The organism is Herminiimonas sp. GW821-FHT09C12 (genome assembly GCF_059416385.1).
In genome coordinates this window covers 173,015-230,685 of record NZ_JBWKPC010000001.1, presented here as the reverse complement: position 1 = coordinate 230,685, position 57,671 = coordinate 173,015, and the positions used below count along the sequence as shown (strand labels likewise).

Sequence of the window (57,671 nt, the reverse complement as noted above, 5' to 3'; positions counted from 1 at the left end):
CATAAGCACCATTGATCGCCCGGCTTCAGGCCAGGGAAACCCCATTCCGGACGCGGCGTCGAGAGATCGTTGCCACACGCCTTGCTGAAAACCAGAAAGGACGCCGTCATCACAGTGCAAATCACATGCGTACCGACGTCATCTTCATTTGTCTTGCAGCAGCCATCACGGAAGTAGCCGGTTAATGGCTTGAAAGAGCAGGGAACCAATGGTTCGCCAAAGACGTTTTTGGCAAGTGGGAGAGACGGTGGCATGTGAGTAATCGAGAGAAATGGACGGCAAATTGTGCAGCGCCGACTTTAACACGGTCGTTGCACGGTAGTGTGATCAGTCGAGTTCTTTCAGACTTTGTTCCATATCTTCCATCTCGATTTCGATGGCTTTGGTGCTGATGATGATTTCGTACAAGGACACCAGCAGCGACAGCACCAGCATGAAGATGCTGAAACCGAAGATCACCTGCGCGATAAAGATCAGTTTGATGAAGACCAGGAACATCGACAGTGCGCACAGGATAAAAGCGCCGACGCCCATTTCCTGCATGCGGCGGATCAGCATCACGCGTACGCGTAAATTGGCAATTTGCCGACTTACCACGTCGTGCGCACGTTCCTGATACTTGACGTGCAGTTGTCGTATTAATTGCGCGATAACCAGAAAACGGTTGGTATATGCCAGCAGCAAGAGCGAAATAGCGGGGAAGAGCAGAGCAGGTGTAGTCAAGTCCATGAGGGTGTCCAATGGTAATGGATATAAAAAGGCCGATATCGTTGTGGTTCAACGATGCCAACTGTAACGCAAGAAATACACCAGATCTGATAAGCCCAGATGCAAAGTTGACGTTGTCGTTGCTTGTACTGAATTTTTAATGCGGCCATTTGCATGGCGATATCAAGTCGATATTGTAATGAAGAAGCCTGACACAGTGATTACGTTGTAGGTCCTAGTTTGATAAAAAACAGTCCGGCACCGACTGCCATCAACAAGCTATCGAAGAAGCGATTCTGTTTTTTTCACTGCATCGGCTTACCTTAACTCAATCGGTAGTAGGCATCCAGCAGCGACGTTTTATAGATAGCGCCCAGCAGCACTGGTTTTCCCACGCTTTGCACTATCGGCAAGCGCTCGCCCTGATGTTGCAGAAAGCGTTGCAATGCCTCGCTGAGCGACATTTCTGGCGTGATTACGGGCAGGAAGTCGTGACGCAAAAAGTCGGCTGCTGTTTTGTCTGGATGCGCCTGCTTGTCCATTAGTATCAGCGTCAAATCCTGCAAGGCAACTACTCCTTGATAGAGATTGGCTGCATCAACGATATAGAGATATTTGGCGGAATGCTCGATGAAGATGCGTGTCATATCTTCCAGCGATGCAGTCAGTGGCAACACGGTTTCTGCAGGCTTGATCAGGTCGCGCATCTGGGTTTGGCGCAGGCGCAATTTCTCTTTTTCTTCTTGATTGCGCTTGATCACGATCTCGTACATCGATGTGCCATCGATGCTGCGTGCAATGAAGTAAGCCACCACGCACGACAGCATCAGCGGCAACATGATCTGATAACTCAAGGTCATCTCGAAGATCATCAGGATCGCCATCATCGGTGCGCTGGTTGCCGCCGCGAGGAATGCGCCCATGCCCACCATTGCATAAGCAAACGGTTGCGATACCGCACCCGGCCACAACAACTGCATGCCAAGTCCGAACAGATAACCCATCGCCGCACCCATGAACAGCGTAGGTGTGAACACGCCGCCGACCGCACCGGAGCCAGTTGTCAGTGCGGTCGCCACCAGTTTGAATGCCAGCACCATCAATACTGCCGACCACACCCATTGCTCGTGCAAAAGTGAGTTCACCACGCTGTAACCGTTACCCCACACCTGCGGTACCCATACCGACATAATGCCGACGAGCAGGCCGCCGAGGCCGAGTCGTACAGGCAGCGGCAATCCACTTTTCTGGAATTGGCGTTTAGAGAAATCAAGTATCCGGAGGAATTGCGGTGCGCAGATGCCGGCTAGTATGCCCAGCCCGATGAACAGAATGACTTCAACATCTGCAATCGCCTGAAAGGTGGGCATTTCATATGCAGGTTGATAACCGGGGAACTCGCGCATTGTGATGTTCGCCACCACCGCCGCGACCAGAACCGGGCCGAAGCTCGACATCGCAATCGAACCCAGCACGATTTCAGTAATAAAAAATGCACCGGCAATCGGTGCATTGTAGGCAGAGGCCAGACCAGCAGCCGCGCCACAGGCCACCAGCAGGCGCAGGCGCGATGGTTCAAAGCGGCCGATACGTCCAACTACAGAAGCGCAGGTTGCAGCCAGTTGCACCATCGCACCTTCGCGCCCGATGGAACCGCCCGACACTATCGTGCATAAGGATGAGATGCTGCGCAGCAGATTTTGCCGGACAGAGAGATGACCATCGCCGACGACGACAGCTTCCATGTAATCGGATTTTGCTTCCTTGGCATAACGTTTTGCCAGCACCAGAAACACGCCGGCAACGATGCCGCCTGCAGTGGGCAGAAGCACACGCATTTCCCATGGCAAGACCTTGGCCATTTCTACCAGTGAGCCGCTATGTCCGACCAGTAACCGTTGCAGTCCGGCGAGACTATCGCGAAAAGCAATCGTCGATAAAGCACCGATGACGCCAACCACAGCGGCGCACAACAGCATTAGATGCGCCTCGGATAGACGGAACAAACGCTTCAGATAAATGGCGATGTCGCGTAACAAGATCGGCATGAACGGGCAATCGATAGAGTTAAATGCCAGGGAATTCTGTGATTAGCTTAACAGGATGTGAGGTCGGATACGAGCAGGGCTTTATGTCCGCCTTGCTAGTTGTAGCTCGTCATTTCCTAGATTGAAAGCGGAAATAACTAGTTCTAAAATAAAGTCGAGCAGGATCGTCAGCAGGACGTATGTGCTTCCCAAATCTGACGATCAAGCCGAGTCGGGGTGTAGCTCAGCCTGGTAGAGTACTGCGTTCGGGACGCAGGGGCCGGAGGTTCGAATCCTCTCACCCCGACCATCGTTGATGGTAAGTCTTTAGGATGATGTGCTCAATAAAAAAGAGCGACGTAATTGTCGCTCTTTCTAGGCCGTTGAGTGGGAATTATCTCTTCAACTCCGGTGCATCGAGCATAGCTTTTTGCATTTTCAGCAAAGCATCTTCTGTGGCACGTTTCCCACTCAAAGCAAAATCTTTCTTGAACTCATCAAATTCTGCAGCACCTTCCCCTGTTACTTTTAGTGATGTGATTTTATTTCCCGTTGCATCAGAAATGTCGCAAGTTAATTCAACGCTGAATTTAGTGGGCGGCCAAGTGAATGCGCTGGGCGATGATGAATTTGTCACTAGTGTTGGAATTACGATATAGCTGATCTTATTTTTGCTAATAGCATCTACATCTTTTGCATCCTTTAGTTTGCTTACATTACCAAAGACGTTATCTAACATTTTGTAGAAGGCTATTTCTATGTCTCGATATGGTAGATAGCTGACTTTATCGCCACCACCTCCAGGCGTTGTGACTTCCTTGATTAATACATCGTTGGCAATGTAGTAACCGGCGTTCTTGTCAGTTGCTTGTCCTGATGTCGTAGCTGTAATTTTGTCCATGTTTGGAGAGATAACAAGTGGACGTGCGCAACCAGTAAGGACTGTCGCTACAAGCAATGCGGAGAATATAGTTTTGATAGACATATGATGGGTATAAGTGATTGGCAGTTAGTATTTTTATTTAAGCGCGGAAGTGAATGCCGGATCTGCATAAAGTGCCCCCAGCAATTTTTGCACGGCGAATGAATATTCCTGAACAGCGCGAGGAATCGCTACGGCACCGGCAAATGAGGAGGGAAATTCATGTCGCGCAGATTTCACTTGCTCATAGACTACGCTGCCACGTTTCTTGACGATGAAGCGTGCTTCTACGATGGCAAAGCCAGTCGTAAAATTAGATGTATCCAGATCGTTCTTCAAAAGGACGCCGGATATTTCCACAGTTGCATCTGCTGATAGTTTTTGCGCTAGCGTTAGCTCTTGCTTGATAGCTTCTGCCAGATAATTGGCATAAGAGCCTTGGTATGGAGAAGCTAAGGTAGAGCCACGGATGCTAATCGGATTTGCATTGCCTGGGCCATTGGTGGAAGTGAAGTTGCCGATCTTGGTGGTATAACTGCCAGCATCCTTGAGAGCCTGGACATTATCGAGTGAAGGCGTGTACTGAGGAGCCATCATTGAGCAACCGGTACTCAATACGGCAACTGCCAACGCCATTAAAGCGGTGCTTAATCTAAACATAATCCATCCCTGATTATTGAAATTTATTTATTGTTCTGACTTTGATAAGTACAAATTAATGGTGTTGTACAGTCTCCTTTGAGTTGGATGAATAAAAGAACGACCTAAAATTGTTTAAGACACATAAAAAATACGCAGCGGAGAAACTATCACTGCGGCTGTGTTTTGGCATCCCATAAATTAGGGAGTTTTTCGAATTCGTTTACGATTTAAGTGGATTAAAGATAAGTTTTTATCTTATTTACTCGTTCTGACAAACAAGGTCGTCAACGGAGTATCACCAACGACGCGGCTGTTGTGGCCGTGTACCGTGCTGTCGAACGTTGCACCTTCAGGCAACACATCATTGGAGAAAAAATGATCGCCAGCCTTGAAGATGCGCTTGCTGCCATCGCGCAAGCCGATTTCCATTTCACCACTCAAGACAACCAGCCATTGCGCAGTCGTCGTGCAATGAAAATCGCTGCTCACGCCCGGTGGGCTGTGACGTACTTGAAATCCATCGGAGGGAAATAGTTCTGACAGCATGGCTTTAGGCGAGCCGCCGGGCAGGGCGATGTCTGCTTCACGAAATTTCGCAAAGCCGTCGGTGTCGGTGTAGAGGATGACGTTTTTAAATGTACTCATGCTTGTTCTCAATAATTGAATGGTGCTGCACAAAACAAAATGTCCGCTATCAGACAATAGCGGACATCTCATCAAGAGCGATATCGACCGGGTATGTTCAGTCGATATCCTAACGCATCTTATTGCGCAACAATCACGGCAACAACTTATGTTTTGCTTCCACGCAGCAAGCGCACCGCCAATGCACCTAATGAAGAAATCGTCGCCAGTGCCACAACGCCAGTCCAGCCCCATTGCGCCAGCATCAGGCTACCTAACGCTGCGCCGCTGGCCATGCCGATGAACATGCCGGTAAACAACAGTGCATTCAAACGGCTGCGCGCACCAGGATCAATCCCATAAACCATCGTTTGATGCGCAACCAAAGTGGCTTGCACGCCAAAATCAAAACCTATCGTACTCACGACTATCAACGCCAATTGAATATGCGGCGGCACCAATGGTGCGAGCAACATCACGGCAAACGATACGGCAGCCAAACCAGCGCCGATGCGTGTAACCAGCTCAGGGCCGCGTCTATCCGCAAGACGACCAGCCAACGGAGCAGCCAATGCGCCCGCAGCGCCAGCCAAACCAAAAGCACCTGCCGCAGCGCTACCTAAATGGAAAGGTTCGCCATGCAGCATCACCGCCAGCGTCGACCAGAACGCACTGAAGCCAACCGCCAGCAAACCTTGAGCAAGCGCGGCCTGACGCAATGCGCCATGCTGACGCCACAACTGGATCATCGAGCCGAGTAATGCGCCGTATGCCAACTGCGTTGTGGGTTTGAAGCGTGGCAGTCCGCGCCAGATAGCGACTGCAATCATCGCGACACCGACTGCAGCCGCAACATACACAGAGCGCCAGCCGAATCGTTCTGCGCCAAAGCCACTGATCACGCGCGATAGCAAAATGCCGAGCAACAAGCCTGTCATCACCGTGCCGACGATTTTGCCGCGATGCGATTCCGGTGCCAGTGTTGCCGCAGCAGGCACGATGTCTTGCGCCATCGTCGCCGTCAGGCCGATGACCAGACTGGTTGCGAGCAGCCACACAATGCTGGGAGCAAGGCCACTGAACAACAGTGCCAATGCAAGCAAGCCCGCCTTCCACAAAATAATGGTGCGGCGGTCGTAGCGATCCCCCAAAGGTGCCAGCAGCAGAATCCCCATTGCATAGCCCAACTGCGTCAAGGTCGGCACCAAGCCGATCATGCGATCGCTGGCATGGATGTCCGCACCGAGCACGCCCAACATAGGCTGACTGTAATAAAGAGAAGCCACGCTCAAACCAGCGCCGGTAGCCAGCAGCAGAATCAGGGAAGGCGACAATGCAGCCTTTTCTGCATTCTGGCTTGTATGTGTGGATTGAATAACCAACATGATGAATCCTTGTATATAGCGATGTGTTGCATTCTCCTCGCAGTGATTCTTCCATGGTAGTAGCTCTAAACGTACATTTGTTATACGCTTAACGCATGAAAGAATCGGGAAATCCAGGCGTAGACCGCATCGAGCTGATGCAAACCTTTGTCCGCATCGTCGAGGCAGGCAGCTTGTCGGCTGCGGCCGAACAACTCAAAACCAGTCAGCCCACGGTCAGCCGTCGCTTGCAGGCGCTAGAACGCAGTCTGGGTTTGCGCCTGCTGCAACGCTCCACACACGTCATGAAGCTCACCGCCGATGGTGAGCGTTGCTTTGCGCATGCCAAGGATTTGCTCGATAACTGGAAAGAGATGGAAGCTGATCTGCGCGGTACGCAGGATGAGCCGGAAGGCACTTTGCGCGTGCTGGTGCCGCACGCCTTTGGGCAGGAGCATCTGATCAAGCCACTGGCGGATTACCTCGGACGTTATCCACGTGTTGCTGTTGAATGGATGCTGCATGACCGTCGCCCCGACTTTATCGCCGAAGGCATCGATTGCGCGATTCAGGTTGGCGTGGTCGACAATCCTTCCGTGGTCGCGATCAAGCTTTTCGAAGTGCCGCGCATCGTGGTGGCATCGCCGCAATATCTGAAGGGCAATTCACAACCTTTGCAGGTAGAGGATTTGCACACGCTGCCGTGGCTGGCTTTCCGTACTTTTTATCGGGAAGAAGTGATGCTGACGCGGCAGTCGGATGGTGCAGAACATCACTTCACCATACAGCCGCGCATGAGCACAGATAGTTTGTACGCATTGCGCACTGCAGTGCTGGCGGGATTGGGCGCGGGAATCATTTCAGCATGGCTGGTCGCTGACGATATTGCACAGGGACGCTTGGTACGCCTCGCAACTGAATGGAATGCGCCGCCGTTGCCAGTGTATCTGGTGTATCCACATGCGCGCTACTATCCGGCGCGCTTGCGTCTGTTTCTGGAAACCATACGGGCGATGCAGCCCTTGGGCCAAGTCCCGGAAGTCGTCGTCAAGAAGAAACGCTAACGACAGTGACGTGAGCGAGTTTGATTGTGTTATTTATTCTGATAAAAAGGGCTTGGATGCCTTTTTATAATTGACAGGTTCAATGTCACGGCAACGTTGCTCGACCTGATGAACGATGCTTTTGACTCTTGCAGGATCTAATGGTGTTTTGGTTGTGGCATTTTTAAAAATACTACTGACATTCTTTCCACTGATGACAAGCACATCGCTACGATTTGATGTTGTGACAAACCAGCCAGGAAAAGCCAGTACAGGTCGTGCATCCACGACTTCACCAGTCGCCTTTGATAGCCAATCTTTCAGCCACTTGGCATTTCTTCGTACTTGATCAATTGGTTCGGTTTCTTTATGGGATGGGAAGTTGAGCGTTTTTCCGTCGAACTCCATACGCGCATTTTGTTTCTTATTTGCTTCCGCATACTTGACGCGGCTTTTTGTTTCTATGCAAAACACGCCTGCGGACGAAACTACTACATGATCAATATTGAAATTCTCTGCTTGCAGATCATGGAAAACATGTGCGCCGTCAAGCATCAATAAATTCAATTCAGAGCCAACTGCACTTTCTGCCTCATAACCTTCGCGGATTTTTCGGCGTTGGTTTGTAATTTTAATGAGTTTGAAAACCACATAAATTTCTAATCCAATAGTTGCTAAAACATGAATTGCGGTCGTAATAGATGCATGTTCTTTTCCTAAAAAATAAGGAACTGAAACATGCATAGCAAAAATAAATACCGGGATAAACCAGATCAGGAAGAAGTTGGCCGCAACATCAAAATTAATATCTTCCAGTTTCTTGACCAGTGCATGTCCGGGGCCGCGTAACAACTTTGACGTCAAAGGGGAGTAACGATGTTTGTTCTTTCTCTGTTGATAAAACACGATGCCCGATGCCAATACATAAAGTATTGCAACGCTTACCACCATCGGTAACAGAGAAACTATTGTGGGCGTCAATGAGGTGAGCATTTACGAGCCGAAATATCCGATGCCCTTGGCAGCCATCGCTGCGCACAGGATCATCAATCCAAGCAGAGTCAGTTCCAGATGGATGATGCCGCGCAGCTTGCGGTTCTGTGCATCGCTCAATTCAGGTACGACGCCTTGCTTCAGCGATTTATTCCATTTCAGGAAAGTCATGGTTGGATGGATGGAGATCAAGCCAACGATGATGAAGAGCGCGATCTTGATGATGAAGGGCGCGCTATGCATGTAGTAGTCAGCGCCTTTTTCAAAATACATCACGCGCAAACCGCCGATGATAATGATCAGGCCAGCGGCGACGCCGTAGATGGCGTCGTAGCGCTGGATCTTTTTCGCAGAGGTCAGCGTTAGTGGCTGCTTCAGCAACAGCATTTCGAAGGCAAGCATCAAGATGATTGCCAGAAAGGCGATGTGATGACAAAAGGCGACTAAAGCATTTGACATTAGATACCTATGTTTATGAATTGATGAATTTACATCTGGTGGGATGATTCATTCATTCTGATTTCTTTAAATTGACGGATTATTTCAGCGGGCACTATATCGCGAAGAAAAGTCAGCATCATTAATAGACTGATCCCATAAAAACCAATTCCCATCAAAATTATAGAAAGAATTATGTTCTTATAATTTGTATCTAGAAGCTGAAAATATGCGATCGGAATTATAACTACCCATATCTCACATAGAGTTTTAAGTAAGCGAAATCGCTTAATTGCTTCCTTTTCTTTTTTTAATTTTTCTTTTACTAAATCGTTAGGTAAATCCAGGTTCGTTGACGCAATCACTTCAGCAAAATCCATGAGGGATTTTTGAAGTGGTTTTGATAATCCAAATTGAATTTTTTGAAGAAGAATCCAGTTCACCTTACTGCTTAGCCATGGAACAAAATAGAATGCAACTAAAGCAGAAAAAAGAAAATCTCTAATTTTTAACTCGCTCGATATTTCAAGTAATAAATTCGGGATGTCATGCAAGGTCTTGGTTTCTAAAGCTGCGATAAATAGACAAAAAAAGTTAAAAGAAAATAAAAAATTCAATATAACGAAAATAATAAAACGATGCCATTCTAGAAGTGGCCTTATTTTCGACCATAACTCTTCCTGAAATTTTTCGCTTAATTTTTCCATTTATATGAATTTTAGAAAGACAATATCACCACGATGCGAATCGAAGGCGCCGTACACTGCTAAGGGAGCTCCGATAAAGCGGAATGGCGTTTTTGTAAGATTGAATTCATTGAGTTGATGAGCATCATTTTCTATAAAGACGGATAGCTTATGTTCAGATTTTGATGCAAGACTAAAAAATTTTCCAGAGTAGGGAAATGGGCCAATAGCACTTTCTTCTAAACCTTGTAGCACGCCTTCATATATGGTTTCCGGCCCTAATCGTTTCTCTCTAGTTATTTTTGAAAAGCGTTTGCTGATGTCCTTGTTGAACATATATTCACGGCTTCTCTGATTGTCTCTGAGGCTAAGTGTTATTGACTCATTATCGGTAATTGCTGCAGAACGTAGAGGGGCGATTAGATTGTTGAGGTCGGAAAGTAAGGCGGCTTCAAAGTAATCTCTTTCGAGTTGAAAGTGATCGTCTAATAAATTTTGGTGAGTCGGTCGTGGTAGATCCATGTTCGCTCGATTTATAGCCGGTTCTATTTGATTTGTCAGTCGTTCACTTTCGAGGTTAAGCTCTGCTGCTGCCAATCTATACGGCTGATCCAATACACCTCTTATTTTTGAAGCGACATCATTTAATAACGGGCCAACGAGTGGCACGCGAATGCTTCCTTCTGTAAAAGGCAGAACTATAAGGTCGGCCAATGCATATTCATTGGCGCCCAGTTGAGAATATTTCTTTAACGTGCCGCGTCGTTCAAAAATGACCGCCTTATCGACAGCACGTTGCAAATGGCTTAAAGAATGTGCAAGTGTGCGAGCAGTAATTTGATGGTCAGGTGCTAAACGACCGGTAAAGTGCAGTTCTATATTCTCAGCCATCTATGTCCCCGTTTGTAGCGCCACTGTTTTGTTGTTCGTGATCTGATGTTATTCCCGCGAGCGAGTTACAGGTTATTTGTTGTCGTAATGCAATGTGGAATTATGGAAATTTAACATGCGTGCTTTAGGATTGATACCCCATAAAATCCCCAAAAAAAAGCGGAGGCTAGTTCAGCCCCCGCTTTTTTAGTTAAAACTTGTTTTATTTCCCCCAGCTATCTTTCAAAGTCACCACCCGATTAAACACAGGCTTCCCAGCCTTGCTGTCTACGCGATCCGCAACAAAATAACCGTGACGTTCAAACTGCAATTTCTCATCCGGTTGTACTGCTGATACGCCAGGTTCTACAAACGCTTTCACGATTTCTTTCGAGTCAGGATTCAAGGCCAGTTTGAAATCCTTGCCACCTGCATCTGGATGCGGGTCGGTGAAGAGGCGGTCGTACAGGCGCACTTCGGCTTCCAGTGCGTGTGCGGCGCTGACCCAGTGCAGATTGCCTTTGACTTTGTAGTTGGCCGAACCTTCGGTGCCGGATTTGCTGTCGGGGAAGTAGGTGCAGTGGACGGCGGTGATGTTGCCGTCTGCATCTTTGTCCGCACCCACGCATTCAACCACGTAGCCATAACGCAGGCGTGCCTTGTTGCCGGGGAAGAGGCGGAAGTAGCCTTTGCTTGGCACTTCCATGAAGTCTTCCTGTTCTATCCACAGTTCTTTGCTGATAGGGAAGGTACGATTGCCACGTTCAGGATGATGCGGATGCACTGGTGCCGAGCACTCAACAGTTTCACCTTCCGGGAAGTTGTCGATGATGAGTTTGAGCGGACGCAGTACGGCGATGGCGCGTGGTGCTTTTTCATCGAGGTCTTCGCGCAGTGCACCTTCGAGCACGCTGTAGTCTATCCAGCCGTCGGATTTGGTGACGCCGGTGCGTTCGCACATCAACTGGATCGCTTCCGGCGTGTAGCCGCGACGGCGCATGCCGACCAGGGTAGGCATGCGCGGATCGTCCCAACCTTCGACGATGTTTTCTTCAACCAGTTGGCGCAGCTTGCGTTTGCTGGTGACGATGTAGGTCAGGTTGAGGCGCGAGAATTCGTATTGATGCGGCAGCGGCTTGGCGAAGAAGCCGCCTTCGGCCAGGCGTTCCAGCACCCAGTCGTAGAACGGGCGGTGATCCTGGAATTCGAGCGTGCAGACCGAGTGCGTGATGTTTTCAATCGCATCTTCAATCGGATGCGCGTAGTCGTACATCGGGTAGACACACCATTTGTCGCCGGTGCGGTGGTGATGCGCGTGACGGATGCGGTAGATGGCCGGGTCGCGCAAGTTCATGTTTGGCGATGCCATATCGATCTTGGCGCGCAGGATGTGTTCGCCATCCTTGAATTCGCCGGCCTTCATGCGGCGGAACAGGTCCAGCGATTCGGCGGCAGGGCGGTCGCGGAAAGGCGAGTTCTTGCCCGGCTCACCGAAGTTGCCACGGTTCTTCGCCATGTCTTCGGCGGATTGGCTGTCGACATAGGCGTGGCCTGTGTTGATCAGGTATTCGGCCATTGCATACAACTGGTCGAAGTAGTCGCTGGCGAAGTAGAGATGTTCCTTTTCGCCTTCTTTCCAGTCAAAGCCCAGCCATTTGACGCTGTCGATGATGGTGTCTACGTATTCCTGTTCTTCCTTGGTCGGATTGGTGTCGTCGAAGCGCAGGTTGCAGCGGCCGGCGTAGTCGCGCGCGAGGCCGAAGTTGAGGCAGATCGATTTGGCATGGCCGATGTGCAGGTAACCGTTAGGTTCCGGCGGGAAGCGAGTGATGACTGTTGGCAGCGGCTGGCCGTCCTTGCCCACACGTTTTTCGTGTTTACCGGCGGCGAGATCGGCTTCGATGATGGCGCGCAGGAAGTTGGAAGGGGCTGGTGTCGGATTGGTGCTGCCGTTTTTTGAATCGTTGCTCATGGATACGTGTTCTGGGCTTGGTAGCGCAATGTTAAGAAGTAAAGGGCATTTTACCGTAGCAGGTGGAGTATTTGAGCCATAAATGGCTATGTGTCGTTTGCTGTCGCTATTCCCGTGGCGCTGGATGCTGTTTGTGCAAGGGAATGGGTGCTATGAAAATCCCCGCGACAGCGTGTGCGGGGATGGATATTGCGAGGACGGTTTTGAAAGCCGGATACGGAATCGTCAGGCGACCTGCTTGGACTTGTGTATTTTTTTGATCATGCCGCGCTCGATATACATCAGGTAGAGCAGGATGGCGATGGGCAGCAACAGCGCCAGAAAACCGGCATAGGAATAAGCGAAAGCCGCGCCGACCGCGCCTACACCGAATGCGAGGACTGGCCACAGGAATTTGATGCAGCGTTGCTTGATCGTCTCGTCAGCGGCACCGCGCAGCACGTCCACTGAATCGATGACGAGTTGAGTGACGTTACCGGTCATCATGGCGGTTGGTGCGAGATGTGAGAGCAGCAAGCGGCCACAGGCGCTGTGCGTGCCCATCGCCATCGCACCGATGACACCGGCAGCGACCGCCATATCGGATGGTTCTGTGCCGATAGGACTGGCGAGATAGCCGAGCACCATGAAGGCAATCAATAAAACCAGTTGCAGGATGTAGGCGTACCACAAGGCATGCTGGCCGCGCTTGAGCAAGACGGCAATCAGCAGGCGGGCAATCACGACGCCAAAGATGAAGGCAGGGAAGGCGAGAATTTTGAGTAACAGCGGTCCGCCTTGCGGATGCGCCATTTCTGCACCGATCAAGACAAAGTTGCCTGTGACGTGTGCAGTAAATAAACCGAACAGTGCAACGAAACCTAATGTATCCACATAGCCGGCGAGAAAGCCGAGGCTGGTGTTTTGAACTTTGTGACGCATCTCACTACGCTTCATCGATCCTCCAGTACTTGATCCATGCGACATCCTGCATGCTAAACATTGCTCCTTGGACGGTACAAACAGTCCAGAGTTGCGCACGATTGCTAAAGCATGAATCGTGCGCAACTCCGGGGTCTGTCAACAGCCTGAAACAATGTTCTCATAAAGCAGTGACACTGGCGTTACGGGAACGTGAATTGATATGAATCTGATGCGTGTGAGTTGTCGATTGTGATTAGTAACCGACAGCCTGACCATCGCGACGTGGATCGCTGGCAGCGATGTAGCCGTTTTCGGTTTTCCAGATGAATTGACCAGCGCCGAAATCCATATAGCTGTCGGCGATGTTTTCGATCTTGTGACCGCGTGCCAGCAAGGCTGCACGTACATCTGGTGGCATCGTTTCTTCCACATCGACGGACATGCCGACGTTGACTTTCCAGCGTGGTGCATCGCATGCAGCTTGCGGTTGCTGGTTGTACGACAGCATGCGGATCAGGGTTTGTACATGGCCTTGTGGTTGCATATTGCCGCCCATGACGCCGAAGCTCATTTCCGGTTGACCGTCCTTGCTGAGGAAGCCAGGGATGATGGTGTGGAAGGGACGCTTGTTCGGTGCGACGCAGTTCGGGTGGTTAGGGCTGAGGTTGAAGCTGAAGCCACGGTTCTGCAAGCTGATGCCGGTGCCCGGTACGACTACGCCGGAGCCGAAGCCCATGTAGTTCGATTGGATGAAGCTGACCATCATGCCGCTTTCGTCCGCCGCGGTCAGGTAGATGGTGCCGCCTTTTGGTGGCGTGCCGTGGTTGAAGCGGGTGGCTTGATCCATCTTGATTAGCTTGGCGCGTTCGCTCAGGTAACCGTCGTCGAGCAAATCTTTGACGGTGACTTGCGTCATGTACTTTTCATCGGCGACCCATTTGTAGGTATCGGCGAAGGCGAGCTTCATCGCTTCGATTTGCAGATGTTGTGCTTCGACGGAATCGACTGCGAAACGTGTGATGTCTAGCTTGTCGAGGATGCCGAGTGCGATCAGCGCGGCGATGCCCTGGCCGTTCGGTGGAATTTCGTGCACGGTGTGACCGGCGTAATCTTTCTGAATCGGTTTGACCCATTCCGGCTGGAAGCCTGCCAGATCGGCGAGTGTCATCGCTGCGCCGTGTTCCTTGGCGAAGTTGACGATGGATTCTGCCAACTCGCCGTGATAGTAGGCTTCGCCATTGGTTTCTGCGATTTTGGTCAGGGTTTTAGCTGCGTCGCTGAAGACGAATTGTTCGCCGACGTGCGGTGCGCGGCCGTGCGGCATGAAGTTTTCTGCAAAGCCGGGTTGATTTTTCAGAATCGGGACGGCGTTGCTCCATTTCTTTTGCACAACAGGCGAGACCATGTGGCCGCGGGCTGCCAGTTCAATCGCAGGTTCCATCAAATCGGCGAAAGGCAATTTACCAAAACGCTTGGACAAGGCAACCCAGCTGGCGACAGCGCCAGGAACGGTGACGGTATCCCAGCCGCGTTCTGGCATGACGTTGTTGTGTTTTTGCTTGAAATATTCTGGTGTCCATCCTGCTGGCGACGTGCCGGAGCCGTTCAAGCCATGCAGTTCCTTGCCGTCCCAGACCAGTGCGAATGCATCGCTACCGAGGCCGCAGGAGACTGGTTCAACGATGGTGATGGCCGCTGCCGCCGCGATCGCTGCATCGACTGCGTTGCCGCCTTTAAGCAACATGCGCAGGCCGGCTTGTGCCGCCAGCGGTTGCGAAGTCGAGACGACGTTACGCGCAAAAAGTGGAGCGCGGATCGATGGGTATGGGTTGTTCCAGTCAAATGACGACATGATGTAATCCTGATATCTAGTTGCTTAGGCAGAGTGAAAATGATCTGCGCGAATGATGTTAATGCTGCTTCCGGATGAATGCGTATGCACCTCAGTGCGCCCGGTTGCGAAAGCGAGGACATTCTATCTGTTGTTCCTAGGGCCTGTTAATAGTTAATTTACGAGATGCGTTCCAGACAGAAAGCGTGGTGGCAAGACGCGTGGCGTAGCAGGTGGTGTTCCACCTGCAAGCCATGCAACGCAGCTAGCGCGCTTTCTGTCTGGAACCCTTCGGGAACGGCTACAGGCGTCGCCTGCCGTTGTTGCAGCTCCTTGCCGTAGTGCCGCTACGTCGCGTCGCTGCGCCTAGGCAGTCAACGCCTGTCGCGCGTTCGCACTCGCAAATTAACTATTAACAGGCCCTTGGTCTCGTATTGAAAATACAAGGTCTAATGGTTGATAAATGCGCATTGTTATATACACTGTCTCGCAACGAGTCGATTGGAAGACAACCATGTGGCCCTATCCCAAGATTGTTGCGCATCGCGGTGGCGGTGTGCTGGCACCAGAAAACACGATTGCGGCGATGCGCTGTGGTTTGACGCACGGTTTCCACGCGGTTGAGTTCGATGTGATGCTGTCTAAAGACGGCGTGCCCATCGTGATGCACGATCCTGATTTTGGTCGCACCGTGGCGGGCGAGGGCTGCGTGGCCGACTTCACCGCGCAGGAATTGACGGCACGCGATGCGGGGGCGTGGTTTGGCGAGGAATATATAGGCGAGCCGATTCCGACTTTCGAGCAAGTGGCCACTTTCTGCATGCACAACAATATCTGGATGAATATCGAGATCAAGCCGGTGCCGGGTTTTGAAGATCAAACTGGTTGGGTCGTGGCGCAGGCGACCAAGCGTATGTTTGAAAACAAGTTGGCTTACACGCCGGCAGCCTTGCCTTTGCTGTCTTCTTTCTCGTTCGCAGCCTTGCAGGCGGCGCAATTGGCGGCGCCGGATGTTCCGCGCGGCTTTCTGGTCGATGAAATTCCGCCGGATTGGAATGAGCGACTGCATACGTTGGGCGCGATCTCCCTGAACACCAATCACAAGAACCTGACGCCCCCTCTGGCGCGTGCGATCAAAGAGGCCGGGTTTGGCCTGTTTTGCTATACCGTCAACGAACCGGCCAGAGCGACAGAAATCCTGTCCTGGGGCGTCGATGGCTTCTGTACTGATCGAATCGACTTGATCGGTCCGCACTTCGGCAGCGCCGAAGGGCATATTTCCCCATCCGCGCGTTGACTGCTTGCGTGTGGTTTCGACCATGAAGTGGGCAGGGTTATCCTGTCCATATCACGTATAATCTCCCGTTTGCACCACCCATTTCCTTACTTTTAGCCAGAACATGAACTCGTCCGAAATCCGCGAAAAATTCCTGAAATTCTTTGAGTCGAAAGGCCACACTATCGTGGCGTCCAGCCCGCTGGTGCCGGGCAACGATCCAACGTTGATGTTTACCAACTCAGGGATGGTGCAGTTCAAGGACGTGTTTCTGGGTGAAGACAAGCGTCCGTATGTGCGCGCAACCTCGGTACAAGCCTGTCTGCGCGCTGGCGGCAAACACAATGATCTGGAAAACGTCGGTTACACCGCGCGTCACCATACTTTCTTCGAAATGCTGGGTAACTGGAGCTTCGGCGACTACTTCAAGCAAGATGCATTGAAATGGTCGTGGGAATTGCTGACCAAGGTCTATGGCCTGCCTGCCGAGAAATTGCTGGCTACGGTTTACATCGAAGATCAAGAAGCCTACGACATCTGGACCAAGGAAATCGGTCTGCCGCCTGAACGCGTCATTCGCATCGGCGACAACAAAGGCGGTCGCTACAAATCAGACAATTTCTGGATGATGGCTGACACCGGCCCATGCGGCCCTTGCTCGGAAATCTTCTACGATCACGGCCCACACATCGCGGGCGGCCCTCCAGGCAGCCCGGATGAAGATGGCGATCGCTTCATTGAAATCTGGAACAACGTTTTCATGCAGTTCGACATGGCTGAAGACGGCTCGGTTAAACCGTTGCCAGCGCCTTGCGTCGATACCGGGATGGGCTTGGAACGTCTGGCTGCGATTCTGCAACACGTACACAGCAACTACGAGATCGATACTTTCGAGGCATTGATCAAGGCAGCAGGCCGTGAAACGAATACCAAAGACCTCACCAACAACTCGTTGAAAGTGATCGCCGATCACATCCGCGCGACTGCTTTCCTGGTTGCTGACGGCGTGATCCCATCGAACGAAGGTCGCGGTTACGTACAGCGCCGCATCATCCGTCGTGCGATTCGCCACGGTTACAAGCTGGGTCAGAAAAAACCGTTCTTCCACAAGATGGTGAAAGATCTGGTTGAGCAGATGGGCGAAGCCTATCCAAAATTGAAAGCTGATGAACAACGCATCACCGAAGTGCTGAAGGCAGAAGAAGAACGCTTCTTTGAAACCCTGGCCAACGGTATGGAAATTCTCGATACGGCATTGGCTGGTACCAAAGTCTTGCCGGGCGAAGTGGCATTCAAATTGCACGATACTTTCGGCTTCCCGCTCGATTTGTCGGCTGACGTGTGCCGCGAACGTGGCATGAGCGTTGACGAAGCAGGTTTTGCTGCCGCGATGGAAAAACAAAAAGCTGCAGGTCGTGCGGCTGGCAAGTTCAAGATGGAACGCGCGGTTGAATACACCGGCGCGGGCAACGTCTTCACCGGTTACGAGCATTTGGAAGCACAGTCGACCGTGGTCGGTTTGTATTTCGAGGGCACGGCTGTGCAGACCTTGAAAGAAGGTCAGGCCGGTATCGTCGTCCTCGACACCACACCGTTCTATGCGGAGAGTGGCGGTCAGGTTGGTGATCAAGGTTTCATTAGTGCTGAAGGCGTGCAATTCGGTGTTGAAGATACGCAAAAAATCAAAGCCGATGTCTACGGCCACCACGGCATGCAAACGCAAGGCGCGTTGAACATAGGTGACAAAGTCAAGGCTGCAGTCGATGGCGCACGCCGCGCTGCAACCATGCGCAATCACTCGGTGACACACATCATGCACAAGGCTTTGCGTGAAGTGCTGGGCGACCATGTGCAGCAAAAAGGTTCGCTGGTTGATGCAGACAAAACACGTTTCGACTTTGCGCACAATGCCGCAGTGACGCACGATCAGATTCTGGAAATCGAAAAACGCGTCAATGCAGAAATTCTCGCCAATTCCGATACACAAGCACGTGTGATGGATATCGAATCGGCGCAGAAGACTGGCGCGATGATGTTATTCGGCGAAAAATACGGCGAAACCGTACGCGTACTCGACATCGGCACCAGCCGTGAATTGTGCGGTGGTACGCACGTTACCCGCACTGGCGATATTGGCCTGTTCAAAGTCGTTGGCGAGAGCGGTGTTGCTGCCGGTGTGCGTCGTATCGAAGCGATTACTGGTGCCAACGCATTGGCTTATCTGCAAGATCTGGAAGCGACTGTACATAGCGCTGCCGCAACCTTGAAGTCCTCGACGACAGAATTGCAACCGCGTCTGGTGCAAGTGCTGGATCAAGTAAAACAACTTGAGCGTGAAGTCGCTGCCTTGAAAGGCAAGCTGGCATCTTCGCAAGGTGATGAGTTGCTATTGCAGGCGGTTGATGTCAAAGGTATCAAAGTCTTGGCCGCCGTGTTGGAAGGCGCTGATGTGGCGACCTTGCGCAGCACCATGGATAAATTGAAAGACAAGTTGAAAACCGCCGCGATTGTGTTGGCTGCGGTCAATGATGGCAAGGTCAGTCTGATTGCAGGTGTGACGGCAGATTCCACCAGCAAGGTCAAAGCCGGCGATCTGATTAACTTTGTCGCGCAGCAAGTTGGCGGCAAGGGCGGTGGCAAGCCGGATATGGCGCAAGCTGGCGGTACGGATGCCAGCGGTTTGCCGGCAGCATTGCAAGGTGTTGTAGCCTGGGTCGGCGAACGCGTCTGATCCATTTCAGCCGGGAGTCAGCTTGTCTGGCTTCCGCCACTTGCTCATTTCCAATGAAAAATCGGGCGTGCCGCTGTGCACGCTGATTCTATTTTTCCATTGAGCATTAAAAGCGACGAATTAATGCAAGTAATTGTTAAATAAGCTGTATCTCGGGCGCTTCGGCATCCCGCTATTGCGTTTGAGAGTAGAATCAAACGCCCGAATTAGTACTGATGTGAGAGCATGACCATGGAATTTACCAAGGACCTCGATGCACGGGGTTTGAATTGCCCATTACCGATATTGAAGACGAAGAAAGCACTGGCAGAAATGGCAAGCGGCCAGGTGCTGCGTGTGCAGGCAACTGACCCGGGCTCGGTGCGCGATTTTCAGGCGTTTGCGAAACAGACGGGTAATCACCTGTTGGAGCAAAGCCAGGACAACGAAGTGTTCACGTTCTTCATGCAACGCAAATAAAACGATGGGTGCCGATGCGCACCCATGTTTTTTGTAATTAAAGTAGCAATTTTCTGGTGCGAGATGTACGGCCCTTGCGGCTGGCAAGCTGATTGCGCCCCTTGCTCACTCCCTGTTTTTCTTATCCCGTTAGACTAGTCAAATCTGTGTGTGCTGAAGGTCTGCGCCACTTCCGTTTATAATCTTGCCTAGTTTACATTTACGTCCTTGTGACTTTTTCAAAGGCAGAGCTATGAAAGTGTTGGTTCCAGTCAAACGTGTGGTTGATTACAACGTCAAGGTCCGCGTCAAATCGGATCAAACCGGTGTCGATATCGCCAACGTCAAAATGTCGATGAACCCCTTCGATGAAATCGCAGTGGAAGAAGCGACCCGTCTGAAAGAAGCTGGTAAAGCGACCGAAATCATCGCCGTCTCTTGCGGTATTTTGCAATCGCAGGAAACCCTGCGCACCGCGATGGCAATCGGTGCAGACCGTGCCATTCTGGTGGAAACCGATGTCGAGTTGCAGCCATTGGCTGTCGCCAAGTTGCTGAAGGCAATTGCCGACAAGGAACAACCGCAACTGATCATTTTGGGTAAACAGGCGATCGATGATGATGCCAACCAGACCGGTCAGATGCTGGCAGCCTTGCTGGACTGGCCGCAAGCAACTTATGCATCCAAGATTGAAGTTGACGGTGACAAAGTCAAAGTGACGCGTGAAGTCGATGGCGGTCTGGAAGTTGTTGCGCTGACCTTGCCAGCTATCGTCACGACCGATCTGCGCTTGAACGAACCGCGTTATGTGACTTTGCCTAACATCATGAAGGCGAAGAAGAAGACGCTGGAAAACTTCAAGCCAGCCGATCTGGGCGTTGATGTCACACCGCGTTTGAAAACCTTGAAAGTTGTCGAGCCAGCGAAACGCTCTGCAGGCATCATCGTGCCGGACGTGAAAACGTTGGTCGAGAAACTCAAGAACGACGCCAAAGTCATTTAATTATCTGTAGCAGTCGTGCGCATAGTGCGCCGCTGCTTCATAGACAAACATCACAGGAATTCATCATGACAGCACTCGTCATTGCCGAACACGATAATGCTTCCTTGAAAGGCAGCACCCTGCATACCGTTACCGCTGCCTTGCAATGCGGCGGCGAAGTCCACGTTCTGGTCGCTGGTCACCAAGCTGATGCCGCCGTGCAAGCCGCGGCAAAAATTACCGGTGTGACCAAGGTTCTGGTTGCTGACGGCGCACAGTTCGCCGACGGCCTGGCAGAAAACGTTGCGGCGCAAGCGCTCGCACTGGCTGCAAACTATTCGCATATCCTCGCACCAGCAACTGCTTACGGTAAAAACATTTTGCCGCGCGTGGCTGCCAAGCTCGACGTTGCGCAAATTTCTGAAATTACCAAGGTCGTTTCTTCAGATACTTTCGAGCGTCCTTTTTATGCCGGTAACGCCATCGCAACCGTGCAATCGTCGGATGCGATCAAAGTCATCACAGTACGTGCGACTGCATTTGATTCCGCAGCAGAAAGCGGTTCGGCGACAGTAGAAAACGTGACTGCAGTTGCCGACTCTGGCAAATCGTCATTCGTGTCGCGCGAGCTGGCAACATCTGCGCGTCCTGAATTGACTGCAGCGAAGATCGTCGTTTCCGGCGGCCGTGGTATGGGTTCGGCAGACAACTTCAAAATCCTCGAACCATTGGCCGACAAGCTCGGTGCTGCGATGGGCGCATCGCGTGCCGCAGTCGATGCCGGTTATGTGCCTAACGATTGGCAAGTCGGTCAGACTGGCAAGATCGTGGCGCCGGAACTTTATATCGCAGTTGGTATCTCCGGCGCGATTCAGCATTTGGCCGGTATGAAGGATTCCAAAGTGATCGTTGCGATCAACAAGGATGCGGAAGCGCCGATTTTCTCGGTGGCGGATTACGGCATAGTTGGCGATCTGTTTGAAGTTGTTCCGCAACTGGTGACAGAGCTAGGTTAAGTTAAATAGAGGTGGTGCAGCGGCAATGTCGTTGCATCAAAATGGGCAGGACGGGTAGCTTAGTAGTGCGTTCAGGATTTTTTCTGGCACACTGCAAATAGCTGAACGTCCTGCCCATTTTCTTTTAGGAGCCTTGCATGACTTACCTTGCCCCTTTGAAAGACATGCTGTTCGTGATGAACGAGCTGGCCGATCTGTCGGCCATCAATGCCTTGCCCGGCTGTGAAGATGCAACGCCGGAAACGGTGGAAGCGGTGCTGGAAGAAAATGCGCGCTTTTGCAGCGAAGTGATTGCGCCGCTGAACCAGACTGGCGATCAACATCCGAGCGAGTGGAAAGACGGCAAGGTCACCACCACGCCGGGCTTCAAGGAAGCATTCAAGGCTTACGGCGCAGCAGGTTGGCAGGGTGTGCAACATCCGGCAGATTTCGGCGGACAGGGTTTGCCCAAGCTGGTGGCAACGCCGTGCATGGAAATGTTGAATTCGGCGAATCTTTCGTTTGCCTTGTGCCCTCTACTGACCGACGGCGCGATCGAAGCGCTGATGACTGCCGGCTCCGACCAGCAAAAAGAAAAATTCCTTCCCAACTTCATTGCTGGTAAATGGACAGGCACGATGAACCTGACCGAGCCGCAAGCTGGCTCCGATCTTGCGATGGTGCGTTCACGTGCGATTCCGCAAGGCGACGGCACTTACAAAATTTCCGGTACCAAGATATTCATCACGTACGGCGAGCACGATATGGCGGAGAACATCATCCACCTCGTGTTGGCGCGCACGCCGGATGCACCGGAAGGCGTGAAGGGGATTTCCTTATTCCTGGTGCCGAAATTTTTGGTCAACGCCGATGGTTCACTGGGCGAACGTAATGATGCGTTTTGCGTATCGATAGAACACAAGCTGGGCATCAAGGCGAGTCCGACTGCTGTACTGCAATTCGGTGATCACGGCGGCGCCATCGGTACGCTGGTCGGACAAGAGAACCGCGGGCTGGAAACCATGTTCATCATGATGAATGCAGCACGCTTTGCGGTTGGCATACAAGGTATTAGCGTGGCTGAGCGGGCGTATCAAAAAGCCGTCGCGTATGCGAAGGATCGTGTGCAATCCAAGGATCTGGAAGGTTCGCCAACTGCGGTTTCGATTATTCATCAACCGGATGTGCGTCGCATGTTGATGTCCATGCGTGCGCAGATAGAGGCGGCACGTGCGTTGGCTTATGTCGGTGCTGCTGCTTCCGATGTGGCGCATCATCACACGGATGAAAAGGTGCGCAGCGCCAATCAGGCTTTCTATGAATTCCTGGTGCCTATCATCAAGGGTTGGTCAACAGAGATGTCGATAGATGTCGCATCTACTGGTTTGCAGATACATGGCGGCATGGGCTTCATTGAAGAAACCGGCGCGGCGCAATACTATCGTGATGCACGCATCCTGACGATATACGAAGGAACGACGGCGATACAGGCCAACGATTTGGTCGGTCGCAAGACTGTGCGCGATGGTGGTGCCGTTGCACGCAACATTATTGCGCGCGTGCGCGAAACGGAAGCTGAGCTAGCAGCCGCGTCATCAAAAGATTTGGCTGCGATACACACGCACCTCGCTGCAGCGTCCACTGCGCTGGAAGATGTGGTTGCTTATGTGGTCGCGAATATTCAATCCGATATCAAAGGGGTGTTTGCCGGTAGCGTGCCGTATCTGAAACTGGCTGGCATCGTGCTCGGTGGTTGGCAGATGGCGCGTGCTGCATTGATTGCACAAGCCAAGCTGGATGCGGGCGAAGGTAATGCGAAGTTTTATGAAGCGAAGCTGGCGACGGCACGCTTCTTTGCTGATTACTTTTTATCGCAGGCTGCCGGTTATCGTAGTGCGATTATTGCCGGCAGCAGTGGTGTGTTGGCACTGGACGAGACGCAGTTTTGATTGTGATGCGTTAGCGCAAACGCCCGATGTAGCCGCGATCAACTGGATCGCTGGTTTCAGGAGTTGCGGCGGGTGCAGTTGCTGCGGCAGCCGGAGTTGATGTGGGCGGTGCTGGTTCTGCCAAGCGCGTCAGCAAGGGTTGTCTTGGCTCCGTGCGTACAAACAAGCCTTCTTCGCCGAAGAACACTTCTTGCAATTTTTGTCCTATGTCTTGCACATCTGCGTTGGTGGAAAGAGACGCCATTTTCAATAAGTAGCGACAGTAAGCCGGATCGATGCGCATGTATTCGATATCGATAACCCGGCCGCTTTGTCGTCGCAGATTCACATGCAATCTGCCCATCAGGGCAAATGCATGTGTTTCCAGTTCTGCACGTGAGTGATGTTCATCCGTCATAGCACGTGCTCACCATGTTGTTCCAAATCCAAACCTTCTATTTCAGCTTCAGGCGTGACACGCAAGCCCACCAGTGCGCTGACGATGCCGAGTATCAGAGCGGTCATGACGGCGGAGAAAACGACGGTCACGACAACGCCGAAGGCTTGATTGCCGAAACTGCTTTGTGCGCCGCCTATGCTTTGCACTGCGAATACACCGGTCAACAGTGCGCCGACTATGCCGCCTATGGCATGTACGCCGAATACATCGAGTGAATCGTCGTAACCGAGTTTCGATTTGAGCGTAGTCGCACCCCAGTAGCAGGCGAGACCGGCGGCGACACCAATGACCAGCGCGCCGGTAACGTCGACAAAACCTGATGCCGGTGTGATGGCGACCAGACCCGATACTGCGCCCGACACCAGGCCAAGTACTGATGGCTTGCCGCGTCGTATCCATTCGATAAACATCCACGACAGTGCGCCGATGGCGGTAGCTATTTGCGTCACCAGCATAGCCATGCCGGCACGTCCGTCTGCGGCGACTGCGGAGCCCGCGTTAAAACCGAACCAACCTACCCACAGCATGGAAGCGCCAATCACGGTGAGGACAAGATTGTGCGGCGGCATCGGTTCCTTACCAAAGCCCAGGCGAGGGCCGATGATGACGGCGGCAACCAGACCGGAAACGCCGGCATTGATATGCACCACTGTGCCACCGGCAAAATCCAGTATGCCACGTGCTGCCAGCCAGCCGCCCGGTTCCCATACCCAGTGTGCCACCGGTGCATAGACAAAAATCGACCACAGCGTGATGAACATCAACAAAGCAGAGAACTTCATGCGTTCGGCGAAGGCACCGGTAATCAGCGCCGGCGTAATAATCGCGAACGTCATTTGAAACATGATGAAGACGCTTTCCGGGATGGTCGGTGCGATTTCACTGACTGTGACCTTGCCGGCTTCTTTCATGAATTCCATGCCGTGCAACAGCACGCGGTCCAGTCCGCCGATATAAGGCGAGCCGGGCGTGAATGCCAGGCTGTAACCGATGACGACCCAGATCACGGTAATCAGGCAAGTGATGACAAAGCTGTGCGCCATCGTCGCCAATACATTTTTCTTGCGCACCATGCCGGCGTAAAACAAGGCCAGGCCAGGTATCGTCATGAGCAAGACCAGCGCGGTCGCAGCCAAGACCCATGCGGTGTCGCCAGCGCTGATTTTGGATGCATCAACCAGAGTGGGTTTGCTGAGTGGTTCTGCTGCGGCCGGTTCTGGCGCAGTGGCCGCAGCAGGTTCGACTATCATCGGCATCGTGAGCGGTGCTGCTTGTTGTGCTTCTTGAGGAGGGCTTACGCTGGTAGCGGTGGGAGAGCTTGCTTCCGGCGGTGAAGATTGTGCCGAAGCAGTATTGAAGAGCAAGCCGGAAACCAGAACGGCTAATGCCAGCGAAGCAGATGCGGAACGCATAGTCATGAAACTCCCCTGATGACTTGAATTATTAAGCTGCGTGGCGATGCCACGCGTAGGTTTCATAAAAGCACTATGTGTGCCATGAAGAAATTCAAGTGTGGGAGTCCAGAACGGGCAGGTGACTCAGTTAACTAGATGCGTGCAGAGGTGAGTGCGCACTAGCGCTGCACATCGTGGTGAGACTCTTGCACTGTCGTGGGGCGGTGGTGCGAGGGACGGGGGTGCAGCGGTTTTTAACCGAGTGCGCCGCCAGTCAAATATAGATCGAATCCACGGGCGATGGTGGCGATCAATGCGGTTGAGCCCAGGGCGAAAGTGACGACGACTAATAGAATGTTGGCCCAGCCTGAATTGGATGTACGACCGGAATGTGCGTTGTGTTGCGCATCCCATTTCTCATCCGGTGTCAGACCTATGACCAAAGCGCCGATAAAACCGGCAAAGATGGAGAATGGCAGTGTCAATAGATGTACCCAGGCCCAAATATCCTTCTTGCCATAAAGATAAAACCGATGAAGGCCTAGCCCGCCAAATATTGCCGCAAGGAAAGTGCTGAGGGTTTTATTCTTGTGTTGAGTGGGCATATTGCGTCTATTAATAGGTAAAAAGAGGCTTTTATTGACTGCGGACGGGCTTTTTGCCATGCGCTGGGTATTGTAAGGGCAGACTCTGTACTCGTTGCAATTACCTGTATTCGCCCTGAAAACGACAATCTTGCGTGATTTGTCGCATTGCTGTTGCTAAAGCTGGTGAATGAGGTTGCAGGTGCAGCGCTACTTGGGCTATAATTTGCGGCTTTTTCCGTGTTCAGACACTTTTTGGAAATATTATGGTCGTTATTCGTTTAGCTCGTGGTGGTGCAAAAAAGCGCCCTTTCTTTAACATTGTTGCTACAGATTCGCGCAATCGCCGCGATGGTCGCTTCATTGAACGCATCGGTTTTTACAACCCGGTAGCATCGGGCGCTGAAGAAAGCGTTCGCATTGTGCAAGACCGTCTGGCCTACTGGCAAGGCGTTGGCGCACAATTGTCGCCGACAGTTGCTCGTTTGGTAGCGCAAGCTGGCAAAGCAGCTTAAGTTTTGTCGAATCAAACGGCATCGGGAATGAAAGTTCCTGAGGATTTGGTGCTGGTTGGTTACATCTCTGGTGCGTATGGATTGAATGGCTGGGTGCGGGTCAGACCCTATTCAGCCGATGCGGATGCATTGTTGAATGCCAAGACATGGTGGCTGGATAAGCCTGAATTCCATGACGTGGCGATGATGCAATCCAAGATTCATTCTGGCGATGTAGTCGCGCAGTTGATGGGTGTGGCCGGGCGAGATGCCGCGGAGGCGCTGAAAGGTGCAGCCGTGCAGATCCCGCGCAGTCATTTCCCGGCTCTGTCCGACAATGAATTTTACTGGGTCGATTTGATCGGCCTGGAAGTCGAAAATCTGCAGGGCGTACATCTGGGGCAGGTCAGCGACATGATGGACAACGGCGCGCATCCTATTTTGCGTGTGGCCGTACCTCAGTCGACTGAAGTTACTGATGCCAAAGCTGCGCCGCAAGAGTTGCTGATCCCGTTCGTTGAGCAGTTTGTCATCACGGTTGATCGAACAGCAAAAAAAATTACGGTGGACTGGGGACTAGATTATTAGTCGCTTCGTTTTGAGGAGTGTGCGAGATGCAATTTGATGTCGTCACGCTGTTCCCTGAAATGTTCACAGCGCTTACGCAGTCGGGTATTACACGACGCGCGTTTGAGCAAAAGAAATGTGCATTGTCTTTGTGGAATCCGCGCGATTTCACCAGTGATAAGCATCGTACCGTCGATGATCGTCCCTATGGTGGCGGTCCCGGCATGGTGATGATGGTTAAGCCGCTGGAGGCTGCCGTACAGGCAGCCAAGGCAAGGCAGGCAGAACAAGGTTTGGTTGCACCCCGCGTTGTGTATTTGTCGCCGCAAGGCAAGGCATTGACCCACGAGCGCGTGATGCAACTGACGGCAGAGCCGGGTTTGGTTTTGTTGTGCGGACGTTATGAAGCAGTCGATCAGCGTTTTCTGGATAGCTGCGTTGATGAAGAAATCAGCCTCGGCGATTTCGTCCTGTCAGGCGGTGAAATCCCGGCGATGGCATTGATGGATGCAGTGATTCGGCAATTGCCGGGTGTTTTGCATGATGATGCATCGGCAGTTGAAGACAGCTTCGTGAATGGCTTGCTCGATTGTCCGCATTACACGCGACCTGAAGTGTACGAAGGCACAGCGGTACCGGCAGTGTTGATGGGTGGCCATCATGTCGAGATCGAAAAATGGCGTCGTGAACGTGCACTGGAAGCAACCGCGAAGAAGCGTCCGGATATGATTATCAAGGCACGCGCCGCAGGATTGCTGACGCGGACCGATGAAAAGTTTTTAAGCAGTTTGTAATAGGCAGTTTGTTGTGTAGAGCAGGGAAGCAGTGCAATCCCTGCAATGTGTTAACCCCATCCTCTACCGGGCAATCAGTATCCTGGCGCCGGCAAGATGGTTATTGGAGTAATAAAAATGGATTTGATCCAAACATTAGAGCAAGAAGAAATTGCTCGCCTGGCAAAAAACATCCCTGACTTCGCTCCTGGCGATACAGTGATCGTCAACGTTAACGTAGTTGAAGGTACGCGCAAACGTGCTCAGGCTTACGAAGGCGTTGTAATTTCCCGTCGTAACCGTGGCTTGAACTCGAACTTCATCGTTCGTAAAATCTCGTCCGGTGAAGGCGTCGAACGTACGTTCCAGCTGTATTCCCCGCTGATCGCATCGATCGAAGTCAAACGTCGCGGTGACGTACGTCGTGCAAAACTGTACTACTTGCGTGAACGTTCGGGCAAATCGGCACGTATCAAAGAAAAATTGCCACAACGCCGCGTTGCAACAAAACAAGCTGCAGAATAATTGTATTAATCGAATTCATTCGAGCAATTCATTCGGTAGTAACAAAAAAGACACCTTCGGGTGTCTTTTTTGTTTTTGTGGCACATTTTTTGATTGTTAAATCTGGTGCTTAAGCTGTGACAGGTTTAACATCGATTAAAGTAATTGTATGAATGTGTCATGTAAATTTTGCGTGCTACTTTCATCATTGACGATTTATGTATCAGCTCTGGCATGCATGTTCTGCTGAGCGATTGTTGGATTCATTATTCTTGTGCGTAGGAAGCTGATTTGGCCAGACTGCATTTCGATCCGGAATTACTCCCTGTGGATTCACTTGGTGGAGAAGAGGCCATTGCATCAGAGCGCTTGATGGCGGATGCATTGCGTGCACGTTTTGCCCATCCCCCAGCATGGTCGCCGGAAATCACGGTTGAGCGTCTGGTGCGGCCTATGGATACGACATTGACGGAAGCTGCAGTCTTGCTGCCGATAGTATTGCGCGAGACTGGGCCGACCCTATTGTTCACGCAACGGACTGCGCATTTGAACGATCATGCGGGGCAGATCAGTTTTCCCGGCGGCCGTATGGAAACTTACGATGGTTCGCCCATTGAAACGGCTTTGCGTGAAACTGAAGAAGAGGTGGGCATCAACAGGCGGCATATTGATGTCATTGGTACTTTGCCTGAATACCACACCGGCACAGGTTTTCGTGTGACGCCCGTAGTCGGGATCGTGCAGCCGCCGTTTGAAATACATGCTGATCCATTTGAGGTGGCCGAGGTGTTTGAAGTGCCACTATCCTTTTTGATGGATGGCATGCATCATCAACGCCGGACTGCCGAGTTTCTTACCGGTAGTCGTACTTTTTACGTCATGCCTTACGAGCGCTTTTTTATCTGGGGCGCAACTGCGGGCATGTTGCGTAATCTGTTTCATTTTCTGCGGGCGTAAGCCTGTTGTACATAGACAGTACAGAGTTTGGCTGTCGGTAAAATATTATCGTTCTGATTATTTGATTCTCGCGAAGTGCTGCGTTATCGTATGGGTTGGCTGACTAATAAGGCGCTTTAATGACATTTTTTTCCATCTTCTTTGCGCTATTGATCGAGCAATTAAAGCCATTGCGCGCGGATAACCCGGTATACGCCGGAGCCAGAGCACTTGCTGCCAAGCTGGAAGGGTCGTTCAACGCAGGTCAGGCACATCACGGACGGCTGGCCTGGGTCTTGATGATTGCTGCATTCACGATACCGGTTGCCATCTTGTACTGGATCAGCGTCAAGCTCGGTCCTTTGGCTGCATTGATCGTGAATGTCGGCGTGGTGTATGTGACTTTGGGCTTCCGTCACTACAGTCACTTCTTTACTTCTATTCAGCTGGCTTTGAATAACGGCGATGAAGCGACCGCACGTTCCCTGCTGGCTGAGTGGACCAAGCGGGATACCGCAGGTATGGATGTCAGTGAAGTGGCACGCATTGCGGTAGAAACAGCATTGGTCACGACACATCGCAATGTGTTTGGCGTGTTCTTCTGGATATTGACGCCGCTGGGTCCGGTTGGTGCCGTCATGTATCGCGTCGCAGAATATCTGGCGCGTATCTGGAACGAGCCAAAAATGGCAGAGCGTGAAGAGTTCGGTCGTTTTGCCGCACAAGCGTTTTACTGGATCGACTGGATTCCTGCGCGATTGACTGCGGCTGCATTTGCGGTAGTTGGTAACTTCGAAGATGCAATTTATGCGTGGCGTAATTTTGCCGGTCGTTGGCAGGATGAGGCCATTGGCATCATTCTTTCTGCTGGTGGTGGCGCGATGGGTATACGCCTTGGTGCGCCGGTTGAGAATGCGACAGATGTTATTCCCGCAGATGCAGGGACGGTGGATTCCATCAATATCGAAACAGAAGCACCAGTCGGCGAAGAGGCTTCCAGCCGCGCATTGCAAAGCACAGTAGGTCTGGTGTGGCGAGCGTTGTTGCTATGGATGCTGTTGGTGTTGTTGTTATCTATTGCCAAGTGGCTGGGTTAATTGGCCACTGTCACAAAAAGCGCGCTGTGCAAGCGCGCTTTTTTGTAATTGAAAATGCCTCATAGATATGCTTTTGTTGCTGATCATGAATTCCGGCTTTGAAAAATACCGCATAGGGAATACTCATTGATGCGTAGTCGCGCACCTTTTTCTGTGTCATTGGCCGCGTTGTCGACGCTTCTGATCGGATTGTTGATCAGTGCACTGCTTTTTACAGCTGTGCGTCGTCTTGAGCATGACAAGGTAGATATCGATTTTCAGCAACAGGCCAAAGTACGTGTGGCTGCTGTGCAGAATGGGTTGGATAGTTCACTGCGCGTGCTGACCGATATCAATCAATTATTCACTACCTTCGGTGCGATCAGTCGCGAGCAATTCGCATCATTTTCCCTTCCTTTGCTGGAGCGTAATCCTTACATCCAGGCCTTCAATTTCCATCGTTTTGTGTCGAACCAAGAGCGTCCGAAATACGAGGCAGCAATGCGTGCGCACTACCCAGGATTTTCGATTACGGAAATGGTTGATGGCAAGCGGGTGCCAGCCGCTGAAAGGGCGCGCTACCGCGTAGTGAATTATATCGAGCCCATGCAAGGCAATGACGTTGCATTAGGTTTTGATGCGGACTCTTATCCGTTTCAACGCGCCGCAATGCAACGCGCGATTGATACTGGCAAGCCTTCTGCGACTGGATTGCTGCGCTTGCTGCAAGAACGTACGGTGCAGCGCGGCTTCATCGTTTTGATGCCGGTCTATCAGCCCGGTATGCCGCTGACCGATATTGCATCGCGTCGTTTGGCTGTGATAGGTGATACGGCTGCAGTTTTTCGTAGCGGTGATTTAATTGCCAAATCACTGGACGCAGATAATTTCTTGCTGGCTTCGAACATTGATCTGGACGTAGATGTCAGTGTGTATGCAAGTGCCGAACAAAATGAAGATAGTTTAGTCTTTGGTCAAGGGACCATCCCGACGGTACATGAAGCTATGCTCGGCCTGCCAAAGTGGTTGTTCTATGATCAGCCTGCACCTTACCAACATGTATTTGATATCGCTGGCAAAACATGGAATATGGTGGTGTCTACACCTCCTACCTTGTTCATCAAAAAAAGCAGCAATGCCTTGTGGGCGTTCCTCGCGGGACTTTTCTTGAGTGTCGTTTCAGCGATTTATCTGCAAACAGTAGTGGATCGTTCACGCCGTATTCAATTGCTGGTCGATGATAGAACTGCGCAGCTACGTGCAGTCAATGAGGACTTGATTGCTGATATCGCTGCACGCAAGCATGCCGAGCACGAGTTGCAGTTACGTGAGCGAGCAATCGAAGCAAGTGCCAATGCGATCATCATTACCAGTGCGCTGGCACCACATTATCCGATTGAATATGTGAATCCTGCATTCGAACGGATTACCGGCTATACCCTGGAAGAAACGATAGGACGCAACATCGGATTTTTGTGGGGCAAGGATAGCGATCAACCAGGTATTGAAGAAATTCGTGCGATTGCATTCGAGAAAAGAGAAGGCCATGCTGTTCTGCGCAACTATCGCAAGGATGGCACTTTGTTCTGGAGCGATTTATATGTTGCACCAGTCAAGGACGATACAGGCGAGGTGAGTCATTTCGTCGTTGCGCAATACGACATTACAGCGACCAAGCGGTATGAGTCAGAGCTGGAATTTCAGACTAATCGAGATGCACTGACAGGTTTGGCCAATCGCAGCTTGTTGCGCGATCGTTTAAGCCAGGCGATTTCGTATGCGCATCGTTATAACCATCCGATCTGGATAGCCTTTGTCGATCTGGATCGCTTCAAATTCGTGAACGATACACTGGGGCATCAAGCTGGCGACATTTTGTTGAAAGCCATCGCAGAGCGTTTGCAATTGGCGGTACGTGATACGGATACAGTATCGCGCATGGGTGGTGATGAGTTTGTATTGATACTTCCTGAGCGTATCGACTCTGGATTATCGACCGGGATCATACAACGCATCATGGATGGCATCGCGCAGCCGTTGACGATTGAAGGTCATGAATTCTTCATCAGCAGTAGTGTGGGTGTCGCGGTTTATCCGACCGATGGCGCAACACCGGAAGAGCTGATCAAGCATGCTGATATCGCGATGTATAGAGCGAAGGAAACCGGACGTAATAACTTCCAGTTCTATACTTCGGCGATGAATGAACGTGCCTTGGAGCGCTTGCGGATCGAGGGTGATTTGCGCAATGCCTTGGAGCGCGAGGAATTCATCTTGCACTACCAGCCGCAAGTGGATTTGCGCACGGGAAAAATCGTCGGTGTAGAAGCATTGATACGCTGGGAGCATCCAGAGCTGGGCATGATTCCACCGATGCGCTTTATCGGTTTGGCAGAAGAAACTGGTTTGATCGTGCCTATCGGTGCATGGGTAATACGTACCGCATGCTTGCAAAACAAGGCGTGGCAGGCGAGTGGCTTGGGCTACTTGCGGATGTCGGTCAATCTGTCATCACGTCAGTTCGCACAGCAGGATTTGCTGGAGTCGATCGCCTTGGCCTTGCAAGAAGCGGAGCTGGCGCCTGAGTATCTGGAAATCGAATTGACGGAAAGTCTGGTGATGGCGGATGTTGATCATGCGATCGGCGTCTTGCGCGAGTTGAAGGCGTTGGGCGTGAAATTGTCGATCGATGATTTTGGTACAGGTTATTCCAGTCTGTCTTATCTGAAACGCTTCCCTATCGATGTGTTGAAAATCGATCGCTCATTCGTCAATGACATTACTACCGATCCAGATGATGCTGCCATCGTTGCATCCATCATTTCATTGGCGCATAGCTTGCGTCTGACTGTGATCGCGGAAGGGGTGGAAACTGAAGCGCAACTGGCTTATCTGCAACAGCACGATTGCGATCAGATCCAAGGATATTTCTTCAGTCGTCCGGTGACTGCGCAAGCCTTGGAAAGCATGCTGCAAGACAGCAAGCGCTTGCAGATTGAAACAACCGGCTCTCTGATCTGATCAAGCTGCCCGGTTCGTTTCCAGATATTCAATTGCATCATGACTGCTTGGCCGACCTGTCATCCAGCGCAGCATGCCTAGTGCACGCCAAGTTGATGTGAGTTGGCGATAGCCTAGATTGCTGATGACAGCCGCGATGGCCAACTTGGCGATATCGCTGGTGGTCGGATAGAGATGGAAGGACATTTCTTCCAGCAGCAAGGTAGATGCCGACAGCAGAATACCCAAGCCGATTGCTACGGAAAGAAACGCAATACATGCTTGCCATGACACCAGGCCACAGGCAAAGGCGATGAGCATGAATGCGTAGCCGAGAAATTCAAGGATAGGGCCCGACCATTCAAATAGCAGGAAGAATGGGAAAACGATGCGGCCAGGTACACCACCATTGCGTGAGAACATCAATTCCATATTCTGGTTGAGGCTATCTGCCAGCCCTTGTTGCCATCGTATGCAATGGCTTTTCAAGGTGGTGAAATTCTGTGGCACTTGATGCCAGCACACAGGATCAGCGACAAAGCGTATGCGATACGTTTGTTGCTTCTTGCGCATTAGACGGTGCATGCGCACGATCAATTCTGTCCCCGCGCTGCGAGTATCTCGACGATAGCCGCCAACTGCGATGACGCTTGCTTTGCGGAACAAGGTCATGCCAGCTGGAGCCATCAACATGCCATTGAGCATGGACCAGCCTAACGGCGCGAACAATGTGCTGCGTAGATATTCAATGATTTGAAAAAGTGTTAACCAGTGCTTGGGTAACGCGACCTTTTTCAACAAACCATTTTCTATTTCGCAACCGTTGGCAACACGTACGGCACTTACTGCTGCGATCACTGTATTGTCGTTCAGGAACGGCGTGACGATACGTTTTAAGCTATCTCTATGCAGGATAGTCGCTGCATCTACGCTGCAAAATAATGGATAACGTGATGCGTTGATGCCGGCGTTCAGTGCATCTGCAGTGCCGCCATATTCTTTGTCGATGACGCGTAGATTGGGATAGCGTGTTGAGCGATAAATGCGGCTGACAGCTTGTGTCGCCAATTGCACGCGATAGGCCTCTGGAAATGGATGCAGATCAAATGCAGCAGTCAGGATTTGTATGGTTTCGTCTTGCGAGCCATCGTTGATGACGATGATTTCCTGCTGCGGATAATCGAGTTGCAGCAAAGCCTTTACTGCGGCTGCGATGGTGTTGGCCTCATTGCGTGTTGTGAGCAGTATGCTGATCGGCGGCTCTAATCCTGTATGGATATGTGGCAGATCGGCCAGGATTTTTCCCTGTTCTATGCCATGCATGCGGAAGATCGCAAGAATATTCAGGAAGAGATAGCCGAGGTTGTAGGCGATGAAATAGCTGAATACGCCCCATGTCACGTAATTGAGTACGACAGGCAATGTCATGATGGATGTCTTTCCGCCAGGGCTTGGCCAAGCATGTCGCGGGCAAAACGATCTGATAAGTTGTGTCGCAATAATTCGATTTCGACTATGCCGAGAAATGGTATTCCTACTAGTGCCTGTGCCGCACGATAACGTACCCACCATTCCGCGTCCGCCAGCAGCGGGATCAGGCGATTGACGTCTGCGTGTTCGCCTATGCGCCCCAATACTTTTGCTACTTGCCCGCGTACACGCCAATCAGGGTGATTTAAATGTAGACGAATATGGCTCAATAAACCGGCATCTTTTGAAATGCGTAACGCGGCGATGATGGTTTCTGTCTCGTTTGTTATATCCAGCAATTTGAGCGCAGTAGTGTGCGGTATCGGTAGGCGTAAAGCTTCGATCAAACGCAAAGCCCTGATCAAATGAGCGGCCTTGATTTCTTCCGCAGCTTCAAGCAATGGAAGAGTGAACGCGCTATGTGCTGGTTGCAGAATGCTGGCGATATGCGCAATCGCCCAATCTTCGCGCGCCAGCATGAGTGGTGTTAATTGCTGGGCGGCGGCCTTTGCATCGATTTGTACTAGCGCATGAAATGCATTGATGGACGTGACGTTATCTGCAGCGAGTGTTTGCATCACGAGTACATCCCATGAAGCATGGTCACGCAAGTGCCCCAGTGTCAGTATTGCCAGCAGACGTTCGACGCGATTGCCATGGCGTAGCAGGCGCTGCGAAAAACGATCACAGCCGACGGAGTAGGCAATGCTGATCAGATTTTCCGTTGCCTCGCGACTGTTGGCGCTACGTATTAATTGATTCCAAAGTTTTAAAAAGTAGACGCGATCGCGTGCGGCCAGGGAAGGCAGTACAGCAGAAACAGAAGAATGGAGTGAGCTGAGCAGCAAGGGATGCCAGATCGAGAAAAATGCGCGTTCTGCTCGCGTGCGGCGGTTGAGTGATGCGCGTAAATAGAGCAGCACCAATATCAATAGCAGCGTTAAACCAATAGCGACCATACCTATCCAGGCAGTGCCGACGAAATGAGGATCTGAAGAAAAATTCGACACTTAAGAGAATGCTTTGCAGCTGGAAAGAAATGTTATGGCGCGAGCAGTCATAGCATCATGCATGACATGCTGATTTTTTGCGGTAACACTAGCTGGAGGGGATGCATGAATAATCATGATGGGCATTCGTATTGCACTTGGGCATCTTATTGTAATGCCGATTACAGGCTGAATATGGATGCGAGCGTATTTCGCATCCTCCTCTGGTGCAGGAGTTCAAGGATTCGACTCTTTTGAGCAACAGCCGATGTTGATAATGCAATGTCCGTGCCAAATTTTGGCAGCAAGGATGGGTGAGTTGCTTCGTCTGGCATGTAATAATCATCCAATCACATCAGACCCAATATCATGCGAATCACGACACGACTTACTTGCACTTTTTCCTTACTTTTTTCGATTGTTGTTGCTCCTGTTTACGCTCATGCAGCAGAAGGATTGCCGTCAGTCGTGACTGATGCATTGAAACGTAGTGCTATACCGCTTAATGCAGTGGGTACTTACGTACAAGAGGTATCGGGACCAGCGCCCTGGATTGCATCGAATGATGTCGCTGGATTTAATCCCGCATCCACGATGAAGCTGGTGACCACCGATGCTGCGCTTGATTTGCTTGGGCCGACCTACACCTGGAAAACCCAGGCGTATATGACAGGTACGCTGAATGGCGATGTGCTGGATGGCGATTTGATCATCAAAGGCAGTGGTGATCCGAAGCTGGTGACGGAGAATTTTTGGCAATTCCTGCGCAAGATACGTGCGACGGGCATACGCGAGATACGCGGCAATCTGATACTTGATCGTAGCGTGTTTGAAGACATGCCCTACGATGCCTCCGTGTTCGACGGCGATCCATTGAAGCCGTATAACGCCGGGCCGGATGCCTTGCTGTTGAATTACAAGGTATTCGCTTTCCATTTTCAGCCTAATCCAGGCCGTAATCAGGTCGATGTCACCATCGATCCGCCGGCGGCACCTTATCCGGTGATGGCGCCAAGTTTGTCGAATGGTGCATGTGGCGATTGGCAAGGCAAGCTGCAACCGTCCATGGGACGTGTCAGCGCGAATTTCACCGGGACTTTTTCCGCTTCATGCGGTGAAAAAACCTGGTATTTGCATCCGTATCAGATGAACCATAGCGAATATTTTGGCGTGGTGTTTCGTCAGCTATGGACGGATGTGGGCGGGGCTTTTTCCGGTAACGTTACTAATGGCGTAGTGCCACCTGCTGCGCGATTTGTGACGGAGTGGCAGTCAACCACATTGCCGGAAGTGATACGCGACATTAATAAATACAGCAACAATGTGATGGCACGCCAACTGCTGTTGACGCTGGCAGCGGACGTACTCAAAGTGCCTGCAACGCCAGAGCGCGGTGGGCGAGTTGTCAAGACATGGCTGGCCAATAAGGGAATCGATACATCGCAGCTGGTGATTGAAAACGGTTCGGGTTTGTCACGTACCGAGCGCATTTCTGTCGGTGCGATGGGACGCATGCTGGTCGCTGCTTTCAAATCACCAACCATGCCAGAATTCATATCCTCGCTGCCGCTGGTCGGCTATGACGGTACGATGCGCAAGCGTTTGACGAAACAATCGGTGGCAGGAAGTGCGCACATCAAGACAGGTTCATTGAACGATGTTCGCGCAATAGCTGGTTATGTGCTGGCTGCATCGGGCAAGCGTTATGCGGTGGTGTGTATTATCAACCACACGAATGCAGTAGCCGGTCCGGCAGCGCACGATGCATTGTTGCAATGGATTTATGAGAATGGTTGAGTAGGTCGTAGCGCGTCGTGGAGACGCGCTTAAAGCAGTATCGGTTTATTCGATAACTGATTTGCTTGTGGTGTCTCATTTTCCGGGAAATATTCGTGCAGCATGGTGTTGAGTTGCTGCAAGCCGGCAATCGCGCTGTCGTGATATTCACCCTTGGCAAAACCTTGCGTCATGGTTTTACAAACCGCGTGCCAGTGATGGCTTGGAATCAGTTTTGAAATACCGCGGTCAGCGACGATTTCAACTTGATGATCGGCCAGCTCAATGTAAATCAGTATGCCGCTGTTTTCTTCCGTATCCCAGATGCGATATTGCGAAAACAATTCATGTGCACGCTGGCGGGAGCTGACTCCGGCTAACACCGCGGATAGTTCAAGCGAGTGTTCAACGATCAGGCGTATCTCTGCGCGATGTGTTTTCTCTCCAGCCGCGATGGTTTTTTGAATTGCTGCCAGCGTTGCGCAAGGGAATGCTTTTTTGCCAGTGAATCTGGTCGTCGTTAGATGCCGTATTGCACGCGAAAATTTATTCATTACCAATTCCCCGAAGCGCCGCCGCCGTCAAAACCACCACCGCCGCCGTCAAAACCACCGCCGCCGCCGTCAAAACCACCACCGCCACCGGAAAATCCTCCACCGCCGCCAAAACCGCCGCCACCTCCACCAAAGCCGCCGAATCCTCCACCGGAGCGACGACCAAGTTCATTACCGATGGCAGCGCCCAGAATCACGCCTGCCGAATTGCCCCAATCACCATTGCTGCTATGACCGCGCGGGCCGCTGCCGCCACGACTGCGTGCAATCGTGATCAGAATAAGAATGGCAAAAAAGATGAAAGGTGCCCAGCCGAAAGCATCATTTTGCTGCGCTTTGTTGCCTTGTTTCGCGGGTTCAGGGAAAGCTTCCTTGTCCAGCAAACTGGTAATGACAGAAACACCTGACGCTAGGCCGCCGTAGAAATCACCTTGTCGGAAGTGTGGTGCAATCACGTCCTGCAGCACACGTTTGGATTGCGCATCGGTCAGCACGCCTTGTACGCCACGCCCGGTTTCTATGCGCAGGCGGCCGGATGCAGCTGTATTGTCTTTGGCAACCAGCAACAGCACGCCGTCATCGACACCTTTGCGTCCCAGCTTCCACGCATCAGCGACGCGTATGCTGTATTGCTCTATGCCTTCCGGCTCGGTGCTCTTTACTAGCAGGATGGCGATCTGGTTGCCGGTGCGCGTTTCGTACTCAGCCAGAACATTTTCCAGCGTGGTGCGCTGTTCCGCGTTCAGCATGCCGGCCAGATCGGTCACGCGCTCTTTAAGCGGCGGGACCGGCACAAGATTCTGTGCGCTGGCGAGCATGCAGAAAAATGCGAGCGTACAAGCCAGCAGATATCGCGGAATGTTCATGGGCTGATGATCTTATTTCTTATCAAAATTGACGGCTGGCGGTGCTGAAATTGCTTTCTCGTTTTCTACCGTGAAAGATGGTTTCACCGGATAACCGAAGACCTTGGCCGTGATATTGGTCGGAAAGCTGCGTGCCAGTACGTTGTAATCTTGTACTGCAACGATGTAGCGTTGGCGTGCGACGGTAATGCGATTTTCCGTACCTTCCAGTTGTGATTGCAAATCGCGGAAGCCGGTATCTGCTTTCAGTTGCGGATAGTTTTCAGAGACGGCCATCAAGCGCGACAAGGCTGAGGACAATTCGCCCTGTACTTGTTGAAATTTGCTGAAGGCTTCCGGATTGTTCAATACTTCTGGCGTGATCTGGAAGCTGGTTGCCGCAGCACGTGCCTTGGTCACCGCTTCTAGCGTTTCGCGTTCATGCGTTGCGTAGCCTTTGACGGTATTGACCAGATTCGGAATCAAATCGGCGCGTCGTTGGTATTGATTGACGACTTCGCTCCATGCCGCTTTGGTCGCTTCGTCTTTTGTTTGAAAGTCGTTGTAGCCGCATGCGCTTAATGTTGACGCCAGCAAAGCAATCGACAGCCATTTGAATAGTTTGGTCATTTCATTCCTCCTTGAATATTGTGCAAAACATCCGGTTTGTGATCGGCTATTTGATGACGGTGGTGCGGGGTTTCAATAGTACCGTGCTCATTGCTGCAAGAATCAGCAACATTGCTACAAAATCCTGCCAGTGCGGCATTTCGTTTAACAAGTACATGCCGGAAAATACGCCCAGCACCGGGATCATCATGACCGACAAGCTGGAAGCAAGAGGTGGCAAAGTGCGCGCCAGTGAAAACCAGATTGTCTGTGCAAAACCAAATACCAGCAGCGAGTTATAAGAGATCGCCAATAATTCTGCCGTGTTAGGCAGGCGCCATGCTTCATATTCAAGCAAGGCTGAAATCAAACTCATACAAACTGCACCCAGCAGAATCATCCAGAATGTCAGGGTGATCGATGGAATATTGAGTTTGGTGCGCTTCATCAATACGGTGCCATAGCCCCAGGAAGCAGCGGCGATCAATGCCAGTATGCTGCCCAGCGGTTGTCCGGCCATATTTGCAAATTCACTTGATAGTAACAATAGTGCACCACTCAGTGCCAGTGCGATACCGCACCAACCAGCGCGCGTAATGTTGTCGCGGAAAAAGATGAGGCCTGCCAGCACTGCCCAGATCGGCATCGTATAACCGAGGATGGCAGCGCGCCCGGAGGACAGCATTTTTACGCCGACGATGATGCAAGTGTTCCAGATAATGACATTAGGGATGGCGAGCTTGAAAATGGTTCCCAAGTCGCTGCGTGTAATCTTGAAGGAAGCGCCTTGCGAGCGCACGGCCAGCCATAAGACAGGAACCGCTCCCAACATGCACAGGGAACGGAAGGCAATCGGCGGGAAAAATTGCACCCCTATTTTCATGATGGGCCAGTTAATGCCCCAGCACAGGGTCAGAAGAACGAGCAGGATCCAGTCTTTGCGGGAAAGAGATGTCATGCCGGCACGATAACATGGCGCGTTACAATACGGATTGTTAGAAATAGAAAGATATCGCCGTGACCTTCATCCAAAAACTATCCGCCGTCTGGCAAAGCCAGAAAACCCAACTTTGCATTGGTCTTGATCCAGATCTGGCCAAGTTTCCAGCCCATTTGCAGGGCAAACCTGATGCCATTTTGACATTCTGCAAAAAAATCATAGATGCAACGGCCGATACCGCCTGTGCGTTCAAGCCGCAGATCGCCTATTTCGCAGCCTTGCGTGCGGAAGACCAGTTGGAAGCGATTTGCAGCTATTTGCGTGAGCGTTATCCGCATATCCCGATAGTGCTGGATGCCAAGCGCGGCGATATCGGTGCGACTGCAGAACAATATGCGCGTGAAGCTTTCGAGCGTTATGGCGCAGACGCAGTGACGGTCAATCCGTATATGGGCTTTGATTCGGTACAGCCTTATCTGGAGCGATCGGATCGCGGTGTGATCGTGTTGTGCCGGACTTCCAATGCGGGTGGTTCCGATCTGCAATTCCTGAACGTTGATGGCAAGCCTTTGTACCAACACGTGGCGCATCTGGTGGCAGACAAATGGAATACCAATGGCCAATGCGCGCTGGTAGTCGGCGCGACCTTCCCGAATGAGTTGGCACAGGTGCGTGCGATTGTTGGTGACATGCCTTTGCTGATTCCCGGCATTGGTGCGCAGGGCGGTGATATTAAAGCGACGGTAGAAGCCGGACGTACTGCAAATGGCACCGGCATGATGATCAATTCATCGCGCGCGATCTTGTATGCGAAAGCGGATGAGAATTTTGCGCAAGCTGCGCGTCAGGTCGCACTGGATACCCGCGACGCTATTAATCAGTATTGCAAATAACACCCCATATTCATGGGATAGATGAGCCGTCAGGTGGGCCCTATACTTCGGGATCTGAATTTTCGGCCTGCCTGCTATGAATTATCTAATTGAAAATCATCCTGTCAAAACGATGGCAACCGCCATTGCATTAGCTGCATCGGCTTTGTTCTTTTTGTTCTAATAGAATTTAGGATGCGATCAATGCCGATGTGTGAGCAGCATTGATGCTTTGACGCGGCTTGGTTGCAAATCAAGCGTTTTTGTTCAGCAGGTCCAGCAAGCCCTGTAATGCATGTTCTATGCTTTGCTCACGCACCGAGTGGCGGTCGCCGCTGAATATTATTTCTTCTACCTGCACTTGTTCGCCTAGCGCCCACCCGAAGCAAACCATGCCTACGGGTTTGCCTGGTACGCCGCCGCCGGGGCCAGCAATGCCGGTGGTCGAGAGTGCAACCGTAGCTCTGCTGTTGGCGAGTGCGCCTTTGCACATTGCCACGGCCGTATCCTGACTGACTGCACCGTGTCTGGCCAACACTATTTCCGGTACTTTCAATAGCGCAATTTTGGATTCGTTGGAATAGGTAACGAAGCCACATTCAAACCAATCGGATGAGCCGGCAATTTCAGTGATGGCCTGTGCCACACCGCCGCCGGTGCACGATTCTGCTGTTGCCAGCATCAAGCCGCGATCTTTCAAACGTTGACCAACTGTAGCTGCCAGTTCAAAGAGATTCGACATGGTGTTTCCCGTTAGAAGCTGCGCCAGATGGCAAAGACCAGCAAGGTGAAAAATGCCGCGACGATATCGTCGAACATGACGCCGAAGCCGCCTTTGAAACGTCTATCGAAATAGTTGATAGGCGGCGGTTTGACCATGTCGAAGAAGCGGAAGACAAGGAATGCATAGAATTGCATCCACAAACTTGCCGGTGTAATGAAGAGCAGCACCAGCCAGATGGCAATCACTTCATCCCACACCATGCTGCCGTGATCGGCAACACCGAGATCGCGACCGGTTTTGGCACATGCCCAGATACCAAGCAGGAAGCCGCCGATAATCACTAGCCACCAATTGGATGGCGTAAAAAACAAAGGCCAGCGGGCAGTCAGTACATTGAAGGATAACCAGCCAAACAAGGTGCCAAAGGTGCCTGGCATGAACTTGGCCAAGCCGCTGCCGAATCCTTGTGCGAGGATGTGTGCCGGATGCGCCAGCATGAAGCTGGAATTGGATTTGACAGGAGTGCTGGACGTGTCGGATTCGGATGCGTTCATGGGGAAGCGAAGTGGTCGAAGGATGTGATGTTCAGATCCAATGGTCGACCCGCTTGATCGAGCAGGCGCAGACCGGATGCAACATCGATGGTGCCTATGCGTGTCACCGGGGTATCGGCTGCCATTGCAGCTCCCAGCACCGCTTCACGTTTCGATACTGGTGCGGTGAAACACAATTCGTAGTCGTCGCCGCCTGCCAGCGTAAAGCGACGGCGTATATCTTGTGACTGTTGTTGCAGCATGGTTCCGGCTGGTAAGTCATCCAGATGCAAGGTGGCGCCGACACCTGATTTTTTCAGGATATGACCAAGATCGCCGATCAAGCCGTCAGATACATCTAGCGCAGAATGCGCGATGCCACGCAAAGCTAGGCCGAGTGCCACACGTGGTTGTGGTGTATGCAAGCGTACAGCCGCTGCGGCGAGTGTCTTTGCATCCAACTCATATTCTTTATAGAGCGCACCGAGCGCAAGGCGGGCATCGCCCAAAGTACCGGAAACCCAGATGTCGTCGCCGATTTGCGCAGTATCACGGCGCAAGGCTTGGCCAGTCGGAGTTTGCCCGAATACCGTAATGCAAATATTCAATGGGCCTTTAGTGGTGTCGCCACCTATCAATTCGCAATTATGCGTATCGGCTAGTGCAAATAGACCTTGAGAAAATTGTGCGAGCCATTTTTCTTCTGCACTCGGCAGGGAGAACGCGAGTGTGAAGGCCGTCGGTGTGGCGCCCATTGCCGCTAGATCGGACAAGTTGACGGCCAGCGATTTATGGCCGAGTTTGTAAGGATCGGCACCGACAAAGAAGTGGCGACCTTCGACCAGCATGTCGGAAGAAATAGCCATTTGCATATCGGCTTGTTGTGCCAGCAGCGCGCAATCATCCCCGATACCCAGCGTAGCTCGGTTTTTAGGATGGCCAGGGCGCACGAAATAGCGCGCGATCAGATCGAATTCGGACAACATGCTGCAATTGTACAGAATGCAGCGGGAGTCTTTGCGTCAGATGTAGTTTGGGAGGATATGAAAAGTATGTGAAGCGCGACCTCAATTCAGAGGACGCGCTTCACATGATGGATTGCCGTGACAGGCAATCGCCTTGTGCGACGAATCAGCTGGTTGCTGCGTCTGCTTTAGCACTGCTGGCCTGTCCCAGACCGGCCAGCAATTCTTGCCGGATGGCATTGTCATGCGGCGATACGCCAAAACCTGCCAGCAAGCCATTTGCATCGTAAAAGCGACAGATGCTGCGACCAGTTGCGGTCGTTTCATCCAGCCATTTGCCGGTCGCGATGATATGCGGTGCGGGAGGGATCAATGCCAGCGGGTAACTCGGTGTTTTAATCAAGACCGGCGATGGCTTCAAATCGATCGCGGTTTTTTCACCCGTCAGCGTGCGGGCAATGGCGCGACCTGCAGTCATGATAGGTGTGATGTAAGGCAGGGTATGTGTGCTGCCATCGGTGAGCGAGGTGTACTCCGCGCAGTCGCCCAAGGCATAAATATCTGCCGCGCTGGTTTGCCCCGCAGTATCGATGATGATGCCGCGTCCGGTTTTGAGTTGCGCTGCATGTGCCAGACGCAGATCAGGGCGCAGGCCGACTGCGGACAGGACGACATCGGCTTCCACCGTATTGCCGTCGGCCAGTGTCACGCGCAGCTCGTTTGCGCCATGTGCGACGGTTTCTGCCACGGTATTCAGATGGAAAGTAACGCCGCGCGCGCTTAATGCTGTCTGCAGATTTGCTGACAGCGTAGGTGCAGCCAGTGCGGCGAGTGGTCGCGAACTTGGATCGACCAAGGTGACGCTGTGTCCCGCACCTGCCAGATCGTCGGCGAATTCGCAGCCGATCAAGCCGGCACCCAAAATGGTGACACGTACCGGATGGGCATTTTTCGGCGAGCTGATGTGCGCGCGGAATTTTGCATAGTCATCGACGTGATTGACGGACAGGACTTGATCGGCAGCTTCACCCTTCAAGCCTAAATGTATAGCTTGCGCGCCGACTGCCAGTACCAGCTTTTCATATTCGTATACGCCATTGTCAGTCGTGACTGTTTTGGCAGCAGCATCGATGCCGGTGACATGGGTGTTGGCTTGGATCGTGGCATTCAGTTGCTCTGCCATTTGCGCCGCACTGTGCGTGATCATTTGTTCTGCCTGCTTGCCGTGTGCAAAGGCATTCGACAACATAGGCTTGGAATAGAAGCCGCCGCTATCTGCGGTGATCATGATCAAGGGAGTGGTTTTGTCGAGTTTGCGGAATTCGCGTGCAACGGTATAACCAGCCAGTCCTGCTCCGATAATGATGATCGGTTTCATATACATCCTTCTAGTCTAAAAAATGTCGCGTTAAAAAACGCGTAATAAGTGTGCGAAATAGGCATGGAGCGATGTCCAATTACTTGCAGTTTACTCAAAACCTGATTTTTAATCTGCATTTAATTTGCAGCAATTCATGGGGCGTTATTATCAGTCTTAAATCGAGTACTTATTGCTTATCGTTCGTAAAATTGAATATCTCGTAAAAGATGATAATTATTGCAAATATCGTCAATTTTATTGCTATCTTCTGACATATTTTTCACTTGTTTTTATCCGTAGAAACACGTAGAAAAACGCGATTTATAAATTGCGGCTCTGCTAAAATGGACGGTTTCCTACGCATAAAAAGGATGGCTGCATAGCATGGATTCGAACACCGATAAAAAAGAAGAACTTCGCCTTCAGTTACGTCAAGCTGCACTCGAGTATCACGAGTTTCCAACTCCCGGAAAAATCAGCGTCACTCCCACCAAACAAGTAACCAATCAGCGCGATCTGGCTTTGGCCTATACGCCGGGCGTTGCCGTCGCATGTGAAGAAATCGCCGTTAATCCGGCTGATTCATATCGCTACACAGCACGTGGCAATCTGGTTGCCGTCATTACTAACGGTACTGCAGTGCTGGGCCTGGGTAACATCGGCCCACTGGCAGCCAAGCCGGTGATGGAAGGCAAAGCCGTACTGTTCAAGAAATTTGCCGGTATCGATGTCTTTGATATCGAAATCAACGAAACCGATCCAGACAAGCTGTGCGACATCATCGCCTCGCTGGAGCCGACCTTCGGCGGTATCAATCTGGAAGACATCAAAGCACCTGAGTGCTTCTACATCGAGCGTACCTTGCGTGATCGCATGAAGATTCCAGTCTTCCACGACGATCAACACGGTACTGCGATCATTGTTTCGGCTGCAATCTTGAATGGCTTGAAAGTCGTCAATAAAGATATCAAGAAAGCCAAGCTGGTCGTTTCCGGCGCTGGTGCTGCTGCACTGGCCTGTCTGGACTTGATGGTTGATCTGGGCTTCCCGCGCGAAAACATTTTCGTCACCGATCTGGCCGGCGTTGTGTATGAAGGCCGCGTCGAATTGATGGATCCGGACAAAGAAAAGTTCGCGCAAAAAACCGATGCACGTACGCTAGGCGACGTCATTGTCGATGCAGATATTTTCCTCGGTCTGTCGGCTGGTGGTGTATTGAAACCAGCGATGGTTGCTGCGATGGCGAAGCGTCCTGTCATTCTCGCGCTGGCAAATCCAACACCAGAAATTCTGCCAGACGAAATCCGTGCAGTGCGCGACGATGCTGTGATTGCAACAGGTCGTTCCGATTTCCCGAATCAGGTGAACAACGTACTGTGCTTCCCGTACATCTTCCGCGGTGCACTGGATTGCGGCGCGACCACGATTACACGTGAAATGGAAATTGCCGCAGTGCATGCAATTGCCGAACTGGCGCAAGCTGAGCAATCGGATATCGTGGCGACGACATATGGCATCAATAATCTGAGCTTCGGTCCGGATTACATCATTCCTATGCCGTTTGATCCGCGTCTGATTGTCAAGATCGCGATGGCAGTAGCCAAGGCTGCGGAAGAATGTGGCGTCGCTTCGCGGCCGATCAAGGATATGGACGCGTATGCCGATCGTTTGCGTCAGTTTGTCTATCGCAGCGGCACCTTCATGAAGCCGATCTTCCAGATCGCGAAAGCTACACCACCGGATCTGAAGCGTATCGTTTATGCAGAAGCCGAAGAAGAGCGCGTCTTGCGTGCGGTACAAGTTGTGGTCGATGAAAAATTGGCGAAACCGATTTTGATCGGTCGTCCGGCGGTATTGGCACAACGCATTGAACGTTTCGGTTTGCGCATCAAGCCGGATGTCGATTTCACCATCATCAATCCTGAGCACGATGATCGCTATCGCGACTTCTGGCAGACGTATCTGGAAATGACACGCCGCAAAGGTGTGACCGAGCAATACGCCAAACTGGAAATGCGTCGCCGTCATACGCTGATCGGTGCAATGGCTATTCACAAGAAATATGCTGACGGCATGATCTGCGGCACCTTCGGTACCAACGATTTGCATTTGCATTATGTGGAGCAAGTCTTGGGTAAACGCGCTGGTGTGAATGTCTACGCTGCGATGAATTGCCTGATTCTGTCAGATCGTCAATTGTTCCTGGTTGATACACACGTCAATGAGAACCCAACTGCTGAAGAGCTGGCAGAGATTACGATACTGGCCGCGGAAGAAATGCGTCGCTTCGGTCTGGCACCGCGTGCTGCATTGTTATCGCACTCTAATTTCGGTTCCAGCGATAGCGAATCTGCGCAAAAAATGCGCAAGGTGCTGCAATTGGTTAAAGCGCGTGCGCCAGATCTGGAAATTGAAGGTGAGATGCATGGCGATATCGCACTCAATGCAGAGCAACTGAAACAAGTGATGCCTGATTCGAACCTGAAAGGTGAGGCCAATCTGTTGATCTTGCCAAATATTGATGCGGCAAATATTTCATACAACTTGCTCAAAAATACGGTTGGTAGCGGTGTGGCTATTGGTCCTATCTTGCTGGGTTGCGATAAGCCTGTGCACATTCTGACGCCATCGGCGACGGTGCGTCGTATCGTGAACATGACGGCTTTGTGTGTAGCGGATGCAGTAGCAGAACGCTAATCCCAGCAGTCAATAAAAAAGCCGCTCTTGCTTATGCAGAGCGGCTTTTTTTATGTGCGCGACGATCTAGTGATCTTTAACGTCTGCACGTAATGGCACGCGTCCGGTTTGTACCAAGGGTGATGCGCGATCGCAATGGCCGGGTTGATCGTCGAAGAACATGTGTGGTTTGAAGGCGGCCAATACATCCGATTTCGATACGCCACCCATGAAGAAAGTTTCATCTATCGTCACGTCCCATGCGCGCAATGTGCGGATGACGCGTTCATGTGCCGGCGACGAGCGTGCAGTAACCAATGCAGTGCGTATAGGCGCAGTACGGCCTTCTGTATTTTTGAAACTGTTCTGGATGAAAGAAAGCGCTTTCAGCAAGCGCGCAAAAGGACCTTCCGGCAGCGGTCGCAATGCATTCTCACGTTCGTGATTTTCAAACGCTTCTATGCCTTGGGTTTGGTAAATTCGTTCGGATTCATCCGAAAAAATGACTGCATCGCCATCGAATGCAATACGGATTTGATCCAGTTCTTCAAAAGCATTGGCTGGTTTTTGATACAACAGTGCAGCAGCGACACCAGAGTTGATGGCGGCTTGCACATCATCTTCATGCAAGGACAAGAACAAGCTGACGTTGAAGGCGTGCAAATAAGGCGCGAGTGATGCGCCGCCGGATAACACTGCGCGCGTGATATCGAGGTCGTAATGTTTGATCGAATTGAAGATGCGCATCGATGTCTCGGTAGAGTTACGCGACATGATGACGACTTCGACAAAGCGTTGGTTCGGCGTTAATGCATTGAGTTTGAGCAGGGCGCGTACCAAGGCGAAGCCGGCACCCAGCTTCAGGATTTCTGCTTCATTGTCGAGCTGATGCTGGCGATAAGCTTCCAGACCTTGTGTGCGAAAAATAGCTTCTTCCGCTTCCAGATCGAAGAGTGCGCGCGATGAGATACCAACTACCAGTAAGCGATCGAGTGAGACGGGCATTGTTTGGTTTTCTCCCGAATGTCAGGAATAGTGTGCAAAATACACGAATGACATGTGTTTGCAGCTAAATAAAAGATGGGAATCATTATAAGCATTCCTGCTGGCTAGGATTTGTTCTACTAACGATAGAGATACTGATGCTTGCAACGATAAGAAAATGGGCCAAACGGATCAAGCGCGATGTCATCGTCCTATGGTTTGCACGCAAGCATCCGGAGACGCCGTTTTTGGCCAAAGTCGTTTGTGTGGTGGCTGTGGTGTATGCATTAAGTCCGATTGATCTGATCCCGGACTTTATTCCGATACTCGGTTATATCGACGATGTATTGCTGGTGCCGGCATTGATTTGGTTGGCAGTGCGTTTGTTGCCGCCGCATGTGCTGGCGGATTGCAGAGTGCAAGCCGATGATTGGATCACCAAGTATGCCAAGAAGCCCAAGAGTTATGCGGGCGCGGTGCTTGTAGTTTTGATCTGGGGTGTACTGGCTTATCTTTGCTGGCATTGGTTAGCGCATTAAAGACAATTTGCTGGCGTGCTTGTAAGGCGAGGGGAGAAATATGCGGTGAGATTGGCGTTATGCGAATCTCACCTAGGTATATTTATTGTTGCGGCTTCTCGTCTTTGTCTTCGTAAAAAGAGACGCGTAGTGCACGGCTGCGGTGCAATTTTTTCAATCCAGCTTTGGTTCCCAGATAGGCGGCAAGCACGCAGTACAGCAATGCCATCCAACCAAGGTAGTAGACGCCGACGAATGGCAGTACGATGACCAATACAGTGGCGAAGAAATCGCGTTTCTCAATGGTGATCCAGTAATGCGATAACGCATACACAATGAAGAGTCCGATAAAGCCTAGCAACATGATGTTTCCCTGAATACAGATGGTGTGGTGCATTCTAGCATTCACTATTTTTGCGGGTGCAGTTTTTGCTGCTGCGCTGCGGCATGGAAATTAAATATGTTGCTTTAAATATGCACATTAAATAAAATGGGTCGTACTAGAGAGCGATAGCTGATGAAATTAACCCGATTTTCGGATATTGGATTGCGTGTGCTGATGTATTTGGCACGGGAGTCGCGCAGCCCATCGGTTACCGTTGCGGAAGTCGCATTGCAGTTCGATGTGCCACACAATCACTTGGTTAAAGTGGTTGGCATGCTGGCGAAGATGGGTTGGATAGATGCGGTGCGCGGTCGTAATGGTGGTATCAGTCTGGCGGTGAGCGCAGATGATTTGCATATCGGTAGCGTCTTGCGCGTGCTGGAAGGTGATACGGAAGCGATTGATTGCGAAGGTATAGGTTGCCGGCTTTCTGGTGATTGTCGTTTGCGCAATGCCTTGAAGATAGGTGTGGATGCTTTCTACGGTGCAATGGATGAGTACACCTTGGCCGATATCGTGAGTGGTAGCACAGGTGAGCATATAGTCATGATGCATAAACATTTCCTGATGGATCGCGCTGCCACCGTTTAGTGTGTAAGAAGTCGAATCGATGGACCTTAACGAGGTCCTTTTTTATAACTTATAAGTTGCATTTTAAATGCCACATAGGAGTAATCATGTTGTCAGCTGAGTCACGCCCCTACATCGATGCAAGTGTTCCGGTTTTGCGCGAACACGGTCTCGCCATTACACAGGTTTTCTATAAAAACCTGTTCATATCGCATCCGCAATTACACAATATTTTTAATGCAGGGAATCAGGCGAACGGTTCGCAACAGCAATCGCTGGCTTCTGCCGTCTTTGCGTATGCCGCTAATATCGATAATCCGGCTGCATTGGCACCGGTGATTTCACGCATCGTGCACAAGCATGTATCGCTGGGTGTAACGGCCGAGCATTACCCGATAGTTGGCCAGCATTTGCTGGAAGCGATCAAGCAGGTTCTCGGCGATGCAGCTACACCAGCGTTGATCGCTGCATGGGCGGAAGCGTATGGAATTTTGGCGCAGGCTTTGATCGATGAGGAAAGCAGATTGTACAAAGCAGCGGGCGTGACGCCAGGTGCTTTGTTCGATATGCGGGTAACTGCAGTAGAGCAGGAGAGCGATCAGGTCAAATCATTTACCTTGGAGCCAGCCGATGGTGGAGAAGCACCGTCATTTCATCCTGGGCAATACGTGAGTGTGGCTGTGCATTTGCCAAGCGGCTTGCGTCAGTTACGTCAATACAGTTTGTCGGATGCGCCAGATTATCGGCATCTGCGGATTTCGGTCAAACGTGAACCAGCTGGTGCAGAGACGCCGGTCGGCACGGTTTCCAACTGGTTGCATGACAATGTTGTGGTCGGCAGCATTTTGTCGACCAGCAAGCCGTTCGGCGATTTCAAACCAGATACCGATGGTGACGGACCGATCGTATTGTTGTCCGCCGGTGTGGGTATTACGCCAATGATTTCAGCATTGAATCGCATCGCTTACGTCGCGCCGCAACGTCGCGTTATTTTTGCGCATGCCGCACGCAATGCACAGCACCATCCACATCGCGCCGATATTGCGAAGGCAGTCGAGCTGATGCCGAATTTGCACAACGTCACATTTTATGAAGAGAGTGCAAGCGAGCAAGGCAACGATGCTTCCTTGCCCGGCCGTATGCAATTGAAGAAGCTGCCACAGTGGGATATTGCCAATACCAAAGTGTATATGTGCGGTCCATTACCCTTCATGCAGGCACAGTGGGCGGATCTAGTCGCACATGGTGTGCCGCCACAAAATCTACATCGCGAAGTCTTTGGTCCTGATCTGCTGGATCATTTGATTTAAGGCAAGGTATCGAGTTGTCATCTGGTTTCAGGTTGCTTTGCAGTCTCTCTGTTACCTGAAGTTGTATCAGATGCGGCCACGATAGGCACTGACAGCGCTAGCCACGCTGCTCAGTGCCACATTTTTCTTCGACAGTTTGTGAATAGTGGGGCGCGCTGCTGAAACCTTTACCAAGGATGGCTGTGAGGTTCATGCTCGCCTCCAGCATCTTTGCTGTACCTTCCTTCTTGTTCAATGCTCCTGGTCATTCAACGCGGTTTGCCTTTGTATAGGCAATCATTGCCACCATCTGATCGAACTGCTACTACTTCTCCAACAAAATACCTAAGAAGCCTCAATCCTATGTGAGTTGCTTCAGTGCGCCCTTGGTGAATGCTTGCTTATGCCCAATGCTGCATTGGACAAGTTAGATCATGCAGTCTGGAACTAAAGTAGAATAATTTAGCTTTTTATCCATTTTTGTATCGACGGTCTGGTTGTTAATCTAGTCATCAGTAAGCATAGGCCGTACTCATGGAAGTTTTTCCTCATCAAGTCGTTTGCGAACATTGCGATAGCGTGTACCGGCGACGGCCGCTAGCGCGGGGCGAAATCGCGCATTGTGAGCGTTGTGGCGCGGTTCTTTATCGCGCTGCCCGACTCAGCATTGATCAATGGCTGGCATTGACGGTGGCGGCTGCCATTATGTTTGTGCTGAGTAATGTCTATCCCGTTATTCGTATCAGTTTAAAAGGCTTGCATAACGAAGCAACGCTTTGGCAAGCAGTCTCTGCGTTGGCGCATGGTGCGGTCGCGCCTATTGCCTTGCCTGCTGCCTTCACATTCATTGTGGTGCCGTTCTTGCAGATTGCCTTGTTACTCTGGATTCTTGCATACGTGCGTCTGGAAAAATATCCGCCGGGGTTTTCCTTGCTGATGAAAACGCTCAATCAACTGCGCGCATGGAGCATGGTTGAAGTTTGCATGCTCGGCGTGCTGGTGGCTGTCATTAAACTTTCCAATTTTCTGGATGTCGTTGTGGGCATCGGTACTTGGGCATTGGCAGCCTTGAATGTCTTGATCATTATCATCGCCAGCCGGAACACGCATTGGTTGTGGGAGCTGGTTGAGCAATATCAAACAGATCTTGCGACGGCACGCGTCTCGAGTGAGGTGCAGGATGTGGCGTCGAGGCAGACTCCATGAGCGTACCTCCACGCGCACGCGAGCTAGGTGTAATTGGATGCCATAGCTGTGGCTTGGTCTGCGAGGACAAGCAGGATGCGTCCATCGCCTGCCCACGTTGCGGAACGACATTGCATCGACGCAAAGTAAACAGCATTACGCGTGCCTGGGCGTTCCTGTTGGCGGGGCTTATCTTTTATGTGCCGGCCAATATCTTGCCGGTGATGTACACCAGCATGCTGGGCAGCGGTGGCGACAGCACTATCATGAGCGGTGTTGTGGAATTCTGGCATTCGGGATCTTGGGATATTGCCTTGATCATTTTTATCGCTAGCGTGGCGGTGCCGTGCACAAAATTTCTGGTGCTGGGATTTTTGCTCGTGACGACTGGCCGACATAGCCAGTGGGCCAAGCGACGACGCGCTCGGCTTTATCGCATGGTTGAATTTGTCGGCTACTGGTCGATGCTCGACGTGGTGGTGGTGGCTTTGGTTACTGCCTTGGTGCAGTTCAATGCCTTGAGCCATACAGAAGCACGAATAGGTATTTGCTTTTTTGGATTGACGGTGATCTTTACCATGCTTTCCGCAATGAGTTTTGACCCTCGCTTGATCTGGGATTCTGAAAGTGACCATGAACGACACATCTGACAAACAAGACAATAAACCGGAAGCGCCAGCATTGCGCGATCCACAAATTAAAAAACCACGCTGGCGTGTGCCTCTGGTTTGGTTGGTGCCTATAGTCGCTGCATTGATCGGCTTATCCATGATAGTGCATACATGGTTATCGACCGGACCACAGATCACGATTCAATTCCAAAGTGCTGCAGGTCTGGAAGCAGGCAAAACTTTGGTGAAATATAAAGATGTAGCGATCGGTACGGTTACTGCGATTAATTTGAATGAGGACCAGTCTCAGGTTCTGGTTGTCATTAATCTGGAAAAAAGTGCAGAGAACTTTGCGCGTGCTGACACGCGCTTCTGGGTTGTGCGTCCACGCGTTGGCGCTGGCGGCGTATCCGGTATCGATACCTTGCTATCTGGTGCGTATATCGGTGTCGATAAAGGCAAAGCCACCGAGACTCAGAAAAGCTTTATCGGCTTGGAAATTCCCCCTACAGTTATTAGCGGAACACTGGGTAAAACTTTCTCGTTGCATAGCGATAGCCTGGGATCGTTGGATATCGGTTCGCCGGTTTATTTTCGTCATATTCAAGTAGGTCGGATCGCCTCCTACAAATTAGACGACAACGGTAGCGGTGTGGGTATGCAGGTATTCGTCGATGCGCCGTATGATCGCTTCGTGATGACAGAGACGCGCTTTTGGAATGCGAGTGGTTTGGATGTGTCGTTGGGCGCAAATGGTTTGAATTTAAAAACGCAGTCACTTGCAACCGTGATCGCAGGTGGCATTGCTTTTGAAACGCCTGCTGTTGCCAACAACACGACTCCTGCTAATGACAAAACGCGTTTTGTTCTGGCAATAGATCAGCAAACAGCAATGGCACCACCGGATGGTGCAGCTCTTCGTTTGCAAATGCGTTTTGAACAGCCTCTGCGTGGATTGGCGGTAAATGCTCCAGTCGAATTTCGCGGCATGACGATGGGGCGTGTGACAGCGATTAATCTGGATTACAACCCGGTGAAAAAACTTTTCCCCGTGATCGTGGATGTGGAAGTCTATCCGGATCGTTTAGCATCAGTCCGCGATAAATTCCCTATGCAAAAGGGCAATCAAGAACAGCAAGTTGCGAATATCATGCGCGGCATGGTTGAACATGGTTTGCGCGCGCAAGCACGTACCGGCAATGTGTTGACCGGGCAGTTGTACATTACGCTCGACTTCATGCCCAACGTAGCCAAGATAGATTTCGACGTCAATGCGAAGCCTTTGCAGATACCGACTGTTGCGGGCGATTTTGACAAGCTGCAAGAACAGATCGCCAGCATCGTCGCCAAGATAGACAAGGTTCCATTCGACAAAATCAGTCAGCATCTGGATCAGAGTCTGGTTACCTTGGATAAAACGCTGAAGCAACTCAATGGCGGTGTGTTGCCGCAGGTCGAAGGTACTCTGCGTGAAGCGCAGCAAACATTCAATACCGCGAACAGTGCGCTCGCCGAAGATGGGCCGTTGCAAGAAAATCTGGGCAAGACACTAACGGAAGTACAGCGTTCGGCACGTTCATTGCGCACGCTCACTGACTTGTTGGGGCGTAACCCCGAAGCGCTGATTCGTGGAAGACCTTCAGAGGCAACACCTGCAGCCATTCCCGATGCAAACCGAAACGGATATACAGAGGAGTCACCACGATGAGAGCTTCCATTAACAGAGGCCTGATAGTCGCCATTGGTCTGGCATTGACTGCGTGCGCTTCGGCACCAGTGCGCTATTACACCTTGGTCGCCCCACTGCAAGAAACAAGCTCGGCACCGGCGGTTCCTTTTTTGATCGATCTGCAATCAGTAGGTGTACCGGTGCAAGTGGATCAACCGCAACTGCTTGTGCGTCAAGTTAACGGAGGCATTGCGCAGCTTGACAATGAACGATGGGTCGCGCCGTTAGCTGATGAGTTACGTACAGCATTATCTGCGGAACTGACGCAGAAACTAGGGACGCAAGACATCGCCGGTTTGCCGTCGCCAATTAACAAACCGGTGCTGCGTATCAAGGTTGAAGTACGTCGTTTCGATTCTTTGCCTGGGCAATATGCTGTGATCAATGCCGACTGGAGTTTGGCGATGACGGGCGACAAAAACGTCACCCGACTATATTGCAGCAGCCGCTTGCGTGAGCCTGCACCAGGCGACTATTCCAGTCTGGTACGAGGGCATCAAAAAGCCATCGCAACCTTGGCTACACAAATCAGTGAAGCTGCGCGCAGTTTGATATCTGCACAGGGCGGCGCATGCCCGAAATCAAGCTAAATTGATTAGTGCAATAGGATATTGAAATGCGATACGGCGTGAACAATGAAGGTTCTGGATAAAGTTGATAATCTGGAACCGGATCGTCTTTGTAGGAAAGATTCTGGAGTGTAGAAATAAAAATGCGGCGCTCAATTTCTTGAGAACCGCATGTCTATTATGGTGCCGAGAGCCGGAATCGAACCGGCACGCCTTGCGGCGCGGGATTTTGAGTCCCAATCCATAAAATCATGAAACTGGTTACTGGCAATGACTTCCGGCCGTCGTCACCTCTTCGTATCCTAATTGCAGGACAAATTAGGACAAAACGGAGTGGAAGCACATGCAGCGAAAATCCAAAAACAACAACGAGAGAAATATTGAGGCCCGGTCGGATGGGTTTAGCTTTCGGGTACGAATGAAAGTAGGTGATACGTTCATTAACGAGACCTTTTTTACTCTTGAAGAGGCTTGCGCCTACCGAGATTTGCTTCGAGCTGGTAAGTCAACGGATAAAGATCAAGAAAAAGTCCTCCGCGCTAAAGCAGAAAAAAAGAAAGCGAATAACCTCACGATTGACAGTTTGTTAAAGCGGTATGCGGAGGAAGTCACGCCATCCAAGAAGGGGTGTAAGGAAGAGTCCTACGCAATTGGCCGCTTGCGACGAATGAAGGCGTTTGCCAGCCTTCCTGTGTACCTGGCTGATGGCGATGCTATTGAACGCTTGAAACGCGACTTGAAGAGTGCGGAACTATCTGACACGACGATTAGGAAATATTTAATGCTTGTCAGCCATATGTTTCGTATTGCGACTACCAGGCGCTGGTGTGCGGATCTGCAAAATCCAGTCAAGACAGTAGAGCTACCTAAGGCAGCACGCATGCGTAGTCGTCGGTTTGAATTGGACGAATTTGAGTATGTTCGGACTGAGCTAGCGAAGTCGAGCAACTCGCAAGTACTGCCTTTTTTTGAGCTGCTCATTGAAACTGCTTGCCGAAGGGGAGAACTTTTACGTTTGCGTGTCCAAGATGTTGATCTAGTTGCGCGTACTGCGACCCTTCTTGATACAAAAAACGGAGAGGATCGCATTATTGGCCTATCGTCTCATGCTGTCGTACTGCTTATGCCACTGCTCCACACGAACGAAAGCGGGAAAGTGGTTTTACTGCGTAAGCGGACTAGTACACAAAAGGTATTTGCCATCACGTCTCGTGCTATTCGCCATTTCTTTGATAAAGCCATCTGCCAGGCGAAGAAACAATACGTCGCAGACTGCCTTGCAACTGGTCGGCCGGCTGTAGTTGGTTTTCTTGAAAACATCCGGTTGCATGATTGCCGGCGCGAGGCTACCAGCCGCATGTTTGAGAAGGGGCTTGATATTATGGAGGTCTCATCACAGACAGGGCATAAAACGCTGTCTATGCTTCGTGGCTATACACATCTCCGTGCGAGCGCGCTGGCACAAAAACTAGGTTAGCCTGAAGGTACGAGGAAGAGCGTATGCAGACGTTCTGTGGATGACATAACCGCTAACGATTACTATAAGTTCGTGGTCCAATAACTATCTTTACTTTTGCTCAATATTCAACTATGCCGAAATCGAAGAAACGAAACAAGTCTCCATCTAAGCGAGAAAATACGTCAATCAAGCTGAACGCCATGACAATTCGGCGTTCTCCAAAAACATTCGAAATTGATCTAAAAAAACTTCAAACACCGGAATGGATGGTTGGAACCGATCCCATATTTTTGGATTTGTATACAAAGTATTTAACGGGTCGTATCCCAGGTTTTTTAACACGAATGCCGATAGACATGATCAAGGAAGGTTTTTATCTTCCAGCAAGCAATTTCGAATACTTGTGCGATGCGCCACCAGAGGATGTTATTAAACATACGATTCTTAAAATTCAGCAAGGTGCAAGACCAGCATTGCATTTGTATAGAAATTCCAATCCTAATGATGGTCCCCGTTTTCTCTGCCCTGATGATGTCGTCAGCTGCATTGCTTATAAGCGTTTGAAGTTTGGTTCTGTTCCAGTAATTGTGTTCGCGCCAGGGAATCAACCACTGCCATTTTCGTCATTGGAAACGAAAGCTAACGTATCAGACGGAGCCCTTGATGCGAGAATATGTGGCTTGAAAAGCAGAGAAAAGCCTTCCAGTCTTCCTTCGATATTGAGAGGGAAATTGTCAAAAAATCCATCGGATGATTTGAGAAAATTCACGGATGAGATTCGCAGACTTATTGCTCGCCTTAGGCTCTTTCACATCTCTCATTTAGAACAAATGCATTATCACCATATGCTTTTCTCTGCATTAGTGAGGGCGCAAGAAACGTTGCAAGCTATTGAAAT

General features: G+C 51.2%; 55 protein-coding genes and 1 tRNA gene (2 of these 56 running past the window's edge). 27 read left to right on the top strand and 29 right to left on the bottom strand.

The features are described from left to right. The 3 genes from AC07N2_RS01080 to AC07N2_RS01070 all read right to left on the bottom strand — a co-directional run. Positions 1 to 254, bottom strand: partial view of a DUF2237 family protein gene (locus tag AC07N2_RS01080; protein ID WP_494776630.1) — the 5' portion only. Its footprint begins 139 nt before the window's first position; only the first 254 of its 393 coding nucleotides appear in the window; it begins with the start codon at positions 252 to 254; the stop codon falls past the left edge of the window. Between the two features lie 73 nt (positions 255 to 327). After that, on the bottom strand, positions 328 to 729 hold the full coding sequence (locus AC07N2_RS01075) for a DUF2721 domain-containing protein (protein WP_076594032.1): 402 nt from the start codon (positions 727 to 729) through the stop codon (positions 328 to 330). A gap of 302 nt (positions 730 to 1,031) precedes the next feature. Next, positions 1,032 to 2,756 (bottom strand): ClcB-like voltage-gated chloride channel protein, encoded by a 1,725-nt coding sequence (locus AC07N2_RS01070; RefSeq protein ID WP_494776629.1) that lies wholly within the window; start codon positions 2,754 to 2,756, stop codon positions 1,032 to 1,034. A 212-nt stretch (positions 2,757 to 2,968) separates the two neighbouring features. Here AC07N2_RS01070 and AC07N2_RS01065 point away from each other — a divergent pair. Further along, a tRNA-Pro gene (locus AC07N2_RS01065) sits at positions 2,969 to 3,045 on the top strand. Between the two features lie 84 nt (positions 3,046 to 3,129). On the opposite strand, the gene AC07N2_RS01060 is transcribed toward AC07N2_RS01065, so the two are convergent. From AC07N2_RS01060 to AC07N2_RS01045, 4 genes are all read right to left on the bottom strand, one after another. Continuing rightward, positions 3,130 to 3,636 (bottom strand): hypothetical protein, encoded by a 507-nt coding sequence (locus AC07N2_RS01060; protein WP_494776628.1) that lies wholly within the window; start codon positions 3,634 to 3,636, stop codon positions 3,130 to 3,132. Between the two features lie 117 nt (positions 3,637 to 3,753). Then, positions 3,754 to 4,317 (bottom strand): hypothetical protein, encoded by a 564-nt coding sequence (locus AC07N2_RS01055; RefSeq protein ID WP_494776627.1) that lies wholly within the window; start codon positions 4,315 to 4,317, stop codon positions 3,754 to 3,756. A 237-nt stretch (positions 4,318 to 4,554) separates the two neighbouring features. Then, positions 4,555 to 4,944 carry a cupin domain-containing protein gene (locus AC07N2_RS01050; RefSeq protein ID WP_494776626.1) on the bottom strand — a complete coding sequence of 130 codons (390 nt, stop codon included), beginning with the start codon at positions 4,942 to 4,944 and terminating at the stop codon, positions 4,555 to 4,557. Between the two features lie 146 nt (positions 4,945 to 5,090). Then, on the bottom strand, positions 5,091 to 6,308 hold the full coding sequence (locus AC07N2_RS01045) for an MFS transporter (RefSeq protein WP_494776625.1): 1,218 nt from the start codon (positions 6,306 to 6,308) through the stop codon (positions 5,091 to 5,093). 95 nt (positions 6,309 to 6,403) lie between these two features. Here AC07N2_RS01045 and AC07N2_RS01040 point away from each other — a divergent pair, with 95 nt between their 5' ends. Then, positions 6,404 to 7,351 carry a LysR family transcriptional regulator gene (locus tag AC07N2_RS01040; protein WP_494776624.1) on the top strand — a complete coding sequence of 316 codons (948 nt, stop codon included), beginning with the start codon at positions 6,404 to 6,406 and terminating at the stop codon, positions 7,349 to 7,351. Positions 7,352 to 7,384: 33 nt separating this feature from the next. Here AC07N2_RS01040 and AC07N2_RS01035 read toward each other — a convergent pair whose 3' ends face one another. The 7 genes from AC07N2_RS01035 to AC07N2_RS01005 all read right to left on the bottom strand — a co-directional run bounded on the left by AC07N2_RS01035 (position 7,385) and on the right by AC07N2_RS01005 (position 15,044). Further along, entirely contained in the window at positions 7,385 to 8,323 is a 939-nt protein-coding gene (locus tag AC07N2_RS01035) for a nuclease-related domain-containing protein (protein ID WP_494776623.1), read from the bottom strand. After that, positions 8,324 to 8,782 carry a DUF2214 family protein gene (locus AC07N2_RS01030; protein WP_494776622.1) on the bottom strand — a complete coding sequence of 153 codons (459 nt, stop codon included), beginning with the start codon at positions 8,780 to 8,782 and terminating at the stop codon, positions 8,324 to 8,326. A 29-nt stretch (positions 8,783 to 8,811) separates the two neighbouring features. Continuing rightward, on the bottom strand, positions 8,812 to 9,468 hold the full coding sequence (locus AC07N2_RS01025; RefSeq protein ID WP_494776621.1) for a hypothetical protein: 657 nt from the start codon (positions 9,466 to 9,468) through the stop codon (positions 8,812 to 8,814). Further along, positions 9,469 to 10,338 carry a hypothetical protein gene (locus AC07N2_RS01020; RefSeq protein WP_494776620.1) on the bottom strand — a complete coding sequence of 290 codons (870 nt, stop codon included), beginning with the start codon at positions 10,336 to 10,338 and terminating at the stop codon, positions 9,469 to 9,471. Between the two features lie 202 nt (positions 10,339 to 10,540). Next, positions 10,541 to 12,289 (bottom strand): glutamine--tRNA ligase/YqeY domain fusion protein, encoded by a 1,749-nt coding sequence (locus tag AC07N2_RS01015; RefSeq protein WP_494776619.1) that lies wholly within the window; start codon positions 12,287 to 12,289, stop codon positions 10,541 to 10,543. Between the two features lie 225 nt (positions 12,290 to 12,514). Continuing rightward, positions 12,515 to 13,225: a YoaK family protein gene (locus tag AC07N2_RS01010; protein WP_494776618.1), complete on the bottom strand. Its 711-nt coding sequence runs from the start codon at positions 13,223 to 13,225 to the stop codon at positions 12,515 to 12,517. A 220-nt stretch (positions 13,226 to 13,445) separates the two neighbouring features. After that, positions 13,446 to 15,044, bottom strand: coding sequence for a gamma-glutamyltransferase family protein (locus AC07N2_RS01005; RefSeq protein WP_494776617.1), 1,599 nt, complete (start codon positions 15,042 to 15,044; stop codon positions 13,446 to 13,448). A 493-nt stretch (positions 15,045 to 15,537) separates the two neighbouring features. On the opposite strand from AC07N2_RS01005, the gene ugpQ reads away from it, so the two are divergent. The 6 genes from ugpQ (at position 15,538) to AC07N2_RS00975 (ending at position 23,394) form a co-directional block, all read left to right on the top strand. Then, positions 15,538 to 16,320 (top strand): glycerophosphodiester phosphodiesterase, encoded by a 783-nt coding sequence (gene ugpQ, locus AC07N2_RS01000; RefSeq protein ID WP_494776616.1) that lies wholly within the window; start codon positions 15,538 to 15,540, stop codon positions 16,318 to 16,320. A gap of 103 nt (positions 16,321 to 16,423) precedes the next feature. Further along, on the top strand, positions 16,424 to 19,030 hold the full coding sequence (alaS, locus tag AC07N2_RS00995; protein ID WP_494776615.1) for an alanine--tRNA ligase: 2,607 nt from the start codon (positions 16,424 to 16,426) through the stop codon (positions 19,028 to 19,030). 231 nt (positions 19,031 to 19,261) lie between these two features. Then, a complete protein-coding gene (locus AC07N2_RS00990) occupies positions 19,262 to 19,489 on the top strand; it encodes a sulfurtransferase TusA family protein (protein WP_173830621.1) in 228 nt (75 codons plus the stop codon). Between the two features lie 232 nt (positions 19,490 to 19,721). Next, positions 19,722 to 20,471, top strand: a complete 750-nt coding sequence (locus tag AC07N2_RS00985) for an electron transfer flavoprotein subunit beta/FixA family protein (protein WP_494776614.1) — start codon at positions 19,722 to 19,724, stop codon at positions 20,469 to 20,471. Positions 20,472 to 20,536: 65 nt separating this feature from the next. Further along, a complete protein-coding gene (locus AC07N2_RS00980; RefSeq protein ID WP_494776613.1) occupies positions 20,537 to 21,466 on the top strand; it encodes an electron transfer flavoprotein subunit alpha/FixB family protein in 930 nt (309 codons plus the stop codon). Positions 21,467 to 21,603: 137 nt separating this feature from the next. Next, on the top strand, positions 21,604 to 23,394 hold the full coding sequence (locus tag AC07N2_RS00975) for an acyl-CoA dehydrogenase (RefSeq protein WP_494776612.1): 1,791 nt from the start codon (positions 21,604 to 21,606) through the stop codon (positions 23,392 to 23,394). Between the two features lie 10 nt (positions 23,395 to 23,404). Here the strand turns inward: AC07N2_RS00975 and AC07N2_RS00970 are convergent, their stop codons facing one another. The 3 genes from AC07N2_RS00970 to AC07N2_RS00960 form a co-directional block, all read right to left on the bottom strand. Next, a complete protein-coding gene (locus AC07N2_RS00970) occupies positions 23,405 to 23,791 on the bottom strand; it encodes a hypothetical protein (RefSeq protein WP_494776611.1) in 387 nt (128 codons plus the stop codon). Beyond that, positions 23,788 to 25,251 (bottom strand): ammonium transporter, encoded by a 1,464-nt coding sequence (locus AC07N2_RS00965; protein WP_494776610.1) that lies wholly within the window; start codon positions 25,249 to 25,251, stop codon positions 23,788 to 23,790. The genes AC07N2_RS00970 and AC07N2_RS00965 overlap by 4 nt, the downstream gene beginning before the upstream one ends. 230 nt (positions 25,252 to 25,481) lie before the next feature. Continuing rightward, positions 25,482 to 25,832, bottom strand: coding sequence for an NINE protein (locus AC07N2_RS00960; protein ID WP_494776609.1), 351 nt, complete (start codon positions 25,830 to 25,832; stop codon positions 25,482 to 25,484). Between the two features lie 245 nt (positions 25,833 to 26,077). On the opposite strand from AC07N2_RS00960, the gene rpsP reads away from it, so the two are divergent. From rpsP to AC07N2_RS00925, 7 genes are all read left to right on the top strand, one after another. Then, entirely contained in the window at positions 26,078 to 26,326 is a 249-nt protein-coding gene (gene rpsP, locus AC07N2_RS00955) for a 30S ribosomal protein S16 (protein WP_494776608.1), read from the top strand. 27 nt (positions 26,327 to 26,353) lie between these two features. Further along, positions 26,354 to 26,893: a ribosome maturation factor RimM gene (gene rimM, locus AC07N2_RS00950; protein WP_173830591.1), complete on the top strand. Its 540-nt coding sequence runs from the start codon at positions 26,354 to 26,356 to the stop codon at positions 26,891 to 26,893. 26 nt (positions 26,894 to 26,919) lie between these two features. Next, positions 26,920 to 27,666 (top strand): tRNA (guanosine(37)-N1)-methyltransferase TrmD, encoded by a 747-nt coding sequence (gene trmD, locus AC07N2_RS00945; RefSeq protein WP_494776607.1) that lies wholly within the window; start codon positions 26,920 to 26,922, stop codon positions 27,664 to 27,666. 117 nt (positions 27,667 to 27,783) lie between these two features. Beyond that, the gene (gene rplS, locus AC07N2_RS00940; RefSeq protein WP_076592271.1) at positions 27,784 to 28,170 is read left to right on the top strand and encodes a 50S ribosomal protein L19; all 387 of its coding nucleotides are present in this window, start codon (positions 27,784 to 27,786) and stop codon (positions 28,168 to 28,170) included. A gap of 270 nt (positions 28,171 to 28,440) precedes the next feature. Next, a complete protein-coding gene (locus AC07N2_RS00935) occupies positions 28,441 to 29,106 on the top strand; it encodes a CoA pyrophosphatase (protein WP_494776606.1) in 666 nt (221 codons plus the stop codon). Positions 29,107 to 29,225: 119 nt separating this feature from the next. Further along, a complete protein-coding gene (locus tag AC07N2_RS00930; protein ID WP_494776605.1) occupies positions 29,226 to 30,182 on the top strand; it encodes a CobD/CbiB family protein in 957 nt (318 codons plus the stop codon). A gap of 129 nt (positions 30,183 to 30,311) precedes the next feature. Beyond that, complete coding sequence (locus AC07N2_RS00925; protein WP_494778089.1) at positions 30,312 to 33,182, top strand: bifunctional diguanylate cyclase/phosphodiesterase; 2,871 nt, start codon at positions 30,312 to 30,314, stop codon at positions 33,180 to 33,182. Here the strand turns inward: AC07N2_RS00925 and AC07N2_RS00920 are convergent, their stop codons facing one another. Further along, positions 33,183 to 34,589, bottom strand: coding sequence for a glycosyltransferase family 2 protein (locus AC07N2_RS00920; RefSeq protein WP_494776604.1), 1,407 nt, complete (start codon positions 34,587 to 34,589; stop codon positions 33,183 to 33,185). After that, positions 34,586 to 35,641, bottom strand: a complete 1,056-nt coding sequence (locus AC07N2_RS00915; protein ID WP_494776603.1) for a HEAT repeat domain-containing protein — start codon at positions 35,639 to 35,641, stop codon at positions 34,586 to 34,588. Before AC07N2_RS00915 ends, AC07N2_RS00920 begins: the two co-directional genes overlap by 4 nt. 348 nt (positions 35,642 to 35,989) lie before the next feature. Here AC07N2_RS00915 and dacB point away from each other — a divergent pair, with 348 nt between their 5' ends. Beyond that, complete coding sequence (dacB, locus tag AC07N2_RS00910) at positions 35,990 to 37,417, top strand: D-alanyl-D-alanine carboxypeptidase/D-alanyl-D-alanine endopeptidase (protein WP_494776602.1); 1,428 nt, start codon at positions 35,990 to 35,992, stop codon at positions 37,415 to 37,417. A gap of 29 nt (positions 37,418 to 37,446) precedes the next feature. Here the strand turns inward: dacB and AC07N2_RS00905 are convergent, their stop codons facing one another. Genes AC07N2_RS00905 through AC07N2_RS00890 form a run of 4 tightly spaced genes read right to left on the bottom strand, consistent with a single transcriptional unit; the run spans position 37,447 to position 40,362 of the window. After that, a complete protein-coding gene (locus AC07N2_RS00905) occupies positions 37,447 to 37,950 on the bottom strand; it encodes a TPM domain-containing protein (RefSeq protein ID WP_494776601.1) in 504 nt (167 codons plus the stop codon). Next, complete coding sequence (locus AC07N2_RS00900; RefSeq protein WP_494776600.1) at positions 37,950 to 38,816, bottom strand: TPM domain-containing protein; 867 nt, start codon at positions 38,814 to 38,816, stop codon at positions 37,950 to 37,952. The genes AC07N2_RS00905 and AC07N2_RS00900 overlap by 1 nt, the downstream gene beginning before the upstream one ends. 12 nt (positions 38,817 to 38,828) lie before the next feature. Further along, positions 38,829 to 39,425, bottom strand: a complete 597-nt coding sequence (locus AC07N2_RS00895; RefSeq protein ID WP_076592263.1) for a LemA family protein — start codon at positions 39,423 to 39,425, stop codon at positions 38,829 to 38,831. A gap of 46 nt (positions 39,426 to 39,471) precedes the next feature. Beyond that, positions 39,472 to 40,362, bottom strand: coding sequence for a DMT family transporter (locus AC07N2_RS00890; RefSeq protein ID WP_494776599.1), 891 nt, complete (start codon positions 40,360 to 40,362; stop codon positions 39,472 to 39,474). A gap of 59 nt (positions 40,363 to 40,421) precedes the next feature. On the opposite strand from AC07N2_RS00890, the gene pyrF reads away from it, so the two are divergent. After that, positions 40,422 to 41,237, top strand: coding sequence for an orotidine-5'-phosphate decarboxylase (gene pyrF, locus AC07N2_RS00885; RefSeq protein ID WP_494776598.1), 816 nt, complete (start codon positions 40,422 to 40,424; stop codon positions 41,235 to 41,237). A gap of 232 nt (positions 41,238 to 41,469) precedes the next feature. On the opposite strand, the gene AC07N2_RS00880 is transcribed toward pyrF, so the two are convergent. From AC07N2_RS00880 to AC07N2_RS00865, 4 genes are all read right to left on the bottom strand, one after another. Beyond that, a complete protein-coding gene (locus tag AC07N2_RS00880; protein ID WP_494776597.1) occupies positions 41,470 to 41,958 on the bottom strand; it encodes a CinA family protein in 489 nt (162 codons plus the stop codon). Positions 41,959 to 41,969: 11 nt separating this feature from the next. Then, positions 41,970 to 42,494, bottom strand: a complete 525-nt coding sequence (locus AC07N2_RS00875) for a phosphatidylglycerophosphatase A family protein (protein ID WP_494776596.1) — start codon at positions 42,492 to 42,494, stop codon at positions 41,970 to 41,972. Continuing rightward, entirely contained in the window at positions 42,491 to 43,459 is a 969-nt protein-coding gene (gene thiL, locus AC07N2_RS00870) for a thiamine-phosphate kinase (RefSeq protein ID WP_494776595.1), read from the bottom strand. Before thiL ends, AC07N2_RS00875 begins: the two co-directional genes overlap by 4 nt. A gap of 145 nt (positions 43,460 to 43,604) precedes the next feature. Next, positions 43,605 to 44,816, bottom strand: coding sequence for an NAD(P)/FAD-dependent oxidoreductase (locus tag AC07N2_RS00865; protein WP_494776594.1), 1,212 nt, complete (start codon positions 44,814 to 44,816; stop codon positions 43,605 to 43,607). Between the two features lie 366 nt (positions 44,817 to 45,182). Here AC07N2_RS00865 and AC07N2_RS00860 point away from each other — a divergent pair, with 366 nt between their 5' ends. Next, a complete protein-coding gene (locus AC07N2_RS00860; protein WP_494776593.1) occupies positions 45,183 to 47,495 on the top strand; it encodes an NADP-dependent malic enzyme in 2,313 nt (770 codons plus the stop codon). Positions 47,496 to 47,561: 66 nt separating this feature from the next. On the opposite strand, the gene AC07N2_RS00855 is transcribed toward AC07N2_RS00860, so the two are convergent. Beyond that, the gene (locus AC07N2_RS00855) at positions 47,562 to 48,479 is read right to left on the bottom strand and encodes a 5'-nucleotidase (RefSeq protein WP_494776592.1); all 918 of its coding nucleotides are present in this window, start codon (positions 48,477 to 48,479) and stop codon (positions 47,562 to 47,564) included. Between the two features lie 137 nt (positions 48,480 to 48,616). Between AC07N2_RS00855 and AC07N2_RS00850 the strand changes: the two genes are divergently transcribed. After that, positions 48,617 to 48,997, top strand: coding sequence for a YkvA family protein (locus AC07N2_RS00850; RefSeq protein ID WP_494776591.1), 381 nt, complete (start codon positions 48,617 to 48,619; stop codon positions 48,995 to 48,997). A gap of 82 nt (positions 48,998 to 49,079) precedes the next feature. On the opposite strand, the gene AC07N2_RS00845 is transcribed toward AC07N2_RS00850, so the two are convergent. Continuing rightward, a complete protein-coding gene (locus AC07N2_RS00845; protein WP_494776590.1) occupies positions 49,080 to 49,340 on the bottom strand; it encodes a hypothetical protein in 261 nt (86 codons plus the stop codon). Positions 49,341 to 49,493: 153 nt separating this feature from the next. On the opposite strand from AC07N2_RS00845, the gene AC07N2_RS00840 reads away from it, so the two are divergent. The 8 genes from AC07N2_RS00840 to AC07N2_RS00805 all read left to right on the top strand — a co-directional run. After that, positions 49,494 to 49,952: an RrF2 family transcriptional regulator gene (locus tag AC07N2_RS00840; RefSeq protein ID WP_494776589.1), complete on the top strand. Its 459-nt coding sequence runs from the start codon at positions 49,494 to 49,496 to the stop codon at positions 49,950 to 49,952. Between the two features lie 86 nt (positions 49,953 to 50,038). Next, on the top strand, positions 50,039 to 51,241 hold the full coding sequence (gene hmpA, locus AC07N2_RS00835; RefSeq protein WP_494776588.1) for an NO-inducible flavohemoprotein: 1,203 nt from the start codon (positions 50,039 to 50,041) through the stop codon (positions 51,239 to 51,241). A gap of 513 nt (positions 51,242 to 51,754) precedes the next feature. Further along, complete coding sequence (locus tag AC07N2_RS00830) at positions 51,755 to 52,426, top strand: paraquat-inducible protein A (RefSeq protein ID WP_494776587.1); 672 nt, start codon at positions 51,755 to 51,757, stop codon at positions 52,424 to 52,426. Next, positions 52,423 to 53,055: a paraquat-inducible protein A gene (locus AC07N2_RS00825; protein ID WP_494776586.1), complete on the top strand. Its 633-nt coding sequence runs from the start codon at positions 52,423 to 52,425 to the stop codon at positions 53,053 to 53,055. The genes AC07N2_RS00830 and AC07N2_RS00825 overlap by 4 nt, the downstream gene beginning before the upstream one ends. Continuing rightward, complete coding sequence (locus tag AC07N2_RS00820) at positions 53,039 to 54,724, top strand: PqiB family protein (RefSeq protein ID WP_494776585.1); 1,686 nt, start codon at positions 53,039 to 53,041, stop codon at positions 54,722 to 54,724. Before AC07N2_RS00825 ends, AC07N2_RS00820 begins: the two co-directional genes overlap by 17 nt. Further along, positions 54,721 to 55,335, top strand: a complete 615-nt coding sequence (locus AC07N2_RS00815) for a PqiC family protein (RefSeq protein ID WP_494776584.1) — start codon at positions 54,721 to 54,723, stop codon at positions 55,333 to 55,335. The genes AC07N2_RS00820 and AC07N2_RS00815 overlap by 4 nt, the downstream gene beginning before the upstream one ends. A gap of 322 nt (positions 55,336 to 55,657) precedes the next feature. Continuing rightward, positions 55,658 to 56,791, top strand: coding sequence for a tyrosine-type recombinase/integrase (locus AC07N2_RS00810; RefSeq protein WP_494776583.1), 1,134 nt, complete (start codon positions 55,658 to 55,660; stop codon positions 56,789 to 56,791). A 182-nt stretch (positions 56,792 to 56,973) separates the two neighbouring features. Next, on the top strand, positions 56,974 to 57,671 hold the 5' portion of the coding sequence (locus AC07N2_RS00805; protein ID WP_494776582.1) for a DUF5677 domain-containing protein. The gene runs 496 nt beyond the window's last position; only the first 698 of its 1,194 coding nucleotides appear in the window; its start codon is at positions 56,974 to 56,976; its stop codon lies beyond the right edge, outside the window.

Coding starts and splice junctions, on each gene's coding strand:
- AC07N2_RS01075 (WP_076594032.1), bottom strand. CDS start 729: ATGGACTTGACTACACCTGCTCTGCTCTTCCCCGCTATTTCGCTCTTG.
- AC07N2_RS01055 (WP_494776627.1), bottom strand. CDS start 4,317: ATGTTTAGATTAAGCACCGCTTTAATGGCGTTGGCAGTTGCCGTATTG.
- AC07N2_RS00980 (WP_494776613.1), top strand. CDS start 20,537: ATGACAGCACTCGTCATTGCCGAACACGATAATGCTTCCTTGAAAGGC.
- thiL (WP_494776595.1), bottom strand. CDS start 43,459: ATGTTGTCCGAATTCGATCTGATCGCGCGCTATTTCGTGCGCCCTGGC.
- rpsP (WP_494776608.1), top strand. CDS start 26,078: ATGGTCGTTATTCGTTTAGCTCGTGGTGGTGCAAAAAAGCGCCCTTTC.
- dacB (WP_494776602.1), top strand. CDS start 35,990: ATGCGAATCACGACACGACTTACTTGCACTTTTTCCTTACTTTTTTCG.
- rplS (WP_076592271.1), top strand. CDS start 27,784: ATGGATTTGATCCAAACATTAGAGCAAGAAGAAATTGCTCGCCTGGCA.
- AC07N2_RS00985 (WP_494776614.1), top strand. CDS start 19,722: ATGAAAGTGTTGGTTCCAGTCAAACGTGTGGTTGATTACAACGTCAAG.
- AC07N2_RS00930 (WP_494776605.1), top strand. CDS start 29,226: ATGACATTTTTTTCCATCTTCTTTGCGCTATTGATCGAGCAATTAAAG.
- AC07N2_RS01005 (WP_494776617.1), bottom strand. CDS start 15,044: ATGTCGTCATTTGACTGGAACAACCCATACCCATCGATCCGCGCTCCA.
- AC07N2_RS01030 (WP_494776622.1), bottom strand. CDS start 8,782: ATGTCAAATGCTTTAGTCGCCTTTTGTCATCACATCGCCTTTCTGGCA.
- AC07N2_RS00990 (WP_173830621.1), top strand. CDS start 19,262: ATGGAATTTACCAAGGACCTCGATGCACGGGGTTTGAATTGCCCATTA.
- AC07N2_RS01070 (WP_494776629.1), bottom strand. CDS start 2,756: ATGCCGATCTTGTTACGCGACATCGCCATTTATCTGAAGCGTTTGTTC.
- AC07N2_RS00850 (WP_494776591.1), top strand. CDS start 48,617: ATGCTTGCAACGATAAGAAAATGGGCCAAACGGATCAAGCGCGATGTC.
- AC07N2_RS01045 (WP_494776625.1), bottom strand. CDS start 6,308: ATGTTGGTTATTCAATCCACACATACAAGCCAGAATGCAGAAAAGGCT.
- AC07N2_RS00855 (WP_494776592.1), bottom strand. CDS start 48,479: ATGCCCGTCTCACTCGATCGCTTACTGGTAGTTGGTATCTCATCGCGC.
- AC07N2_RS01010 (WP_494776618.1), bottom strand. CDS start 13,225: ATGAAGCGTAGTGAGATGCGTCACAAAGTTCAAAACACCAGCCTCGGC.
- AC07N2_RS00865 (WP_494776594.1), bottom strand. CDS start 44,816: ATGAAACCGATCATCATTATCGGAGCAGGACTGGCTGGTTATACCGTT.
- AC07N2_RS00845 (WP_494776590.1), bottom strand. CDS start 49,340: ATGTTGCTAGGCTTTATCGGACTCTTCATTGTGTATGCGTTATCGCAT.
- ugpQ (WP_494776616.1), top strand. CDS start 15,538: ATGTGGCCCTATCCCAAGATTGTTGCGCATCGCGGTGGCGGTGTGCTG.
- AC07N2_RS00880 (WP_494776597.1), bottom strand. CDS start 41,958: ATGTCGAATCTCTTTGAACTGGCAGCTACAGTTGGTCAACGTTTGAAA.
- AC07N2_RS00900 (WP_494776600.1), bottom strand. CDS start 38,816: ATGAACATTCCGCGATATCTGCTGGCTTGTACGCTCGCATTTTTCTGC.
- AC07N2_RS00965 (WP_494776610.1), bottom strand. CDS start 25,251: ATGACTATGCGTTCCGCATCTGCTTCGCTGGCATTAGCCGTTCTGGTT.
- AC07N2_RS00890 (WP_494776599.1), bottom strand. CDS start 40,362: ATGACATCTCTTTCCCGCAAAGACTGGATCCTGCTCGTTCTTCTGACC.
- AC07N2_RS01020 (WP_494776620.1), bottom strand. CDS start 10,338: ATGGCTGAGAATATAGAACTGCACTTTACCGGTCGTTTAGCACCTGAC.
- alaS (WP_494776615.1), top strand. CDS start 16,424: ATGAACTCGTCCGAAATCCGCGAAAAATTCCTGAAATTCTTTGAGTCG.
- AC07N2_RS00925 (WP_494778089.1), top strand. CDS start 30,312: ATGCGTAGTCGCGCACCTTTTTCTGTGTCATTGGCCGCGTTGTCGACG.
- AC07N2_RS00920 (WP_494776604.1), bottom strand. CDS start 34,589: ATGACATTGCCTGTCGTACTCAATTACGTGACATGGGGCGTATTCAGC.
- AC07N2_RS00895 (WP_076592263.1), bottom strand. CDS start 39,425: ATGACCAAACTATTCAAATGGCTGTCGATTGCTTTGCTGGCGTCAACA.
- AC07N2_RS00875 (WP_494776596.1), bottom strand. CDS start 42,494: ATGAACGCATCCGAATCCGACACGTCCAGCACTCCTGTCAAATCCAAT.
- AC07N2_RS01035 (WP_494776623.1), bottom strand. CDS start 8,323: ATGCTCACCTCATTGACGCCCACAATAGTTTCTCTGTTACCGATGGTG.
- AC07N2_RS00840 (WP_494776589.1), top strand. CDS start 49,494: ATGAAATTAACCCGATTTTCGGATATTGGATTGCGTGTGCTGATGTAT.
- AC07N2_RS00860 (WP_494776593.1), top strand. CDS start 45,183: ATGGATTCGAACACCGATAAAAAAGAAGAACTTCGCCTTCAGTTACGT.
- AC07N2_RS00815 (WP_494776584.1), top strand. CDS start 54,721: ATGAGAGCTTCCATTAACAGAGGCCTGATAGTCGCCATTGGTCTGGCA.
- AC07N2_RS00960 (WP_494776609.1), bottom strand. CDS start 25,832: ATGCCCACTCAACACAAGAATAAAACCCTCAGCACTTTCCTTGCGGCA.
- AC07N2_RS00825 (WP_494776586.1), top strand. CDS start 52,423: ATGAGCGTACCTCCACGCGCACGCGAGCTAGGTGTAATTGGATGCCAT.
- AC07N2_RS00830 (WP_494776587.1), top strand. CDS start 51,755: ATGGAAGTTTTTCCTCATCAAGTCGTTTGCGAACATTGCGATAGCGTG.
- rimM (WP_173830591.1), top strand. CDS start 26,354: ATGAAAGTTCCTGAGGATTTGGTGCTGGTTGGTTACATCTCTGGTGCG.
- AC07N2_RS00970 (WP_494776611.1), bottom strand. CDS start 23,791: ATGACGGATGAACATCACTCACGTGCAGAACTGGAAACACATGCATTT.
- hmpA (WP_494776588.1), top strand. CDS start 50,039: ATGTTGTCAGCTGAGTCACGCCCCTACATCGATGCAAGTGTTCCGGTT.
- AC07N2_RS01060 (WP_494776628.1), bottom strand. CDS start 3,636: ATGGACAAAATTACAGCTACGACATCAGGACAAGCAACTGACAAGAAC.
- AC07N2_RS01015 (WP_494776619.1), bottom strand. CDS start 12,289: ATGAGCAACGATTCAAAAAACGGCAGCACCAATCCGACACCAGCCCCT.
- AC07N2_RS00810 (WP_494776583.1), top strand. CDS start 55,658: ATGCAGCGAAAATCCAAAAACAACAACGAGAGAAATATTGAGGCCCGG.
- trmD (WP_494776607.1), top strand. CDS start 26,920: ATGCAATTTGATGTCGTCACGCTGTTCCCTGAAATGTTCACAGCGCTT.
- AC07N2_RS01025 (WP_494776621.1), bottom strand. CDS start 9,468: ATGGAAAAATTAAGCGAAAAATTTCAGGAAGAGTTATGGTCGAAAATA.
- AC07N2_RS01040 (WP_494776624.1), top strand. CDS start 6,404: ATGAAAGAATCGGGAAATCCAGGCGTAGACCGCATCGAGCTGATGCAA.
- AC07N2_RS00975 (WP_494776612.1), top strand. CDS start 21,604: ATGACTTACCTTGCCCCTTTGAAAGACATGCTGTTCGTGATGAACGAG.
- AC07N2_RS01050 (WP_494776626.1), bottom strand. CDS start 4,944: ATGAGTACATTTAAAAACGTCATCCTCTACACCGACACCGACGGCTTT.
- AC07N2_RS00820 (WP_494776585.1), top strand. CDS start 53,039: ATGAACGACACATCTGACAAACAAGACAATAAACCGGAAGCGCCAGCA.
- AC07N2_RS00905 (WP_494776601.1), bottom strand. CDS start 37,950: ATGAATAAATTTTCGCGTGCAATACGGCATCTAACGACGACCAGATTC.